The organism is Escherichia sp. E4385, assembly GCF_963883145.1.
Taxonomy (GTDB): domain Bacteria; phylum Pseudomonadota; class Gammaproteobacteria; order Enterobacterales; family Enterobacteriaceae; genus Escherichia.
This window is the reverse complement of the sequence record NZ_CAWOOJ010000014.1, coordinates 57672-114568: the sequence shown is the minus strand read 5'-3', so window position 1 is coordinate 114568 and position 56897 is coordinate 57672. Positions and strand designations below refer to the sequence as shown.

General features: G+C 51.9%; 56 protein-coding genes (1 of these 56 only partly in view). 22 read left to right on the top strand and 34 right to left on the bottom strand.

The window, feature by feature from the left end:
* Positions 1-6, top strand: the 3' portion of a protein-coding gene (hokE, locus tag AACS80_RS15060; protein ID WP_000956465.1) for a type I toxin-antitoxin system toxin HokE. 147 nt of this gene lie to the left of the window's left edge; the window shows 6 of its 153 coding nt (coding positions 148-153); the start codon falls outside the window, past its left edge; the stop codon is at positions 4-6.
* Positions 7-127: 121 nt separating this feature from the next.
* Here hokE and entD read toward each other — a convergent pair whose 3' ends face one another.
* Entirely contained in the window at positions 128-748 is a 621-nt protein-coding gene (gene entD, locus AACS80_RS15055) for an enterobactin synthase subunit EntD (protein WP_135409648.1), read from the bottom strand.
* A 173-nt stretch (positions 749-921) separates the two neighbouring features.
* Positions 922-3162 (bottom strand): siderophore enterobactin receptor FepA, encoded by a 2241-nt coding sequence (fepA, locus tag AACS80_RS15050; RefSeq protein ID WP_135409649.1) that lies wholly within the window; start codon positions 3160-3162, stop codon positions 922-924.
* 241 nt (positions 3163-3403) lie between these two features.
* On the opposite strand from fepA, the gene fes reads away from it, so the two are divergent.
* The 4 genes from fes to wzz(fepE) all read left to right on the top strand — a co-directional run bounded on the left by fes (position 3404) and on the right by wzz(fepE) (position 10055).
* Complete coding sequence (fes, locus tag AACS80_RS15045) at positions 3404-4606, top strand: enterochelin esterase (protein WP_135409650.1); 1203 nt, start codon at positions 3404-3406, stop codon at positions 4604-4606.
* 2 nt (positions 4607-4608) lie between these two features.
* Positions 4609-4827 carry an enterobactin biosynthesis protein YbdZ gene (ybdZ, locus tag AACS80_RS15040; protein WP_000885787.1) on the top strand — a complete coding sequence of 73 codons (219 nt, stop codon included), beginning with the start codon at positions 4609-4611 and terminating at the stop codon, positions 4825-4827.
* On the top strand, positions 4824-8705 hold the full coding sequence (gene entF, locus AACS80_RS15035) for an enterobactin non-ribosomal peptide synthetase EntF (RefSeq protein WP_138183852.1): 3882 nt from the start codon (positions 4824-4826) through the stop codon (positions 8703-8705). The genes ybdZ and entF overlap by 4 nt, the downstream gene beginning before the upstream one ends.
* A 216-nt stretch (positions 8706-8921) precedes the next feature.
* Positions 8922-10055, top strand: coding sequence for an LPS O-antigen length regulator Wzz(fepE) (gene wzz(fepE) / locus AACS80_RS15030; RefSeq protein ID WP_138183851.1), 1134 nt, complete (start codon positions 8922-8924; stop codon positions 10053-10055).
* Here the strand turns inward: wzz(fepE) and fepC are convergent.
* Genes fepC through fepD form a run of 3 tightly spaced genes read right to left on the bottom strand, consistent with a single transcriptional unit; the run spans position 10052 to position 12857 of the window.
* Entirely contained in the window at positions 10052-10867 is an 816-nt protein-coding gene (fepC, locus tag AACS80_RS15025; RefSeq protein WP_135409651.1) for an iron-enterobactin ABC transporter ATP-binding protein, read from the bottom strand. The two genes, wzz(fepE) and fepC, sit on opposite strands and share 4 nt — an antisense overlap.
* Positions 10864-11856 (bottom strand): iron-enterobactin ABC transporter permease, encoded by a 993-nt coding sequence (gene fepG / locus AACS80_RS15020; RefSeq protein ID WP_130206425.1) that lies wholly within the window; start codon positions 11854-11856, stop codon positions 10864-10866. Before fepG ends, fepC begins: the two co-directional genes overlap by 4 nt.
* Positions 11853-12857 (bottom strand): Fe(3+)-siderophore ABC transporter permease, encoded by a 1005-nt coding sequence (gene fepD, locus AACS80_RS15015; protein WP_135409652.1) that lies wholly within the window; start codon positions 12855-12857, stop codon positions 11853-11855. The genes fepG and fepD overlap by 4 nt, the downstream gene beginning before the upstream one ends.
* A gap of 110 nt (positions 12858-12967) precedes the next feature.
* On the opposite strand from fepD, the gene entS reads away from it, so the two are divergent.
* Positions 12968-14218, top strand: coding sequence for an enterobactin transporter EntS (gene entS / locus AACS80_RS15010; RefSeq protein WP_130206429.1), 1251 nt, complete (start codon positions 12968-12970; stop codon positions 14216-14218).
* Between the two features lie 3 nt (positions 14219-14221).
* Here the strand turns inward: entS and fepB are convergent, their stop codons facing one another.
* Complete coding sequence (fepB, locus tag AACS80_RS15005; protein WP_130206431.1) at positions 14222-15178, bottom strand: Fe2+-enterobactin ABC transporter substrate-binding protein; 957 nt, start codon at positions 15176-15178, stop codon at positions 14222-14224.
* A gap of 188 nt (positions 15179-15366) precedes the next feature.
* On the opposite strand from fepB, the gene entC reads away from it, so the two are divergent.
* The 7 genes from entC to AACS80_RS14970 all read left to right on the top strand — a co-directional run bounded on the left by entC (position 15367) and on the right by AACS80_RS14970 (position 22791).
* The gene (entC, locus tag AACS80_RS15000; RefSeq protein ID WP_135409653.1) at positions 15367-16542 is read left to right on the top strand and encodes an isochorismate synthase EntC; all 1176 of its coding nucleotides are present in this window, start codon (positions 15367-15369) and stop codon (positions 16540-16542) included.
* A 9-nt stretch (positions 16543-16551) separates the two neighbouring features.
* Positions 16552-18162, top strand: coding sequence for a (2,3-dihydroxybenzoyl)adenylate synthase EntE (entE, locus tag AACS80_RS14995; protein WP_135409654.1), 1611 nt, complete (start codon positions 16552-16554; stop codon positions 18160-18162).
* 13 nt (positions 18163-18175) lie between these two features.
* On the top strand, positions 18176-19033 hold the full coding sequence (entB, locus tag AACS80_RS14990) for an enterobactin biosynthesis bifunctional isochorismatase/aryl carrier protein EntB (protein WP_135409655.1): 858 nt from the start codon (positions 18176-18178) through the stop codon (positions 19031-19033).
* Positions 19033-19779 (top strand): 2,3-dihydro-2,3-dihydroxybenzoate dehydrogenase EntA, encoded by a 747-nt coding sequence (entA, locus tag AACS80_RS14985; protein ID WP_000347633.1) that lies wholly within the window; start codon positions 19033-19035, stop codon positions 19777-19779. Before entB ends, entA begins: the two co-directional genes overlap by 1 nt.
* A 2-nt stretch (positions 19780-19781) precedes the next feature.
* Positions 19782-20195, top strand: coding sequence for a proofreading thioesterase EntH (gene entH / locus AACS80_RS14980; RefSeq protein ID WP_000637953.1), 414 nt, complete (start codon positions 19782-19784; stop codon positions 20193-20195).
* Positions 20196-20375: 180 nt separating this feature from the next.
* Complete coding sequence (cstA, locus tag AACS80_RS14975) at positions 20376-22481, top strand: pyruvate/proton symporter CstA (protein WP_131161029.1); 2106 nt, start codon at positions 20376-20378, stop codon at positions 22479-22481.
* A gap of 112 nt (positions 22482-22593) precedes the next feature.
* Positions 22594-22791 carry a YbdD/YjiX family protein gene (locus tag AACS80_RS14970; RefSeq protein ID WP_000460431.1) on the top strand — a complete coding sequence of 66 codons (198 nt, stop codon included), beginning with the start codon at positions 22594-22596 and terminating at the stop codon, positions 22789-22791.
* Between the two features lie 9 nt (positions 22792-22800).
* On the opposite strand, the gene hcxA is transcribed toward AACS80_RS14970, so the two are convergent.
* Positions 22801-23889 carry a hydroxycarboxylate dehydrogenase HcxA gene (gene hcxA / locus AACS80_RS14965; RefSeq protein ID WP_135409656.1) on the bottom strand — a complete coding sequence of 363 codons (1089 nt, stop codon included), beginning with the start codon at positions 23887-23889 and terminating at the stop codon, positions 22801-22803.
* Between the two features lie 108 nt (positions 23890-23997).
* Between hcxA and ybdL the strand changes: the two genes are divergently transcribed.
* Entirely contained in the window at positions 23998-25158 is a 1161-nt protein-coding gene (gene ybdL, locus AACS80_RS14960; RefSeq protein ID WP_135409657.1) for a methionine-oxo-acid transaminase, read from the top strand.
* Here ybdL and AACS80_RS14955 read toward each other — a convergent pair whose 3' ends face one another.
* The 4 genes from AACS80_RS14955 to dsbG form a co-directional block, all read right to left on the bottom strand.
* The gene (locus tag AACS80_RS14955; RefSeq protein ID WP_130258600.1) at positions 25159-25788 is read right to left on the bottom strand and encodes an IbrB-like domain-containing protein; all 630 of its coding nucleotides are present in this window, start codon (positions 25786-25788) and stop codon (positions 25159-25161) included.
* Positions 25761-26981: a phosphoadenosine phosphosulfate reductase gene (locus tag AACS80_RS14950; protein WP_135409658.1), complete on the bottom strand. Its 1221-nt coding sequence runs from the start codon at positions 26979-26981 to the stop codon at positions 25761-25763. Before AACS80_RS14950 ends, AACS80_RS14955 begins: the two co-directional genes overlap by 28 nt.
* Positions 26982-27127: 146 nt before the next feature.
* Positions 27128-28030 (bottom strand): DNA-binding transcriptional repressor CitR, encoded by a 903-nt coding sequence (gene citR / locus AACS80_RS14945; protein WP_135492605.1) that lies wholly within the window; start codon positions 28028-28030, stop codon positions 27128-27130.
* Between the two features lie 209 nt (positions 28031-28239).
* Positions 28240-28980: a thiol:disulfide interchange protein DsbG gene (gene dsbG, locus AACS80_RS14940; protein WP_135490932.1), complete on the bottom strand. Its 741-nt coding sequence runs from the start codon at positions 28978-28980 to the stop codon at positions 28240-28242.
* A gap of 372 nt (positions 28981-29352) precedes the next feature.
* Here dsbG and ahpC point away from each other — a divergent pair, with 372 nt between their 5' ends.
* Complete coding sequence (gene ahpC, locus AACS80_RS14935) at positions 29353-29916, top strand: alkyl hydroperoxide reductase subunit C (protein ID WP_000052796.1); 564 nt, start codon at positions 29353-29355, stop codon at positions 29914-29916.
* Here the strand turns inward: ahpC and AACS80_RS14930 are convergent.
* Positions 29913-30089 (bottom strand): hypothetical protein, encoded by a 177-nt coding sequence (locus tag AACS80_RS14930; protein ID WP_165383272.1) that lies wholly within the window; start codon positions 30087-30089, stop codon positions 29913-29915. The genes ahpC and AACS80_RS14930 overlap by 4 nt on opposite strands.
* Here AACS80_RS14930 and ahpF point away from each other — a divergent pair.
* Positions 30088-31653 (top strand): alkyl hydroperoxide reductase subunit F, encoded by a 1566-nt coding sequence (gene ahpF / locus AACS80_RS14925; RefSeq protein ID WP_135409659.1) that lies wholly within the window; start codon positions 30088-30090, stop codon positions 31651-31653. The two genes, AACS80_RS14930 and ahpF, sit on opposite strands and share 2 nt — an antisense overlap.
* A 118-nt stretch (positions 31654-31771) precedes the next feature.
* On the opposite strand, the gene uspG is transcribed toward ahpF, so the two are convergent.
* From uspG to citC, 11 genes are all read right to left on the bottom strand, one after another.
* On the bottom strand, positions 31772-32200 hold the full coding sequence (gene uspG, locus AACS80_RS14920; RefSeq protein WP_130206453.1) for a universal stress protein UspG: 429 nt from the start codon (positions 32198-32200) through the stop codon (positions 31772-31774).
* 123 nt (positions 32201-32323) lie between these two features.
* Complete coding sequence (gene yldA, locus AACS80_RS23985; protein WP_367643826.1) at positions 32324-32413, bottom strand: small membrane protein YldA; 90 nt, start codon at positions 32411-32413, stop codon at positions 32324-32326.
* Between the two features lie 141 nt (positions 32414-32554).
* Complete coding sequence (gene rnk / locus AACS80_RS14915) at positions 32555-32965, bottom strand: nucleoside diphosphate kinase regulator (protein WP_130206455.1); 411 nt, start codon at positions 32963-32965, stop codon at positions 32555-32557.
* Between the two features lie 239 nt (positions 32966-33204).
* The gene (rna, locus tag AACS80_RS14910; RefSeq protein ID WP_135409660.1) at positions 33205-34011 is read right to left on the bottom strand and encodes a ribonuclease I; all 807 of its coding nucleotides are present in this window, start codon (positions 34009-34011) and stop codon (positions 33205-33207) included.
* A gap of 113 nt (positions 34012-34124) precedes the next feature.
* Complete coding sequence (citT, locus tag AACS80_RS14905) at positions 34125-35588, bottom strand: citrate/succinate antiporter CitT (RefSeq protein ID WP_135409661.1); 1464 nt, start codon at positions 35586-35588, stop codon at positions 34125-34127.
* Between the two features lie 50 nt (positions 35589-35638).
* Complete coding sequence (gene citG / locus AACS80_RS14900; RefSeq protein WP_130206461.1) at positions 35639-36517, bottom strand: triphosphoribosyl-dephospho-CoA synthase CitG; 879 nt, start codon at positions 36515-36517, stop codon at positions 35639-35641.
* Positions 36492-37043 (bottom strand): citrate lyase holo-[acyl-carrier protein] synthase, encoded by a 552-nt coding sequence (gene citX / locus AACS80_RS14895; protein ID WP_135409662.1) that lies wholly within the window; start codon positions 37041-37043, stop codon positions 36492-36494. Before citX ends, citG begins: the two co-directional genes overlap by 26 nt.
* A 3-nt stretch (positions 37044-37046) precedes the next feature.
* Positions 37047-38579, bottom strand: a complete 1533-nt coding sequence (gene citF, locus AACS80_RS14890) for a citrate lyase subunit alpha (protein WP_096987655.1) — start codon at positions 38577-38579, stop codon at positions 37047-37049.
* A gap of 10 nt (positions 38580-38589) precedes the next feature.
* Positions 38590-39498, bottom strand: coding sequence for a citrate (pro-3S)-lyase subunit beta (gene citE, locus AACS80_RS14885; protein ID WP_000622357.1), 909 nt, complete (start codon positions 39496-39498; stop codon positions 38590-38592).
* Positions 39495-39791 carry a citrate lyase acyl carrier protein gene (gene citD / locus AACS80_RS14880; RefSeq protein WP_000700703.1) on the bottom strand — a complete coding sequence of 99 codons (297 nt, stop codon included), beginning with the start codon at positions 39789-39791 and terminating at the stop codon, positions 39495-39497. The genes citE and citD overlap by 4 nt, the downstream gene beginning before the upstream one ends.
* A 14-nt stretch (positions 39792-39805) precedes the next feature.
* Positions 39806-40864: a [citrate (pro-3S)-lyase] ligase gene (gene citC / locus AACS80_RS14875; protein WP_130206465.1), complete on the bottom strand. Its 1059-nt coding sequence runs from the start codon at positions 40862-40864 to the stop codon at positions 39806-39808.
* A gap of 378 nt (positions 40865-41242) precedes the next feature.
* Between citC and dpiB the strand changes: the two genes are divergently transcribed.
* Together dpiB and dpiA are read left to right on the top strand one after the other, a co-directional pair.
* A complete protein-coding gene (gene dpiB / locus AACS80_RS14870; RefSeq protein WP_131161034.1) occupies positions 41243-42901 on the top strand; it encodes a sensor histidine kinase DpiB in 1659 nt (552 codons plus the stop codon).
* Positions 42870-43550, top strand: a complete 681-nt coding sequence (gene dpiA / locus AACS80_RS14865) for a two-component response regulator DpiA (protein ID WP_130206469.1) — start codon at positions 42870-42872, stop codon at positions 43548-43550. The genes dpiB and dpiA overlap by 32 nt, the downstream gene beginning before the upstream one ends.
* A gap of 38 nt (positions 43551-43588) precedes the next feature.
* Here the strand turns inward: dpiA and dcuC are convergent, their stop codons facing one another.
* Positions 43589-44974, bottom strand: coding sequence for an anaerobic C4-dicarboxylate transporter DcuC (gene dcuC / locus AACS80_RS14860; protein ID WP_130260242.1), 1386 nt, complete (start codon positions 44972-44974; stop codon positions 43589-43591).
* Positions 44975-45536: 562 nt separating this feature from the next.
* Here dcuC and pagP point away from each other — a divergent pair.
* Positions 45537-46097 (top strand): lipid IV(A) palmitoyltransferase PagP, encoded by a 561-nt coding sequence (gene pagP / locus AACS80_RS14855; RefSeq protein ID WP_130206473.1) that lies wholly within the window; start codon positions 45537-45539, stop codon positions 46095-46097.
* Positions 46098-46271: 174 nt separating this feature from the next.
* Positions 46272-46481, top strand: coding sequence for a transcription antiterminator/RNA stability regulator CspE (cspE, locus tag AACS80_RS14850; protein ID WP_000034825.1), 210 nt, complete (start codon positions 46272-46274; stop codon positions 46479-46481).
* 53 nt (positions 46482-46534) lie between these two features.
* On the opposite strand, the gene crcB is transcribed toward cspE, so the two are convergent.
* Positions 46535-46918, bottom strand: coding sequence for a fluoride efflux transporter CrcB (gene crcB / locus AACS80_RS14845; RefSeq protein ID WP_135406188.1), 384 nt, complete (start codon positions 46916-46918; stop codon positions 46535-46537).
* A 92-nt stretch (positions 46919-47010) separates the two neighbouring features.
* Here crcB and AACS80_RS14840 point away from each other — a divergent pair, with 92 nt between their 5' ends.
* Entirely contained in the window at positions 47011-47799 is a 789-nt protein-coding gene (locus AACS80_RS14840) for a deaminated glutathione amidase (RefSeq protein ID WP_138183850.1), read from the top strand.
* Between the two features lie 128 nt (positions 47800-47927).
* Positions 47928-48131: a twin-arginine translocase subunit TatE gene (tatE, locus tag AACS80_RS14835; protein WP_064528973.1), complete on the top strand. Its 204-nt coding sequence runs from the start codon at positions 47928-47930 to the stop codon at positions 48129-48131.
* 99 nt (positions 48132-48230) lie between these two features.
* On the opposite strand, the gene lipA is transcribed toward tatE, so the two are convergent.
* The 9 genes from lipA to rsfS all read right to left on the bottom strand — a co-directional run bounded on the left by lipA (position 48231) and on the right by rsfS (position 56886).
* A complete protein-coding gene (lipA, locus tag AACS80_RS14830) occupies positions 48231-49196 on the bottom strand; it encodes a lipoyl synthase (RefSeq protein ID WP_000042625.1) in 966 nt (321 codons plus the stop codon).
* 302 nt (positions 49197-49498) lie between these two features.
* Positions 49499-50140 carry a lipoyl(octanoyl) transferase LipB gene (gene lipB, locus AACS80_RS14825; protein WP_130206479.1) on the bottom strand — a complete coding sequence of 214 codons (642 nt, stop codon included), beginning with the start codon at positions 50138-50140 and terminating at the stop codon, positions 49499-49501.
* Between the two features lie 99 nt (positions 50141-50239).
* Positions 50240-50503, bottom strand: a complete 264-nt coding sequence (ybeD, locus tag AACS80_RS14820; RefSeq protein WP_130206481.1) for a DUF493 family protein YbeD — start codon at positions 50501-50503, stop codon at positions 50240-50242.
* Positions 50504-50612: 109 nt separating this feature from the next.
* Positions 50613-51824, bottom strand: a complete 1212-nt coding sequence (dacA, locus tag AACS80_RS14815) for a D-alanyl-D-alanine carboxypeptidase DacA (RefSeq protein ID WP_064528971.1) — start codon at positions 51822-51824, stop codon at positions 50613-50615.
* Between the two features lie 140 nt (positions 51825-51964).
* On the bottom strand, positions 51965-53041 hold the full coding sequence (gene rlpA, locus AACS80_RS14810) for an endolytic peptidoglycan transglycosylase RlpA (RefSeq protein WP_135409663.1): 1077 nt from the start codon (positions 53039-53041) through the stop codon (positions 51965-51967).
* Positions 53042-53050: 9 nt separating this feature from the next.
* Positions 53051-54163 (bottom strand): peptidoglycan glycosyltransferase MrdB, encoded by a 1113-nt coding sequence (mrdB, locus tag AACS80_RS14805; protein ID WP_000131717.1) that lies wholly within the window; start codon positions 54161-54163, stop codon positions 53051-53053.
* A 2-nt stretch (positions 54164-54165) separates the two neighbouring features.
* Complete coding sequence (gene mrdA / locus AACS80_RS14800) at positions 54166-56067, bottom strand: peptidoglycan DD-transpeptidase MrdA (protein ID WP_130219433.1); 1902 nt, start codon at positions 56065-56067, stop codon at positions 54166-54168.
* Between the two features lie 30 nt (positions 56068-56097).
* The gene (gene rlmH, locus AACS80_RS14795; RefSeq protein ID WP_000776104.1) at positions 56098-56565 is read right to left on the bottom strand and encodes a 23S rRNA (pseudouridine(1915)-N(3))-methyltransferase RlmH; all 468 of its coding nucleotides are present in this window, start codon (positions 56563-56565) and stop codon (positions 56098-56100) included.
* Positions 56566-56568: 3 nt separating this feature from the next.
* Positions 56569-56886, bottom strand: coding sequence for a ribosome silencing factor (rsfS, locus tag AACS80_RS14790; RefSeq protein ID WP_001161662.1), 318 nt, complete (start codon positions 56884-56886; stop codon positions 56569-56571).
* Positions 56887-56897: the final 11 nt, after the last annotated feature.

The following is a 56897-nucleotide window of genomic DNA, read 5'->3' as shown; positions in this document are numbered from 1 at the left end:
AAGTAGCCGCTGTGCGGGGAGTAATCCCCGCATATCCGGTTGTCAGGTCAGGGTGGTAAGGCACCTGCTTTACATTTTCGCCCGCGGTCAGTGATGGCTGCGGGCGAATCGCTCCGGGTATTGTCAATTAATCGTGTTGGCACAGCGTTATGACTATCTTTTCTTTTATCTGCCAGTGCACAGCAAACTTCTCATCCTCTCGACGAATGATGATCTGCTGTTTATTCCAGTTAATTATTTGATAATTCAGAAAACCTTGTTCTGTCTGTAACTTGCTTGCCTTAAATGCACTTTCTTTTGCTGAAAATGCCAGTGTAAGCGCCATAGGGAAAGGTAAATCGCAGCCTGTAATAATCTCGTGTTCAGTGTGGGTAATAATGTTGTCTGTCAATTCTGCCGCTGTTTGCGCAGAAAAAATTTCTTCAATATCAATGCCAATCGGTTGACGGGATACCACTGCCAATGCCGTAGTCCCGCAGTGGCTAATACTGCCATTTAACCCTGCAGGCCACACAGGTTGGCGTAGCTCGCCGATTGCGGGTACACCTTTATAGCCATATTCCCGCAACGCATAAACAGCAGCGATCCGCCCGGCCAAATGTTCGGCTTTGCGTTTCCGTCCAGCGTTTTGCAGTTGCGCGTAGTGCGGCAGCCAGAGTAAATCCTGCTCGCGAAAACTCGCCGGATCAAACTCAACAAAATGCAGCGTATGTCCGGCAAAGGGGAGGGAGGTATGCGTAGTTTTCATGTCGACCATATTAGAGGCTGATGACAAACGCAAAACTGCCTGATGCGCTACGCTTATCAGGCCTACGTGGTCCTGCAATATATTGAATTGGCAAGATTTTGTAGGCCGGATAAGGCGTTCACGCCGCATCCGGCATGAACGACGCGTGCTTTGTCAACAATCTGACGTTAGCATCAGAAGTGAGTGTTAACGCTCATATACCACGTACGTCCCGGCTCGTTATAGGTATACGCCCCGGCACCTGCGATATAGTTGGCGCCTGCCAGATCGCCTGTGGTCTGGGCATTACCCGCACGCCACAAACGCTTGTCGAACAGGTTGTCCACGCCGCCGGTCAGACTGACATTCTTGGTCACATCCCAGGTCGCGCTCAAGCCAACAATGCTGTACGGACTGATTTCTTTGGTTTCCGGGCCAACCGCTGGCTGACCTTTATAGTTGTACTTCTTCGGTTGCTGCTTGCCGTACCAGGTGAAGGTCGTTTGCATCGACAAATCTTCCCGTGCCTGCCAGCTCAGCGTTGAGTTCAACGTATACTCCGGGATGATCGACAAACGGTCGCCCGTGGTTTTGTTTTCACTCTTCAGCATATAAGTGATGTTATTAGTCCACATGACCGTTTCGCTAACCGGTACGTTTAACGATCCTTCCAGACCTTCAACCACCGCTTTCGGCACGTTATCCCACTGGTAGAGATCGGTGCCAGCCGCATTTTGCCCTACAGCCACATAGCCCGCTTCAATCTTATTGCGATAATCGTTACGGAACCAGGTGACGCCCGCCAGCCAGCCGTCGCGTTTGAACTCCAGACCAATCTCTTTGTTGATACTGGTTTCCGCTTTCAGGTCATCGTTCCCCTGCAGATAGCAGCCGCCCGCGCTGGCGTAACAGCCCTGACCTTTACTGTAGAGAATGTAGTTCGGGTTGGTCTGGTACAGGCTCGGCGCTTTATAGGCGCGGGCAATGCCCATTTTCAGCGTGAAGTCATCGCCTAAACCTTGCGATATGTTCAGCGCCGGGCTCCAGTTATCGCCAACAATGCTGTGATGATCGAAACGCAGCCCTGGCGTTACGATGGTGCTGTCAGTCAGCTCCATGTTGTTTTCGGCAAACAACGAGAAAATTTCTGCTTTTGAATATGGGCTACGGTCGGTGGCGCTCACGCCATCAATAGCACCACCGGTATTCGTTCCGGTCAGCGCCTGGGTGTTGGAACTTAAGTCCTTCATCCGCTGCTGATTCCACTCCGTACCCAGCGTCAGCGTCTGGTTAACGAGGAAATCAATCGGCAGGTTAACTTCGCTGTGCAGCATCACGTCATCAAGATCGATATCGACGAAATCCTGTGTCGCTTTTTCGTTAAATTTCCCTTCTGTACCGCCCGCCAGACCTTCCGGAATACGTGAGTTTCGCGTGTGTTCGTACTGTACCCAGTTGCTGGTGGTCACACCGTTATCCCAGCCGCCGTTCCAGGTCAGCGAGTAGTTCTGGCGATACAAGCGGTTAGTTTCATCACCATATTTTGAGCGGGTATAGGAATCGGAGTTGGTGTTCTGTGTGTCGCCCGCATACAGGTTGCCCTGGCGGCTGTAGCCTGCTTCCAGTTCGAGTGATTGCAGAGGCGCGAAGTCCCAGCGAACTACGCCATTAATATCCTTGTTGATCACCCCTTCGCGCCCGGCGGGCAGCGTATCCGCATATGTACCGGCACGCGCGGACTGATGCCCCCGGTTAATATCCCACGCGTCAGCCTGAGTTTTGTCGAGGTTGCCATATAAACGGAAGCTGAATTCATCGCCCAGCGGACCGGTCAGGCTGAAGTTGGTACGTTTGGTGGCACCTTCTTCTTTATGCTCCGGGGCGTTGAAATACGCATCCCATGAGCCGTGCCACTCGCCGCTGCCTTTTTTGGTAATGATGTTAACTACGCCGCCCGCCGCGCCGTTGCCATAACGCGCAGCTGCCGGACCACGCAGAACTTCAATACGTTCAATCATTTCAGGCGGCACCCAGGAGGTATCACCACGGGTATCGCGCTCGCCGCGCCAGCCCTGACGTACTGAGTTGCGGCTGCTGACCGGCTTGCCGTCAATCAAAATCAGCGTGTTTTCCGGCCCCATGCCGCGAATATCAATCTGGCGGTTATTACCACGCTGACCACTGGTGGAGTTGCCGGTCAGGTTAACGCCTGGCATGGTACGGATGATCTCCGACACATCGCGGGCAACGGGGTTTTTGCGGATTTCATCTGCGGTGATGGTCGAAACGCCAGGCGCCTGCAAGTTCTGCTCGGCGGCGGTAACCACAATGGTATCGTCATGTGAAACAGGAGTATCGGTTGGCTCTTGTGCCTGTGCTACCCCATAAATCCCCAGATTGACCAACAAGGCCAGGGAATGAATCTTCTTGTTCATTGTTTTATTCCTGCATTTTTGCCACGAATTGCAACTGTCGGGCATGGTCGTCATCAACACGACGCATCCCGCTACCGCGAAAACCTTTGATCCTGAAAGACACGCAGTGCAGTTGGTTAATAAATGTCCGCGCTTCCCACGGCGCGCCATTACGCTATTGCAAATGCAAATAGTTATCAATAATATTATCAATATATTTCTGCGATCAATGAAAAATTCACAATAAACATAAGGTTATGATGTGGCGGCGTTAAAGGTGGGAAGTGATAGCTGGTGGCAGTCGAAACATGGCCCTGAATGGCAGCGTCTTAATGACGAAATGTTTGAGGTCACTTTCTGGTGGCGTGATCCACAAGGTTCTGAAGACTACTCGACGATAAAGCGCGTATGGGTCTACATCACTGGCGTCACCGATCACCATCAAAATAGCCGCCCCCAGTCGATGCAGCGAATTGCAGGTACCGATGTCTGGCAGTGGACGACACAACTCAATGCCAACTGGCGCGGCAGCTACTGTTTTATTCCCACCGAACGCGATGACATTTTTTCTGCACCATCCCCTGATCGCCTCGAGTTACGCGAGGGATGGCAAAAATTACTCCCCCTGGCGATAGCCGATCCGCTGAATCCACAAAGCTGGAAAGGCGGGCGAGGGCACGCTGTTTCTGCACTCGAAATGCCGCAAGCGCCCCTGCAACCTGGTTGGGATTGTCCGCAAGCGCCAGAAATACCTGCCAAAGAAATTATCTGGAAAAGTGAACGGTTGAAAAATTCACGCCGTGTATGGATTTTTACCACCGGAGATGTAACAGCAGGAGAACGCCCGCTGGCAGTTTTGCTTGATGGCGAATTTTGGGCGCAGAGTATGCCCGTCTGGCCTGTGCTGACTTCGCTGACCCATCGTCAGCAACTTCCTCCCGCCGTGTATGTGTTGATCGACGCTATCGACACCACGCACCGCGCCCACGAACTGCCGTGTAATGCCGATTTCTGGCTGGCAGTACAGCAAGAGTTATTACCCCTGGTGAAAGCTATTGCCCCTTTTAGCGATCGCGCCGATCGCACCGTGGTCGCCGGGCAGAGTTTTGGTGGGCTTTCCGCGCTGTATGCCGGACTGCACTGGCCTGAACGCTTTGGTTGTGTATTAAGCCAGTCAGGATCGTACTGGTGGCCGCATCGGGGCGGGCAGCAAGAGGGCGTGTTACTTGAAAAGCTTAAAGCTGGTGAAGTTAGCGCCGAAGGTCTGCGCATTGTGCTGGAAGCGGGTCTTCGCGAGCCGATGATCATGCGGGCCAATCAGGCGCTGTATGCGCAATTACACCCCATAAAAGAATCCATTTTCTGGCGTCAGGTTGACGGCGGACATGATGCGCTTTGTTGGCGCGGTGGCTTGATGCAGGGGCTAATCGACCTCTGGCAACCGCTTTTCCATGACAGGAGTTGAATATGGCATTCAGTAATCCCTTCGATGATCCACAGGGAGCGTTTTACATTTTGCGCAATGCGCAGGGGCAATTCAGTCTGTGGCCGCAACAATGCGCGTTACCGGCAGGCTGGGACGTTGTGTGTCAGCCGCAGTCACAGGCGTCCTGCCAGCAGTGGCTGGAAGCCCACTGGCGTACTCTGACACCGGCGAATTTCACCCAGTTGCAGGAGGCGCAATGAGCCAGCATTTACCTTTGGTCGCTGCACAGCCCGGCATCTGGATGGCAGAAAAACTGTCGGATTTACCCTCCGCCTGGAGCGTGGCGCATTACGTTGAGTTAACCGGAGAGGTTGATGCGTCATTACTGGCCCGCGCGGTGGTTGCCGGATTAGCGCAAGCAGATACGTTGCGGATGCGTTTTACGGAAGATAACGGCGAAGTCTGGCAGTGGGTCGATGATGCGCTGACGTTCGAACTGCCAGAAATTATCGACCTGAGAACCAACATTGATCCGCACGGTACTGCGCAGGCATTAATGCAGGCAGATTTGCAACAAGATCTGCGCGTCGATAGCGGTAAACCACTGGTCTTTCATCAGCTAATACAGGTAGCAGATAACCGCTGGTACTGGTATCAGCGTTACCACCATTTGCTGGTCGATGGCTTCAGTTTCCCGGCCATTACCCGCCAGATCGCCAACATTTACTGCGCATGGCTGCGTGGCGAACCAACGCCTGCTTCGCCGTTTACGCCTTTCGCTGATGTAGTGGAAGAGTACCAGCAATACCGCGAAAGCGAAGCCTGGCAGCGTGATGCGGCATTCTGGGCGGAACAGCGTCGTCAACTGCCACCGCCCGCGTCACTTTCTCCGGCACCTTTACCGGGGCGCAGCGCTTCGGCAGATATTTTACGCCTGAAACTGGTATTTACCGACGGGGAATTCCGCCAGCTGGCTACGCAACTTTCAGGTGTGCTGCGTACCGATTTAGCCCTTGCGCTGGCGGCTTTGTGGCTGGGGCGATTGTGCAACCGCATGGACTACGCCGCCGGATTTATCTTTATGCGTCGACTGGGGTCGGCGGCGCTGACGGCTACCGGACCTGTGCTCAACGTTTTGCCGTTGGGTATTCACATTGAGGCACAAGAAACATTGCCGGAACTGGCAACCCGACTGGCGGCTCAACTGAAAAAAATGCGTCGTCATCAACGTTACGATGCCGAACAAATTGTCCGTGACAGCGGGCGCGCGGCAGGAGAGGAACCGTTGTTCGGTCCGGTACTCAATATCAAGGTATTTGATTACCAACTGGATATTCCTGATGTTCAGGCGCAAACCCATACCCTGGCAACCGGCCCGGTTAATGACCTGGAGCTGGCCCTGTTCCCGGATGAACACGGTGATTTGAGTATTGAGATCCTCGCCAATAAACAGCGTTACGATGAGCCAACGTTAATCCAGCATGCTGAACGCCTGAAAATGTTGATTGCCCAGTTCGCCGCGGATCCGGCGCTGCTGTGCGGCGATGTCGATATTATGCTGCCAGGTGAGTATGCGCAGCTGGCGCAGATCAATGCCACTCAGGTTGAGATTCCAGAAACCACGCTGAGCGCGCTGGTGGCAGAACAAGCGGCAAAAACACCGGATGCTCCGGCGCTGGTTGATGCGCGTTGCCAGTTTAGCTATCGGGAAATGCGCGAGCAGGTGGTGGCGCTGGCGAATCTGCTGCGTGAGCGCGGCGTTAAACCAGGCGACAGCGTGGCGGTGGCATTACCGCGCTCGGTCTTTTTGACCCTGGCGCTACATGCGATTGTTGAAGCAGGTGCGGCCTGGTTACCGCTGGATACCGGCTATCCGGACGAGCGCCTGAAAATGATGCTGGAAGATGCGCGTCCGTCGCTGTTAATCACCACCGACGATCAACTGCCGCGCTTTGCTGATGTTCCAGATTTAACCCGCCTTTGCTATAACGCCCCGCTTACCGTACAGAGCAGTGCGCCGCTGCAACTTTCACAACCGCACCACACGGCTTATATCATCTTTACCTCTGGCTCCACTGGCAGGCCAAAAGGGGTGATGGTCGGGCAGACGGCTATCGTTAACCGCCTGCTTTGGATGCAAAATCATTACCCGCTCACGGGCGAAGATGTCGTTGCCCAAAAAACGCCGTGTAGTTTTGATGTCTCGGTGTGGGAGTTTTTCTGGCCGTTTATTGCCGGGGCGAAACTGGTGATGGCTGAACCGGAAGCGCACCGCGACCCGCTCGCTATGCAGCAATTCTTTGCCGAATATGGCGTAACGACCACGCACTTTGTGCCGTCGATGCTGGCGGCGTTTGTTGCTTCGCTGACGCCAGAAACCGCTCGCCAAAGTTGCGCGACGTTGAAACAGGTTTTCTGTAGCGGTGAAGCCTTACCGGCCGATTTATGCCGCGAATGGCAGCAGTTAACCGGTGCGCCGTTACATAATCTGTATGGCCCGACGGAAGCGGCGGTAGATGTCAGCTGGTATCCGGCTTTTGGCGAAGAACTGGCACAGGAGCGCGGCAGCAGCGTGCCGATTGGTTATCCGGTGTGGAACACGGGCCTGCGCATTCTCGATGCGATGATGCATCCGGTGCCGCCGGGTGTGGCGGGTGATCTCTATCTCACTGGTATTCAACTTGCGCAAGGATATCTTGGACGACCCGATCTGACCGCCAGCCGCTTTATTGCCGATCCTTTTGCCCCAGGTGAACGGATGTACCGTACTGGAGACGTTGCCCGCTGGCTGGATAACGGCGCGGTGGAGTACCTCGGGCGCAGTGACGATCAGCTAAAAATTCGCGGGCAGCGTATCGAACTGGGCGAAATCGACCGCGTGATGCAGGCGCTGCCGGATGTCGAACAGGCTGTTACTCATGCCTGTGTAATTAACCAGGCGGCAGCCACTGGTGGTGATGCGCGTCAACTGGTGGGCTATCTGGTGTCGCAATCAGGCCTGCCGCTGGATACCAGCGCATTGCAGGCGCAGCTTCGCGAAACATTGCCACCGCATATGGTGCCCGTGGTTCTGCTGCAACTTCCACAGTTACCACTTAGCGCCAATGGCAAGCTGGATCGCAAAGCCTTACCGTTGCCTGAACTGAAGGCACAAGCGCCGGGGCGTGCGCCGAAAGCGGGCAGTGAAACGATTATCGCCGCGGCATTCGCGTCGTTGCTGGGTTGTGACGTGCAGGATGCCGATGCTGATTTCTTTGCGCTTGGCGGTCATTCACTACTGGCAATGAAACTGGCAGCGCAGTTAAGTCGGCAGTTTGCTCGCCAGGTGACGCCGGGGCAGGTGATGGTTGCGTCAACCGTCGCCAAACTGGCAACGATTATTGATGGTGAAGAAGACAGCTCCCGGCGCATGGGATTCGAAACCATTCTGCCGTTGCGTGAAGGTAATGGCCCGACGTTGTTTTGTTTCCATCCGGCGTCCGGTTTTGCCTGGCAGTTTAGCGTGCTCTCGCGTTATCTCGATCCACAATGGTCGATTATCGGCATTCAGTCGCCGCGCCCTCATGGACCCATGCAGACGGCGGCAAACCTGGATGAAGTCTGCGAAGCGCATCTGGCAACGTTACTTGAGCAACAACCGCACGGTCCTTATTACCTGCTGGGGTATTCGCTGGGCGGTACGCTGGCGCAGGGCATTGCGGCGCGGTTGAGGGCTCGTGGCGAACAGGTGGCATTTCTTGGCTTGCTGGATACCTGGCCGCCAGAAACGCAAAACTGGCAGGAAAAAGAAGCCAATGGTCTGGACCCGGAAGTGCTGGCGGAGATTAACCGCGAGCGCGAGGCCTTCCTGGCAGCCCAGCAGGGAACGGCGTCGACAGAGCTGTTTACCACCATTGAAGGCAATTATGCCGATGCAGTGCGGCTATTAACCACCGCCCATAGCGTACCGTTTGATGGCAAAGCTACGCTGTTTGTTGCGGAGCGTACACTTCAGGAAGGTATGAGCCCCGAACGCGCCTGGTCGCCGTGGATAGCTGAGCTGGATATTTATCGTATAGATTGTGCGCATGTGGATATTATTTCTCCAATCGCATTTGAAAAAATTGGACCAATTATTCGTGCGACGCTAAATAAATAACTTTATCTTAAATGCAAATCCATAATTACGATAAATAATTATGGATTTTGTTATTTATCGTATTGATATTTACTGAGTGGTTTGTCTGAAAATGCGCCAAACATTGCGTTTGCTGCGTGGAATTTACAAAGTTCAGCTTCGGATAATTCTCACCAACTGGTAAAGTGTGCGCCGTGGAAATTTACCCTCATTGGACTCATTTTCAGGTTATACCGTATGTCATCACTGAATATTAAGCAGGGAAGCGATTCTCATTTTCCCGATTATCATCTGGCGCCGACCAGCAATAATGAAATTGATTTACTTAAACTTATCGAAGTTTTGTGGTACGCAAAAACGCGGATAATAGCGGTGGCTTTTGTCTTTGCCTGTATCGGATTACTGGTGTCTTTCATCCTGCCGCAAAAATGGACCAGCTCGGCAGTCATCACGCCCGCAGAGGCTGTTCAGTGGCAGGACCTGGAGAAAACCTTTACCAAACTCCGTGTTCTTGATCTCGATGTTAATATCGATCGTGGCGGTGTATTTAATCTGTTTATCAAGAAATTTCAGTCAATTAGCTTGTTGGAAGAGTACCTGCGCTCATCACCTTATGTGATGGACCAATTAAAAGAGGCGAAAATCGACGAATTGGATTTGCATCGCGCAATTGTCGCATTGAGCGAAAAAATGAAAGCGGTGGATGACAATGCCAGTAAGAAAAAAGATGAACCGTCATTGTATACCTCCTGGACGCTAAGTTTCACCGCACCCACCAGTGAAGAGGCACAGAAAGTGTTGGCCGGGTATATCGATTATATCTCTGCGTTGGTGGTGAAAGAGTCGATAGAAAACGTCCGTAATAAACTGGAAATCAAAACCCAGTTTGAAAAAGAAAAGCTGGCGCAGGATCGCATTAAAACGAAAAACCAACTTGATGCAAACATTCAGCGTCTCAATTATTCACTCGATATTGCTAATGCAGCAGGCATTAAAAAACCTGTTTACAGTAATGGTCAGGCAGTAAAAGATGACCCTGATTTTTCTATTTCTCTCGGCGCAGACGGTATTGAACGCAAACTGGAAATTGAAAAAGCGGTTACTGACGTTGCGGAACTGAACGGTGAATTACGTAATCGTCAGTATCTTGTAGAACAATTAACAAAAGCAAATGTCTACGATGTTGATTTTACGCCGTTTAAATATCAGTTGCGTCCGTCATTGCCGGTGAAAAAAGACGGTCCGGGTAAGGTGATTATTGTGATCCTTTCCGCGTTGATCGGCGGTATGGTGGCTTGTAGTGGCGTGCTGTTGCGCCATGCGATGGCATCCAGAAAACAGGATGCCATGATGGCAGACCACTTAGTTTAAATCTTCGCGGTTGAAGGTGCCGTTCGTCCGAGCGGCACCACGAGCGGCGTTCCGGCTACCGGATCGTCAATAATCATGCAGCGCAGACCGTAAATGCGCTCGATCAATTCAGCAGTGACAATCTCCTTCGGCGCTCCCTGAGCAACAATTTTCCCTTCCCGCAACGCAATCAAATGGCTGGCGTAACGACAGGCCTGATTAAGATCGTGCAGCACTGCCGCCAGGGTATAGCCTTTCTCACGGTTCAGTTCGCTTAACAGTTCCAGCAAATCAATTTGATGACTGATATCCAGCCAGGTCGTGGGTTCATCAAGCAGCATAATCGCCGTTTCCTGGGCCAGCACCATCGCGATCCACGCTCGCTGGCGTTGTCCGCCGGAGAGGGTATCCACGCTTTGATCCGCCAGATGAGTTATTCCCGTGGCCTGCATCGCTTTCGTTACCGCCTCTTCATCTTTTTTCCGCCAACGAGTAAACAGCGGTTGATGCGGGTAACGCCCGCGAGCTACCAGCTCCTGCACGGTGATATCTCCCGGCGTGGTGGCGTTTTGTGCCAGCAGACCAATCCGACGGGCTACCTCCTTGCTGGCGTAATGTTGAATGTGCTCGCCATCCAGCCAGACATGCCCGTGAGCAGGTGTCATCAGGCGGCTTAGGGTACGCAGTAACGTGGATTTACCGCAGCCATTTGGCCCGATAATTGCCGTGAAGTGACCATCAGGAATTTCTACAGTCAAATTTTCCGCAACGGTATATTTGCCATATCCGAGGGTTAACTGTTCGCCGCGCAAACGGGCTACTGATTCGGTCATTTTTTGCGAGACTCCTGAATTAACAAGACGATAAGGTAAATACCGCCGAGGCTGACGGTAACGACACCAACCGGAAGTTGATACGGCATAAACAGTTGCTGAGCGCAGAGATCGGCCGCCAGCAGTAACAGCGCTCCGCACAGCGCCGCCTGGGTCAGCCCCCAGCGAGCGGTGCCGCTAATGCGTCGGGCAATGTGCGGCGCGACTAAAGCAATAAAGGAAATCGGCCCGGCAAGCGCCGTTGCCGCAGCGGTAAGCACCACCGCCACCAGCATCATTAACAGACGCGAACGTTCGACACTGACGCCCAGCGCGCAGGCGGTGTCATCGCCCATCTCCAGCAAGCGCATTCGCCGTACCAGTAAGGCGGCGGCAATGAGCATCAATATAATGATGGGCGCGGAAGGCGAGGTTTTTGCCCACGTCAGGCCGTTGAGCGATCCGGCATTCCATAATCCTGCGGTTAGCGCCGTTTCTAAAGACGCTTTCAGCAGCAGCCAGGTATTAAAGGCCACCAACATGGCGCGGACGCCGATGCCGATAATAATCAACCGAAAGGTGTCGATGCCGTTACGCCAGGCAAGCAGCCAGACCAGCAGTGACGTGACAATACCCCCTGCCATTGCTGCCAGCGCGATAGCCGTCAGGTCCTGACCAAACAGCACCATCGCCACCAGCACGCCGCTCCACGCTCCGGTGTTAAAGCCCATTACGTCAGGGCTGCCGAGTGGGTTACGCATCAACGACTGAAAAATCGCGCCGCTGACGCCCAGCGCCGCGCCAATTAACAACGCCATCAGCACGCGTGGTAAACGCCATTCGGTGACCACCATCGTCATACTGCGCGGCGCATCACCCATCAGCGCGGCGAATACCTGCGAGGTTTCCAGCGTGACGGCACCGCTGCGTAATCCCCAGACACTCGCCACCACGCAGGCGGTAATCAGCAGTAAGCAGGTGATGATTAATCGGCGAGAGACGTAAATCATGCGCCACCTCGTGTTTTACGTCGCACGAGGAAGATCAGCACCGGAGCACCAATAAAGGCACTGACCACGGAAACGCGCAGTTCACCGGGCACAATCACCCGCCCGATGATATCGGCAAACAGCAGCAGGGCAGGGGTAGCGAGTAGCGTGACGGGCAGCGACCAGCGATGATCGGCACCTACCAGCCAACGCGCCATATGCGGCATCATCAGGCCAATAAAGGCAATCGGGCCAACTACCGCCGTCGCACTACCACAAAGCACGGTAATCGCCAGCAGACCAATCAACTGTGTGCGCGCCACGCGACTGCCCAGCGCCGTCGCGGTGTCGCTGCCAAGGCTTAAACTGTTAAGCGCGCGACTCAGTAATAGCGCAGTTGCTCCGGCGATCAGCACCGGGATCAGCACCACTTTTAAGGTGTGTAAATTACGAATATCCAGCGAACCGGCTTGCCAGAAACGCAGTTGATCGTAGACGTCAGGATTAAGCAGGGCGATGCCGCTGGTCAGCCCTTCCAGCACCGCCGCCAGCGCCACGCCCGCCAGGGTTAAACGCACCGGGCTTAACTGCCCGCCGCCCTGGCTGCCGGTAAAGGCAACAATCAACGAGGCCACCAGCGCCCCGGCGAAAGCCATCACCAGTTGTTCCTGGGCGGATGAGTAACCAAACAGCGCCGCGCCCAGCACAATGGCAAAGCTGGCTCCGGCGTTCACGCCAAGCAAGCCGGGGTCGGCAAGTGGGTTTCGGGTGAGGGTTTGCATTAACGCCCCGGCAAGGCCAAGCGCACTGCCCGCCAGCAATCCGGCCAGGGTACGCGGCAGTCGCGCGTCGAGCACGATAGTGCAGTCGGCGCTCTGGCAGGTGCCGGAGAGGGCCTCCAACACGACGGAAGCGGGGAGTGATTTTGCCCCAATGAGCAGGCTTAATGCCGTCGCGATAATCAGTAATAACAGCAATCCGGGCACGGCAATGGCGCGTGTCACGGCAACAGAACCAGACATACGAACTTCCATGATAATGAAATTAATTATCGTTATCGATCTTATTTGGATATGTTAGCATGTGCAGCCTAAGAATAGGTATTTAAAATATTTGATGGCAAGGCATTGTAATGAATAAACAATCCTGGCTGCTTAACCTCAGCCTGTTGAAAACGCACCCGGCGTTTCGCGCAGTATTCCTCGCTCGTTTTATCTCAATTGTGTCTCTGGGTTTGCTCGGCGTCGCGGTGCCGGTGCAGATCCAGATGATGACCCATTCTACCTGGCAGGTGGGGCTTTCGGTGACGCTGACCGGCGGCGCGATGTTTGTTGGTCTGATGGTTGGCGGTGTGCTGGCGGATCGCTATGAGCGCAAAAAAGTGATTCTGCTGGCGCGCGGCACCTGTGGCATTGGCTTCATTGGACTGTGCCTGAACGCGCTGCTGCCGGAGCCGTCTTTGCTGGCAATCTATTTACTCGGATTATGGGATGGCTTTTTCGCGTCACTTGGCGTTACGGCGCTACTGGCGGCGACACCTGCACTGGTAGGGCGTGAAAATTTAATGCAGGCCGGGGCGATCACCATGTTGACCGTGCGGCTGGGATCGGTGATTTCGCCCATGATGGGCGGCTTACTGCTGGCGACTGGCGGTGTAGCCTGGAACTATGGGCTGGCAGCGGCGGGCACGTTTATTACCTTGCTACCGTTGTTAAGCCTTCCGGCGTTGCCACCGCCACCGCAGCCGCGTGAGCATCCGTTGAAATCATTACTGGCAGGATTTCGTTTTCTGCTCGCCAGCCCGCTGGTGGGCGGCATTGCGCTGCTGGGTGGTTTATTGACGATGGCGAGCGCGGTGCGGGTACTGTATCCGGCGCTGGCTACCAACTGGCAGATGTCGGCGGCACAGATTGGTTTTCTCTATGCGGCGATCCCGCTCGGCGCGGCTATTGGTGCGTTAACCAGCGGGAAGCTGGCACATAGTGCGCGACCAGGGTTATTGATGCTGCTCTCCACGCTGGGATCGTTCCTCGCCATTGGTCTGTTTGGCCTGATGCCGATGTGGATTTTAGGCGTGGTTTGTCTGGCGCTGTTCGGCTGGCTGAGCGCGGTCAGTTCGTTGCTGCAATATACAATGCTGCAAACGCAAACCCCGGAAGCGATGTTAGGGCGGATTAACGGTTTGTGGACGGCACAGAACGTGACGGGCGATGCCATAGGCGCGGCGCTGCTGGGCGGTTTGGGAGCGATGATGACACCGGTGGCTTCCGCAAGCGCGAGCGGTTTTGCTTTGTTGATTATCGGCGTGTTGTTGTTGCTGGTGCTGGTGGAGTTGCGGCGTTTTCGCCAGACGCCGCCACAGGTGACAGCGTCCGACAGTTAATGCTTAAAACAGCGCCTTAAGTCGTTCCAGCACTTGCATGGCGCTGTAGTAATCCAGACGGAACGTCTCGGTTCCCAGCGCATAAACCTGCTTGTTTTGTACTGCAGGCAGGTGCGCGAGCAGCGGATTGGCATAAATTGCATCGGCATCTTTCTGATCACCAGCGAACAGGAATAGTGACTCGCCATTTAACCCTGCCGCCAGATTTTCCCCACCAAGCTGAATGATGTCATGGCGTTTGCCCTGGCTTTGGCTGGCGTTTAACCCTGCGGGCAATTTCGCCAGCGTAAAGCCGAGTTGTTCCAGCATCTGCCCTTGTGCTGATTCCGGCGTCCAGAGATTGGCGCTGTGCGCGGCAGCAGTATAAACAATGGCGGTAACCGGCTGCGGCGGCAGTTTGATCTGCGCTTTCGCCGCCGCCAGTTGCTTATCAAACTGCGCAATCCTTTCTGCCGCTTGTCTCTCATGCCCGGTAATTTCGCCTAACTGCGTTAACAGCGACTGCCAGCTTTTGTCGTCGTAATTGATGATTAACGTCGGCGCGATGGTGGAAAGCTGATCGTACAGCGCCAGCGCCGAATCGCCGCCGGTGGCGCTAATTAAAATCAGATCTGGCATTTGCGCGGCAACGGCTTCGGCGTTCGGTTCCCCGATATAGAGGCGCTGCAGTTTGCGTTCTTTCGCCACCTCGCTCCACTGGCGTAAAAAGCCCTGGTCATCCGCGACGCGGTTATTTGGCGTAGTTGCACCACTGGCAATCACTGGGGCATCAATCGCCAGCAACGAACCCGTCAGCGTGACGCTGGTTGAGACGATGCGCTGTGGCTGGCTTTCCAGCATATGAGTGCCGCGGCTGTCAGTCACCTGACGCGGCCAGTCGGCGGCCTGCACTGCGGATATTCCTGAAAGTAAAAAGCCTGTTAGTAGAAGAGCGGTGCGGTAGAGCGGGGCGAGTCTCACAAATCAGCGTCCTGTTATTAATGAAGTTAATGCTTCTCATTTTCATTGTAACCACAAGCAGATGCAACCCCGAGTTGCAGATTGCGTTACCTCAAGAGTTGACATAGTACGCGTTTGCTTTTAGGTTAGCGACCGAAAATATAAATGATAATCATTATTAAAGCCTTTATCATTTTGTGGAGGATGATATGGATACGTCACTGGCTGAGGAAGTACAGCAGACCATGGCAACACTTGCGCCCAATCGCTTTTTCTTTATGTCGCCGTACCGCAGTTTTACGACGTCAGGATGTTTCGCCCGCTTCGATGAACCGGCTGTGAACGGGGATTCGCCCGACAGTCCCTTCCAGCAAAAACTCGCCGCGCTGTTTGCCGATGCCAAAGCGCAGGGCATCAAAAATCCGGTGATGGTCGGGGCGATTCCCTTCGATCCACGTCAGCCTTCATCGCTGTATATTCCCGAATCCTGGCAGTCGTTCTCCCGTCAGGAAAAACAAGCTTCCGCACGCCGTTTCACCCGCAGTCAGTCGCTGAATGTGGTGGAACGCCAGACAATTCCGGAACAAGCCACGTTTGAACAAATGGTTGCCCGCGCCGCCGCACTTACCGCCACGCCGCAGGTCGACAAAGTGGTGTTGTCACGGTTGATTGATATCACCACTGACGCCTCCATTGATAGCGGCGTATTGCTGGAACGGTTGATTGCGCAAAACCCGGTTAGTTACAACTTTCATGTGCCGTTGGCTGATGGTGGCGTTCTGCTCGGGGCCAGCCCGGAACTGCTGCTGCGCAAAGACGGCGAGCGTTTTAGCTCTATTCCGTTAGCCGGTTCCGCGCGTCGTCAGCCGGATGACGTGCTCGATCGCGAAGCGGGTAATCGTCTGCTGGCGTCAGAAAAAGATCGCCATGAACATGAACTAGTGACTCAGGCGATGAAAGAGGTACTGCGCGAACGCAGTAGTGAGTTACACGTTCCCTCCTCTCCACAATTGATCACCACGCCGACGCTGTGGCATCTCGCAACTCCCTTTGAAGGTAAAGCGAATTCGCAAGAAAACGCACTGACTCTGGCCTGCCTGCTGCATCCGACCCCCGCGCTGAGTGGTTTCCCGCATCAGGCCGCGACCCAGGTTATTGCTGATCTGGAGCCGTTCGACCGCGAGCTGTTTGGCGGCATTGTGGGTTGGTGTGACAGCGAAGGTAACGGCGAGTGGGTGGTGACTATCCGCTGCGCGAAGCTGCGGGAAAATCAGGTGCGTCTGTTTGCCGGAGCGGGGATTGTGCCTGCGTCGTCACCGTTGGGTGAGTGGCGCGAAACAGGCGTCAAACTTTCTACCATGTTGAACGTTTTTGGATTGCATTAAGGAGCGAGGATGAGCATTCCATTCACCCGCTGGCCGGAAGAGTTTGCCCGTCGCTATCGGGAAAAAGGTTACTGGCAGGATTTGCCGCTGACCGACATTCTGACCCGCCACGCCGCGAGTGATAGCATCGCGGTTATCGACGGCGAGCGGCAGTTGAGTTACCGGGAGCTGAATCAGGCGGCGGATAACCTCGCCTGTAGTTTGCGCCGTCAGGGCATTAAACCTGGTGAAACCGCGCTGGTACAACTGGGTAACGTCGCTGAACTTTATATTACCTTTTTCGCGCTGCTGAAACTGGGCGTTGCGCCGGTGCTGGCGCTGTTCAGCCATCAGCGTAGTGAACTGAACGCCTATGCCAGCCAGATTGAACCCACATTGCTGATTGCCGATCGCCAACATGCGCTGTTTAGCGGGGATGATTTCCTCAATACTTTCGTCACAGAACATTCCTCCATTCGCGTGGTGCAACTGCACAACGACAGCGGTGAGCATAACTTGCAGGATGCGATTAACCATCCGGCAGAGGATTTTACTGCCACGCCATCACCTGCTGATGAAGTGGCCTATTTCCAGCTTTCCGGCGGCACTACCGGCACACCGAAACTGATCCCGCGTACCCATAACGACTATTACTACAGCGTGCGCCGTAGCGTCGAGATTTGTCAGTTCACACAACAGACGCGCTACCTGTGCGCGATCCCGGCGGCTCATAACTACGCCATGAGTTCGCCAGGATCGCTGGGGGTATTTCTCGCTGGCGGCACTGTCGTTCTGGCGGCCGATCCCAGCGCCACGATTTGCTTCCCATTGATTGAAAAACATCAGGTTAACGTCACCGCGCTGGTGCCACCGGCAGTCAGCCTGTGGTTGCAGGCACTGGCTGAAGGCGAAAGCCGGGCGCAGCTTGCCTCGCTGAAACTGTTACAGGTTGGTGGCGCACGTCTTTCAGCCACGCTTGCGGCGCGTATTCCCGCAGAGATTGGCTGCCAGTTACAGCAGGTATTCGGCATGGCGGAAGGGCTGGTGAACTACACCCGACTTGATGATAGCGCGGAGAAAATTATCCATACCCAGGGCTACCCAATGTGCCCGGACGATGAAGTGTGGGTTGCCGATGCCGATGGAAATCCACTGCCGCAAGGGGAAGTTGGACGCCTGATGACGCGCGGGCCGTACACCTTCCGCGGTTATTACAAAAGTCCGCAGCACAATGCCAGCGCCTTTGATGCCAACGGTTTTTACTGTTCCGGCGATCTGATCTCTATTGATCCAGAGGGTTACATCACCGTGCAGGGGCGCGAGAAAGATCAGATCAACCGTGGTGGTGAGAAGATCGCTGCCGAAGAGATCGAAAACCTGTTGCTGCGCCATCCGGCGGTGATCTACGCCGCACTGGTCAGTATGGAAGATGAGCTGATGGGCGAAAAAAGCTGTGCTTATCTGGTGGTAAAAGAGCCGCTGCGCGCGGTGCAGGTGCGTCGTTTCCTGCGTGAACAGGGTATTGCCGAATTTAAATTACCGGATCGCGTGGAGTGTGTGGATTCACTTCCGCTGACGGCGGTCGGGAAAGTCGATAAAAAACAATTACGTCAGTGGCTGGCGTCACGCGCATCAGCCTGAAGGAGAGAACACGATGGCTATTCCAAAATTACAGGCTTACGCACTGCCGGAGTCTCACGATATTCCACAGAATAAAGTCGATTGGGCCTTTGAACCGCAACGTGCCGCGTTGTTAATCCATGATATGCAGGACTATTTTGTCAGCTTCTGGGGCGAGAACTGCCCGATGATGGAGCAGGTGATCGCCAATATTGCGGCGCTGCGCGACTACTGCAAACAGCACAATATTCCGGTTTATTACACTGCCCAGCCGAAAGATCAGAGCGATGAAGATCGGGCGCTGTTGAATGATATGTGGGGGCCGGGCCTGACCCGCTCGCCGGAACAGCAAAAGGTGGTGGATCGCCTGACGCCAGATGCCGACGACACGGTGCTGGTGAAGTGGCGCTACAGCGCGTTTCATCGTTCTCCGCTGGAGCAAATGCTCAAAGAGAGTGGGCGTAACCAGCTGATTATTACCGGGGTATATGCCCACATTGGCTGTATGACCACCGCAACCGACGCATTTATGCGCGATATTAAACCGTTTATGGTGGCGGATGCACTGGCCGATTTCAGCCGTGACGAGCATTTGATGTCGCTGAATTATGTGGCCGGACGTTCTGGCCGGGTGGTGATGACCGAAGAATTACTGCCAGCACCTATCCCCGCCAGCAAAGCGGCGCTGCGTGAGGTGATCCTGCCGTTGCTGGACGAGTCCGATGAACCGTTCGATGACGACAACTTGATCGACTACGGTCTGGATTCGGTGCGCATGATGGCGCTGGCGGCGCGCTGGCGCAAAGTGCATGGCGATATCGACTTTGTCATGCTGGCGAAAAACCCGACCATCGACGCCTGGTGGAAGCTACTCTCCCGCGAGGTGAAATAATGGATTTCAGCGGTAAAAATGTCTGGGTAACTGGCGCGGGGAAAGGTATCGGCTACGCCACGGCGCTGGCATTTGTTGAGGCGGGAGCGAAAGTTACAGGTTTTGATCAAGCGTTCGCTCAGGAGCAATATCCCTTTGCGACCGAAGTAATGGATGTTGCCGATGCTGCGCAGGTGGCGCAGGTATGTCAGCGACTGTTAGCTGAAACGGAGCGACTGGACGTGCTGGTTAATGCGGCGGGAATTTTGCGCATGGGCGCGACCGATCAGCTCAGTAAGGAAGACTGGCAGCAGACTTTTGCGGTCAATGTCGGCGGTGCGTTTAACCTGTTCCAGCAGACCATGAATCAGTTTCGTCGCCAACGGGGCGGGGCGATTGTCACTGTGGCGTCCGACGCTGCGCACACGCCGCGTATTGGCATGAGTGCTTATGGCGCGTCGAAAGCGGCGCTGAAAAGCCTGGCGTTGAGCGTCGGGCTGGAACTGGCGGGTAGCGGTGTGCGCTGTAATGTGGTTTCACCGGGTTCCACCGACACCGATATGCAACGCACGCTGTGGGTGAGCGATGACGCCGAAGAGCAGCGTATTCGCGGCTTTGGCGAGCAGTTTAAACTCGGCATTCCGCTGGGGAAAATCGCCCGTCCACAAGAGATCGCCAACACGATTTTGTTCCTCGCTTCCGATCTCGCCAGCCATATCACCCTACAGGATATCGTGGTAGATGGCGGCTCAACGCTGGGGGCATAAGCATGATCTGGAAACGCCATTTAACGCTCGACGAACTGAACGCCACCAGCGATAACACAATGGTGGCGCATCTGGGAATTGTGTATACCCGTCTGGGCGATGATGTGCTGGAAGCCGAAATGCCAGTTGATACCCGTACTCATCAGCCGTTTGGCCTGCTGCATGGCGGCGCGTCGGCAGCGCTGGCGGAAACGCTGGGATCGATGGCCGGATTTATGATGACCCGCGACGGACAGTGTGTGGTGGGCACGGAACTTAACGCCACCCATCATCGCCCGGTGTCTGAAGGCAAGGTACGCGGCGTCTGCCAGCCGTTGCATCTTGGGCGGCAAAATCAGAGTTGGGAAATCGTCGTTTTCGATGAACAGGGGCGGCGTTGCTGCACTTGTCGGCTGGGTACGGCAGTTTTGGGATGAGCCCGACAGAATTAAATGAGATTGTTGGAAAACTCGGTTAACGGAGTGATCGAGTTAACATTGTGAAGTTAAATATTGGTTTCAACTCCGATTTACATGGTTGCTGTGTTGTTAAATTGTACAAAGATGTTATAGAAACAAAATGTAACATCTCTATGGACACGCACACGGATAACAACTATGAACAAATCAGGGAAATACCTCGTCTGGACAGTGCTCTCTGTAATGGGAGCATTTGCTCTGGGATACATTGCTTTAAATCGTGGGGAACAGATCAACGCACTGTGGATTGTGGTGGCGTCGGTCTGTGTCTATCTGATCGCTTACCGTTTTTATGGTCTGTATATCGCCAAAAATGTGCTGGCGGTTGACCCGACGCGTATGACGCCAGCAGTGCGCCATAACGACGGGCTGGACTATGTACCGACAGATAAAAAAGTGCTGTTCGGTCACCATTTTGCGGCCATTGCCGGAGCTGGCCCGCTGGTGGGGCCGGTACTGGCGGCGCAAATGGGTTACCTGCCAGGGATGATCTGGCTGCTAGCCGGGGTGGTTCTCGCTGGTGCAGTGCAGGACTTTATGGTGCTGTTTGTTTCCACGCGCCGCGACGGTCGCTCGCTGGGTGAACTGGTCAAAGAAGAGATGGGACCAACTGCTGGGGTGATTGCGCTGGTAGCCTGCTTTATGATCATGGTCATTATCCTGGCGGTGCTGGCGATGATCGTGGTGAAAGCCCTGACTCATAGCCCGTGGGGAACGTATACCGTTGCGTTTACCATTCCGCTGGCGCTGTTTATGGGGATCTACCTGCGCTATCTGCGTCCGGGGCGTATTGGCGAAGTGTCGGTCATCGGTTTGGTGTTCCTGATTTTCGCCATTATCTCTGGCGGCTGGGTGGCAGAAAGCCCGACCTGGGCGCCGTACTTTGACTTTACCGGCGTGCAGTTGACCTGGATGCTGGTGGGTTACGGTTTTGTGGCGGCGGTGCTGCCGGTGTGGTTGCTGCTGGCTCCGCGTGACTACCTCTCTACCTTCCTGAAAATCGGGACTATCGTCGGTCTGGCGGTAGGCATTTTGATCATGCGTCCGACGCTGACCATGCCTGCGCTGACCAAATTTGTTGATGGCACTGGCCCGGTATGGACCGGCAACCTGTTCCCGTTCCTGTTTATTACCATCGCCTGTGGCGCGGTGTCTGGCTTCCATGCGCTGATCTCTTCCGGTACCACGCCGAAGATGCTGGCGAACGAAGGGCAGGCGTGTTTTATCGGCTACGGCGGAATGTTAATGGAATCCTTCGTGGCGATTATGGCGCTAGTTTCTGCCTGTATCATCGATCCAGGTGTGTACTTCGCCATGAACAGCCCGATGGCGGTGCTGGCTCCGGCAGGAACGGCGGATGTGGTCGCTTCTGCCGCGCAGGTAGTGAGTAGCTGGGGTTTTGCGATTACTCCGGATACGCTCAACCAGATTGCCAGCGAAGTGGGTGAACAGTCGATCATTTCCCGTGCGGGCGGTGCGCCGACGTTGGCGGTGGGGATGGCCTACATTCTGCACGGCGCGCTGGGCGGCATGATGGATGTGGCGTTCTGGTATCACTTCGCCATTCTGTTTGAAGCACTGTTTATTCTGACCGCAGTAGATGCAGGTACGCGTGCTGCGCGCTTTATGTTGCAGGATCTGCTGGGCGTGGTGTCTCCGGGTCTGAAACGGACCGATTCACTGCCTGCTAACCTGCTGGCAACGGCGCTGTGCGTACTGGCGTGGGGCTACTTCCTCCATCAGGGGGTGGTCGATCCGCTGGGCGGTATTAACACTCTGTGGCCGCTGTTTGGTATAGCCAACCAGATGCTGGCAGGGATGGCGCTGATGCTCTGTGCCGTAGTGCTGTTCAAAATGAAACGTCAACGTTACGCCTGGGTGGCGCTGGTACCAACGGCCTGGTTGCTGATTTGTACCCTGACCGCAGGCTGGCAGAAAGCGTTTAGCCCGGATGCGAAAGTCGGCTTCCTGGCGATTGCTAACAAGTTCCAGGCAATGATCGACAGCGGCAATATTCCGTCGCAGTATACTGAGTCACAACTGGCGCAACTGGTGTTTAACAACCGTCTGGATGCTGGGTTAACCATCTTCTTTATGGTGGTCGTGGTGGTTCTGGCACTGTTCTCGATTAAGACGGCACTGGCGGCATTGAAAGAGCCGAAGCCAACGGCGAAAGAAACGCCGTATGAGCCAATGCCGGAAAATGTCGAGGAGATCGTGGCGCAGGCGAAAGGCGCGCACTAAAGTCAGAGTGTGGGGGAATGTGCCGAGCGTTCCCCTTACTCTCAGCCCGAGCGTGTTGATAGCAATTAAGCCCTCATAATTCAGGAGGGCATTTGTATTACCGGAGGTTTAGATGTTTGATTCACTGGCAAAAGCCGGAAAATATTTAGGTCAGGCGGCGAAGCTGATGATCGGTATGCCTGATTACGACAACTATGTCGAACATATGCGGGTTAACCATCCTGATCAAACGCCGATGACCTACGAGGAGTTTTTCCGTGAGCGGCAGGACGCGCGCTACGGTGGAAAAGGCGGCGCGCGCTGCTGCTAAATTTGTACGTCAGGCTTTAAACGATTCCACTTTTTCGAACGCTGCACGCAACGTATCTGGTGTCAGCGTGACTGGCAGGTAGTGAATGGATTCCACCGGACGTAAGGTGTGGGCAATCACTTTGTCGATCTCCGCCTGATTATTGATATCCACTTCCAGCTCCGCCAGCGTAGTCGGCAGATGAAAACGCTGATACGCCCCGGTTAATTGCGCCAGCACATCATCCTGGCCCAGCAAGGCGCTTTGCACCAGAATACCGTAGGCAACTTTGGTGCCGTGGAGAAACTTCTCGGTTTGCGGCAGTACAGTCAGACCGTTGTGCACGGCATGGGCCGCCGCCACACGCGTAAAACGATCGCCCAGACCACCGACCATTCCGCCTCCGGCAATAATGGCATCCACCACATCGCAAAATGATTGTGTTAACTGCTGATTTTGCTGATCGGCAAGCGCCTGTTCGCTACCGTTTAACAAGACGTCGCGAATGGCCTGCGCGTTATTAATCCCCAGACGCACGGTTAGCGGCAACGTTTCTGGTTGCGGGGCCAGTACTACCGCTTCATACCATTTCGCCAGCGTGTCACCGATCCCCGCCAGCAGATATTGTTGCGGCGCATTGAGGATAATCTCAGGTTCCACCAGCACCATAAAATTGGCGTCGTCGAAAATCTCATAATGCAGCGCCTGTCCGGCATCGTTATACCAGACGGAGAGCGGTGTCCAGGCTGCGCAGGTAGTGGCGATCGTCGGAACGGCAACAAACGGCAGACCGAGACGGCGGGCGAGGGCTTTCGCGGTGTCGAGCAGTGCGCCGCCGCCGACGCCAATCACCACGCTGCGATCGTCACCGGACTCAGCCGCCAGTTGTTGTACATCGCTTTCGCTGCAATGACCGCGAAACAAAATATGCTTTGCCCCTGGCAGCCCAAACGCTGGCGGAAGTTTGGTTTGCGCCGCAGCAATGGCGCGTTCGCCGTAGATCCACACCGCGCGAGAAAGCTGTTCATCAGTGAAAAAATCGAGCAGGTGATTGAGACTTCCTGGATGTGAAAAGTAGTTAGCCGGGCCGACGACGACGCGGATGGGATTGTGAGGCATGTTGTGTTGTCCTTATTGTTTTATTTAGACATCTAAACGTCTTGATTGCCAAATACTAGCATCGTGTTATAGTGCCTTCAACACGCAACTTCGTCAGGTACAATAAAAATGACAAATAACCCTCTGATTCCACAAAGCAAACTTCCACAACTTGGCACCACTATTTTCACCCAGATGAGCGCACTGGCGCAGCAACACCAGGCGATTAACCTGTCGCAAGGCTTTCCTGATTTTGATGGTCCGCGCTATTTACAGGAGCGGCTGGCGTACCACGTTGCCCAGGGGGCAAACCAATACGCGCCCATGGCCGGCGTGCAGGCATTGCGCGAGGCGATTGCTGAGAAAACCGCGCGGCTGTATGGCTATCAACCAGATGCCGATAGCGATATCACCGTAACGGCAGGGGCGACGGAAGCGTTATATGCAGCGATTACCGCATTGGTGCGCAATGGTGATGAAGTGATTTGCTTTGATCCCAGCTATGACAGTTACGCCCCCGCCATCGCGCTTTCTGGGGGAATAGTGAAACGTATTGCACTGCAACCTCCGCATTTTCGCGTTGACTGGCAGGAATTTGCAGCATTGTTAAGCGAGCGCACCCGACTGGTGATCCTCAACACCCCGCATAACCCCAGCGCCACCGTCTGGCAACAGGCTGATTTCGCTGCTTTGTGGCAGGCGATTGCCGGGCGCGAGATTTTTGTTATTAGTGATGAAGTGTACGAGCACATCAACTTTTCACAGCAGGGCCATGCCAGCGTGCTGGCGCATCCGCAGTTGCGTGAGCGGGCGGTGGCAGTTTCTTCATTTGGCAAGACCTATCATATGACCGGCTGGAAAGTGGGCTATTGCGTTGCGCCTGCGCCCATCAGCGCCGAAATCCGCAAAGTGCATCAGTATCTGACCTTTTCGGTGAATACCCCAGCACAGCTGGCGCTTGCCGATATGCTGCGAGCAGAACCTGAGCATTATCTTGCGTTACCGGACTTTTATAGGCAGAAACGCGATATTCTGGTGAACGCCTTAAGTGAAAGTCGGCTGGAGATACTACCCTGCGAAGGTACTTACTTTTTGCTGGTGGAATACAGCGCCGTGTCTACGCTGGATGATGTTGCGTTTTGCCAGTGGCTGACGCGGGAGCATGGCGTGGCGGCGATCCCGCTGTCGGTATTTTGCGCCGATCCCTTCCCCCATAAACTGATTCGTCTCTGTTTTGCCAAGAAGGAATCGACGTTGCTGGCAGCAGCTGAACGCCTGCGCCAGCTTTAGTTATTTGACAGTCCAGGCGCGGGAATATTGACGGTCGGCAAACAGTTCTTGCAGGCCGTTAATTTGCTTCAGGCGCAGCACTTCGTCGCTGTCCATTCCCAGTTCTTTGCCAATTTTATTATCGTCCCATCCCAACTGGCTGAGTTCACGGACGATTTCCGACATTGCAGTGATTTGATGGCGTCCACGAGCGCGGTTGTGGCGAATTGTTGCTGCGATGCGCTCGTTACGATCCCCTCCCAGACAGGTAACCGGTAAATACCCTTTTAAGCGCGTTTTTAACGTGTTAGATCCTTTACCAATTTCATGACGGTGAAAGCCATCAACAATTTCCATTGTGTCAGATTGAGTGTTAGTCACCACGATAGGTTGGGTAAAACCATCAATTTCAATGGATTTTTTTAGCAGCTTCTTCTCTGGCGGTGCCACATTATTGGGGTTGTAATCATTCGGCACGAGTTGGCTATTTTTAACCCACAGAACGCAATCCACGGGCTCTTCACGAAAGGGGCTAACCTGATGGATCGCCATGCGGATTTCATTAATCGCTTTGATGCGATCGTCTTCCGGCAAGCTGGCGAGAAATTGGGTTAAATCCTGCGTTAATCGTTGTTGCATAGTATCCCCCATTCCTGACGTTTTCCTTTTATCCGTTCGTTATAACGCTGATAGTTCTTCGCTTTCGTAGGACTAAATGATAATGCCCGGCACCAGTAATCGTTATTGAGTAAAACTTTGCATATTCGCCGCCAAGAGGGGATATCTTTCGTGCCAATGTCCCCTTGCTGGGTTTGTGGAACCTCGATGCCTTTTTTCTGATACCAGTGCAAATAAATGGCGATTTTATTGCGGTAATGCTCAGCTGTTTTCTCCGGCATGCTATCGAGCAGCAATAATGCATACTCTTGCCAGTCTAAATGCTCTGGCTTGAGGATTTTCCGATGCCCATAGAAATGATTGTCATGTCCGGCGTAAATTCCGCCGCTTTTTACACCGCTGACTCGTGCGCACATAGCAGCCCAGCGATCCGGTTCGATAACGTGATAGAGCCATAATCCCTGCCGTTGCTCCGGGCCAAAAGGTTCGCAAATTCGCATGTGACGCAGAGGGACGCCTGCCTGATACATTAGGTTATACAGTGGGTTGCAGAGACTTTGATGATTTGCATACCAGGTCCAGATATCAGCCACTTTCCAGTCGTAGATGGGGTAAATGTACCAGCTATGACCGCCTGGTGCGGCCGTAGTCCAGGGTTTATCGTCGGCAAAACGCTGTTTATTCGAACTGGCGATAGCAACGAAACGGTTATAGGACTCGTCAGCCCGGATGCCGATCATCATGGCCGCCGGACGTTTTTGCGAAAACCATTCGGCAAATTCACGCACGAAATGTTCAAACGTCATACCCGGTTGATAAAACGAGAAAAATGTCGGATCGGTTATCGCATCTTCCGGGGGCTGGCGTACCCATTCAACATCAGGTTCCCAGCATTGCCATTCGGGTTGATACTGAGAAAGAGAGTTTTGCGTCGTAAGAGGCAGCGCTACCCAATAAAATTCTTCAATGACATCTGCATACTGCTCTCGTAGGGACTGAATATAGTGAATAGTTAAAGAAAACTGTGCTTCCCAGTCGATAAACAGAACGTATATTTTTTTTCCCATTTTTCTGGCCAGATTCGCGGTTAGATGAAGCATTAAGCCTGAATCTTTACCGCCAGAAAATGAGACACAAACGCGGGGTAGGGTGTTGAGTGTCCAGGTAATACGCTCTTGTGCCGCTTCCAGAATATTGAGCGGAAGAGGAATTTTATAAATAGACATCTAAAGATGCTCTCTGAACCAGACAGGCAGATAATGTGATAGTTTTTTAATTATAAAGTAAATAAATTCAAATAAGATATATTATTTTATGTATTTACATTATGAATTTTTCATTGAAAAACATTTTACCAATGGATAGATGTTTATTATAAATTGTCATTCAAACGATCAATGAATCGTGAGAATGCAAGATTATTTAATGATGATTTATTATAGGACATATAAAGCGTGTTTGAGGGCAGCGGGTGTTCAAGTTTTATTTGCTTTAGCTGAAGTGTTTTATGGTAACTGCGATATAATTCGTAAGGCACAATACCAATTAAATCGGTAACTGCAATTGTATTAATAATGGTAAACAGAGAGGAACTGCGAAACGATATTTTACGGTCTGCCATGAGTGCCTCTATTTCCATCTGGAAATCTTCTAATCCAGGGATTTTAGATATCAGAAAGGTAAATTCTTCATCAAGAATTTGTGCATGGGTACTCCGTTCATTTATTCTCGGATGGGTAGTACTACAGATGAGTGTATTACGAATTGACTGAAATGGGACACAGCTTACAGAACGACTGATAACCGGTGCCAATGTCACTACGAGATCCGCTTTGCGGTAAGCCAGTAAATCTTCGGCGCTTTCTACGGCCATCATAATGTCATGATGTTCAATGTCGATAATCGCATCCTGGCGCAGACTATTGATCAAAAGGCTGCCGTTTGTCGCAGAGATGAATTGTGGACCATAGATTATAAATTTTTTCTTTAATTCAGATTTATTGACGATATTTATTGTTTGTTCCAGGTTTCTAAGGTTTTTCTCAAGATGATGATGAAGATTTAACCCAGTAGTCGTTGGCGTAATACCTTTTCCGGCACGAGTAAACAAAGGATCATTAAACTGTGTACGTAAGCGCTGCAGGGACTGACTAACCGCAGAGGGCGTTATATATAGCGATTCTGCAGCCTTACTAATGCTGAGATGTTGGTAAATGCACTCGAAGATTACCAGTAAATTTAAGTCAAATTTTTTTAAGTCGTAAAGATTGGCCATGATGTACTCCATTCATATCATTGCACTCATCATGATATTCATTAAATCTATAATATGAATTAATATATTTGTATTTATTATGTTCTTTTACTTAATTCATGATTAAGTTTTTCTAAAATAGCATAGTCGATTTATTGTTTGTGATCAATTCTTGCGGTTTTCAGGATAACTGAAAAGCTGTATATATTCCAGTTATCCATGATTTAATATTATTTATTTCCCATGATGATATTTAAGGTCTTTTGATCCGGTAATCCGACCGCCTGTTGCAATGTATTCTCCGGACTCATGTAGTAGATAGCAGGTGTGACGTTTGCGCCAAGTTCATCCATCAGTTTTTCATTTGCACTTAAGATTTTCATTTGCTCTGCACCAACGGTGGCCGGAATGTTTAGCTTCTTGTCTGATGCTTCATACTCTTGCCATGCTTTAGCCGGATCTTTAGCCGCGAGGATCGCCGCCGCAGTCGCTGGGCTTTCCGGTTTGATTACGCCAACCAGTAGTGTGCGAAGCTGAACTTTGCCAGTCTCAACCCACGGGCGCGTCTGCTGCCAGAACTGTTTACAATACGGACAAAATGGATCGGCAAAGACATAAACCACAACAGGCGCATCTTTTTTGCCGTCGAGGATCCAGTGGGATTGCTCCATCCGTTGCCACATTTCACGACCGACTGGCGCATAAATCTCTTTTTCAATAAGCGTGTTACTCAGGTTTTCACCTTTTTCGTTGTACATATAACCTGAGATGGCGTGCTTGCCGTCTGGTGTCAGGTAGATAGTAACTCCCATATCCTGATACTTTCCGAGATAACCTTTCATTCCCCCGGGGGCATCAAAAGATTTGAGGATAGTAATACCCTGTTTTTCAATGGCTTTTACTGGGGCTGGAAGTTCCTCTGCGAAGGCGACTGCAGGAAGCAGAGCCAATAAAAGTATCTTTTTTAACATTAATTTGTCCTTTTCAGTCAGTGCAAAATTTGAGTAAAAGGCATAACCTATCACTGTCATAGGTAAGAGCTTAGAACAGGTGATTGCCCTTTGTTTATGAGGGTGTTGTAATCCCTCTCGGCATTGCGGTCGTCATCGCAACACCGCAGCCTGCTGAACAGGCGCTGAAGATACCAAAGGGTAGTTCAGGTTACGCGGCCACCTGGAAAGGAGGCCCATTTTACTTTTATCGCCGCTGGCGGTGCAAAGTTCACAAAGTTGTCTTACGAAGGTTGTAAGGTAAAACTTATCGATTTGATAATGGAAACGCATTAGCCGAATCGGCAAAAATTGGTTACCTTACATCTCATCGAAAACACGGAGGAAGTATAGATGTCCTTGATTAACACCAAAATTAAACCTTTTAAAAACCAGGCATTCAAAAACGGCGAATTCATCGAAATCACCGAGAAAGATACCGAAGGCCGCTGGAGCGTCTTCTTCTTCTACCCGGCTGACTTTACTTTCGTATGCCCGACCGAACTGGGCGACGTTGCAGACCATTACGAAGAACTGCAGAAACTGGGCGTAGACGTATACGCAGTATCTACCGATACTCACTTCACCCACAAAGCATGGCACAGCAGCTCTGAAACCATCGCGAAAATCAAATACGCGATGATCGGCGACCCGACTGGCGCCCTGACCCGTAACTTCGACAACATGCGTGAAGATGAAGGTCTGGCTGACCGTGCGACCTTCGTTGTTGACCCGCAGGGTATCATCCAGGCAATCGAAGTTACCGCTGAAGGCATTGGCCGTGACGCGTCTGACCTGCTGCGTAAAATCAAAGCTGCTCAGTATGTAGCTTCTCACCCAGGTGAAGTTTGCCCGGCTAAATGGAAAGAAGGTGAAGCAACTCTGGCTCCGTCTCTGGACCTGGTTGGTAAAATCTAAATTTCCTTCGTCTTTCGCGCTACCAACTCCGGCGCGAAATACTTCGGAAATTCACCTAATTCTTCGGGTGCTGCGGCACCCGATTTTCTTCCCCGCATCATGATGCAAGCTGCATCCAGGTAGCCGATGAAGGCCGCTTGCATGATGATGTTTAAAGCCCAGGAGATAAACATGCTCGACACAAATATGAAAACTCAACTCAAGGCTTACCTTGAGAAATTGACCAAGCCTGTTGAGTTAATTGCCACGCTGGATGACAGCGCTAAATCGGCAGAAATCAAGGAACTGTTGGCTGAAATCGCAGAACTGTCAGACAAAGTCACCTTTAAAGAAGATAACAGCTTGCCGGTGCGTAAGCCGTCTTTCCTGATCACCAACCCAGGTTCCAACCAGGGGCCGCGTTTTGCAGGCTCCCCGCTGGGTCATGAGTTCACCTCGCTGGTACTGGCGCTGCTGTGGACCGGTGGTCATCCGTCGAAAGAAGCGCAGTCTCTACTGGAGCAGATCCGCAACATTGACGGTGATTTTGAATTCGAAACTTATTATTCGCTCTCTTGCCACAACTGCCCGGACGTGGTGCAGGCGCTGAACCTGATGAGCGTACTGAACCCGCGCATCAAGCACACTGCAATTGACGGCGGCACCTTCCAGAACGAAATCACCGATCGCAACGTGATGGGCGTTCCGGCAGTGTTCGTAAACGGGAAAGAGTTTGGCCAGGGCCGTATGACTATTTCCGAAATCGTCGCCAAAATCGATACTGGCGCTGAAAAACGTGCAGCAGAAGAGCTGAACAAGCGTGACGCTTACGATGTGCTGATTGTCGGTTCTGGCCCGGCAGGGGCTGCGGCAGCAATTTACTCCGCACGTAAAGGCATCCGTACTGGTCTGATGGGCGAACGTTTTGGCGGTCAGATCCTCGATACTGTTGATATCGAAAACTACATCTCTGTGCCGAAAACCGAAGGCCAAAAACTGGCAGGCGCGCTGAAGGTTCACGTTGATGAATACGATGTTGATGTGATTGATAGCCAGAGCGCCAGCAAACTGATCCCGGCAGCGATTGAAGGCGGCTTGCATCAGATTGAAACGGCTTCCGGCGCGGTACTGAAAGCTCGCAGCATTATCGTGGCGACCGGTGCAAAATGGCGCAACATGAACGTTCCGGGCGAAGATCAGTATCGCACCAAAGGCGTGACCTACTGCCCGCACTGCGACGGCCCACTGTTTAAAGGCAAACGCGTAGCGGTTATCGGCGGCGGTAACTCCGGTGTGGAAGCGGCAATCGACCTGGCAGGGATTGTTGAACACGTAACGCTGCTGGAATTTGCCCCAGAAATGAAAGCCGACCAGGTTCTGCAGGACAAACTGCGCAGCCTGAAAAACGTCGACATCATTCTGAATGCGCAAACCACGGAAGTGAAAGGCGACGGTAGCAAAGTCGTAGGTCTGGAATATCGTGATCGTGTCAGTGGCGATATTCACAACATCGAACTGGCTGGTATTTTCGTCCAGATTGGTCTGCTGCCGAACACCAACTGGCTGGAAGGCGCAGTAGAACGTAATCGTATGGGTGAGATAATCATTGATGCGAAATGCGAAACCAACGTCAAAGGCGTGTTCGCTGCCGGTGACTGTACGACGGTTCCGTACAAGCAGATCATCATCGCTACTGGCGAAGGTGCTAAAGCCTCTCTGAGCGCTTTTGACTACCTGATTCGCACCAAAACTGCATAAGAAGAAGTAAGATTCACCTGCAATTGCTTAGCCGCCGGGGTCAAACCTGGCGGCTTTTTTTATAAAAAACGCCCTGCCGGGATTGCTCAGGGCAGGGCGTCATAAATGCGTTAATTTGTTAACGAACGACTAATACCGGCAGATTGGCGTGGCGGATCACGTTGGAAGCGTTGGAACCTAACAGATGGGTTGAAATCGATGGATTTCGCGAACCGATAACCACAACATCCGCATCCAGTTCTTTAGCTAACTCGTTCACTTCATCTCGCACGTTACCAAAACGGACATGTGGTTTGATACGGGATGGATCAATATTGAAATGGCCGACCATTGTCTGTAAGCGCTCTTCGGCTTCATGTTGCAAATGTTCTTCGAAACGACGCACATCAGCAGCAAAACGGTGCAGACTAAGGCTTGCGGCGCCCGGTAATACATGGAGTAAATGAATTACGCCATCATCCTGGGCGAGAAATTCAGCGTGACGAACGGCTTTGTCGCTCAATTCCATTTCAAATACGTCTACTGGCATAATGATTGTTTTGTACATAAGCATTCCCTCCTTGCTATTGCATGAACATATGACAGCATATTATTGATTATGATTCTATGATTTGCGAAGTTGATTTGATCTGGGATAGCAATTGATCTGGAAAATGGATTAAGTCAGCTACTACCAGCGTTGCTCAAGATATAGCACTGCCACAACAAGAATTGCTGCAATGAATATATAAAACGCAGTAATACCGAGAGCTTCGCTCATAGGGGGATCCGCTGGTGGATAACTTGTTCAGATTAGAACGCAGCGGTGAAGAGCAAAATGATAAGTCTGGTTGATATTTGAGCGGAAAGAGGATGCAGAAGCATCCTCCGGGCAAAGCGAATAACGCTTGTGCAGATGGGATTAAAGCAGGTAGTCGCCAGCGGCTTCAGGCTGGTATTCGAGTTCCAGCACTTCAAGGTGGGTAGCAACGCCGCCCGGAAGTTCCCAGTGGATGGTATCGCCAACGCGCAACCCCAGCAGTGCGGCACCAACCGGAGCCATAACGGAAAGTTGAGTATTGCTGTCGGTCATTTTTGCCGGATACACCAGTGTACGCACACGGACTTCGCCATCGCTAAGATTGCGGAATTTAACCCGGCTGTTCATCGTCACCACATCGTGCGGCATCTCTTCTGGCGAACACATTTGGGCGCGATCCAACTCTGCGTTTAACGCGTCGGCGATTGGCAAACCGGCATAGGCAGGTTGCTCCAGCAGAATATCGATGCGTTCGGCATCCAGGTCGTTAATGATGATTGTTGGTCTGGACATTTTTACTCCATGTCGTCGGTACTGCGATTGTCGCAGATAAACATACCCAAAAGAAAACCCTCACCGTCAGGCGGCGAGGGTTTAGCTCATATGATGATACTGACTGTTGCTCACTCTTTGAAGTGATTTACATCACATTCAGGTAATTCCTTAATGCTGAGCGATTTGTATAAATCTCAATCGAAAAACAGCGTAATGGATAAATTTTCGTGATGGATCAACGTCCGCTGCGCTGGATCTCAATAACCTGCTTTATCAATCACAAAGGCTTTGCCACAGTTGCCTGGGTGAGGTTGTGGCAAGAATGAGCTTGCCGAGAGCGGCGCATTGATGGCATCAGCTTTGATTGAAATCTGGATTTCAGTCAAATACGCCGGATTACCCTGGCACGTTAACTTGACCGCTTTGACGTTCTCTTTCCCCCAGCTTTTGGCAAAGGCGTCGTCAAAGTCACTGCGGCTCACGGTTTTACCGTAGTTATCAGCGAGGAATTTTCCGGCTGCGCTCTCTTTGATCTCTTGATTCAGACGTACCATCGTCCCGAAGTAAGCGTCCGGATCAAAACCAAAGCAGGCGCCGTGTTTCGCGTATTCATAACGTTCCAGACAGGAACGACCACCTGCGCCCGGCATAACTTCACTCAATTTAGCTGCTGTTTCCAGCGATAACCCTGTTTCCGGTGAAGAACACATCCGGCTGGCGCGCGCTTCCGGCAGGTTTGGGACTGGGCGAGTGGCGCAGCCGAAGCGCATCCAGCGGCGTTCATCAACGCCACGCGCAGCAACCGATTTAGGTAATCCTGGCCACAGACCATGTACGGTCAGAAAATCGGCCTTGTTGCTCGTTTCGGTTTGCAGTCGACACTCATCGCGTTCGTTACGATTTCGGTCGTGCTGACTCTGGCAAAACCCGGTTTGCCAGGAAAGAGCTAAAACGTAACGATCAAAATCGCCATACTGTTTTGCCTGTAATGCAGCGGCGTTGACAGAAGATAAGGGGAGCAGAGAAGCCGCCAGTAAAGCGGCGTTACGCCAGAATATTTTCATAGTGGGTGTGGAACTCATACATGCACTGAATACTATCTATTAAATCATAAAAAAGCCCGCCAGGTTGGCTAACCTGGCGGGCGCGGTGATTTATTCAGCGTTTGGCGAACGTATTAGTTCCACATGGCGAGAATCGGCCAGCCTACCAGAAGCAGCATGGCAATATAAATCACCCCGAAGATAGCCCCAAGACGCCAGTAATCTTTTGATTTCACATAGCCGCAGCCGTAAATAATCACACCTGGGCCAGTAGCATATGGGGTCAGACAGCCCATGATACCGATAGACAGCACCAGCAGAATACACAGTTGTTCCATCGGTACGCCCGGAATACCTTTACCGACCGCCAGAATGACCGGCAGCATGGTTGCGGTGTGCGCTGACAGGCTGGCAAACAGGTAATGAGCAAAATAGAACACCAGCACGAGAACGACAACCGTCGCATTTGGCGAAAAACCTTCCAGATGCGTACTCATGGTGCTGGCGAACCAGTCGATAAATCCGGAACGAGTCAGGCCATTAGCCATGACGACCAGCGTTGCCAGGTTGACCAGCGTGTTCCATGCGCTGTAATAACGGGTAATGTCTTTCCACGGCACAACGTGCAGCGCCAGCATCAGCGAAACAGCCAGCAGGCCAACCGCAGTGGCATTAATCACTTCGCTGCCAAATACCCATAAACCTAAGCTGAGCAACACAAGGCCAATCAGCGTCCATTCTCTGCGTGTCAGCGCCCCCATGGTTTTTAGTTCATCACCCGCCCAGGTTGCCACTTCTTCACTGTGTGTGATTTCCGGTTTGTACAGCACGTAGGAAAGCCACGGCGCAATGATAAGCAAGATAACCCCAACCGGCAGGAAGCAGAGGAACCACTGCAACCAGCTAATCTGGATACCGGCAATTTTGCTGACGAACTCCAGACCCAGTACGTTTGGTGCCGCACCGGTGACAAACATGGAAGAACTCAGACTGGTACTAATGACCATCATCCACATCAAATAGCCGCCAATACGACGCGCGGACGGATCGTTCGGGAATGATTTAAATAGCGGCGGCAGGTTTTTAATGACCGGGAAAACCGTACCCCCGGTACGCGCGGTGTTAGACGGTGTAAACGGCGCCAGCAGAATGTCGATGATGACAATCGCATAACCCAACGTCAGCGTGCGTTTCCCCATGAATTTCACCAGGAAAAGGGCAATACGACGGCCTAATCCAGAAACTTCATATCCTAATGCAAAGATAAATGCGCCAAATACCAGCCAGACTGTGGTACTGGAAAAACCAGCCAACCCCCATTTCAGCGCCTGTTTTTGCGCATTAAACGCTGGGTCAGCTAATTCTTTGGCGTCAAAGAGCAGGTAATTACTGCCAATCACGCAAATGGTTACTGCAATAAAACTGATCGCTGTTGCCGGGATTGGCTCGAGGATCATTCCGACAATCATTGCCACAAACACAGCGAAGTAATGCCATGCCTGCGGCGGCATACCGTCGGGGACAGGGATAAGAAACATGACGCCCATCACCACCAGTGGGGCCAATAGTTTCCATATATTATCTTTTGCTAAAGACATACGGGTTCTCCGAAAATTAATATTTCCAAATTTATCAAGTGCTTAAATTATTAAATCTGTGCTAAAAACCAGGTAAGGATCAGCAGGTCGGCACTGCCGCCTGGACTGAGATTTCGTTCGATACACTCCCTGTCGAACTGCCGGAGATAATCGAGATCGGCGGGGGTTCGAATGCCCCCTTTTTGCAATAGTGTTTGCGCCTCGCGCTGTAGCCAGCGAAGGCCCCCCTCACCACCGCGCGATGCAACGTTGGTATCGCCGTTGGTAGCCATCAGTAGGAGCAAGGTATCGAGCAATGCCAGTTCAGGATCTAGCCCCTGATCCAGCAGAGTGAGGTAATGCGGTAGGGCGTGGTTGATCACCAGTGGATAACCTGCTTCGGCTTCACCGCGCGCGCCGGTAAGGCCAAGCTGCTGGTACAACCGTTGACCTGCGGTCAGTTGTTGATTATTGGTACGCAGTTCGCGCTCGGTCAGACCACGGCAGAAACTTGCCGCCGTCGAACAAACGGTTGTGGGCGTTACCGGCTGGTTGAGCTGAAGCAAACGGCCAATTGCCGCACATAGCAGCCCTAAAGAAAAAATGCTGCCTTTATGCGTGTTTACGCCCGCAGTGGCGCGGAACATATCGCCTTCACAGGCCATACCAATTGGGCGTAATCCGTGGAGTACCGCTTCCGGTGCCATTTCTGCACTACAGGCACCAAATTCAATGAAACGGGGTAACCAGCCCTGGATCGCCAGTGCGCTACGGTGGAAATCTTCCAGCGCCATATCTTTGTGCGCACCGCAGTTAATGCGATCTACCAGGCCTGGTTTCGGTGACAGATTGACTTCAGTCAGCATGGCGCGCCAGCCCAGCAGGGCGTATTCATTGATTAATGACGCAGCAAGCTTTGTGGTTTTAGTTGACGTTGCAGGCATCGACATCGTTCAGCAGCGCCTCCATGCGGTTGAGTAAATCGGTCAGTTGGTGGGTTTTCCCGCGCGCGCAGACGGCTGCGCTTTGCTCGCATAGCAGGCAGCGGCGAGGCGGCAGCGAATAATCGCGGCGGGAGAGAATTTCGCCTCCGGGCGTCAGGACATCGATATCCCATAAACGCCCGAGAGGATGACTATGTTCAAGCTCAATCGTGGCGAGCTTGAGGTCGCGAGCTGGAGCGGCAATGCTCAACATGCCCTCCGGCCCGCTGGCGGAAACCAGTGCAGCCTGCTCCTGAATTTGCCAGCCCTGCTTTGCGGCTAAAGCGCGCAAGGCTGTCACGCCATGATTAAAAATTCGGCGTGTGACCTCGCTGTCTTTAATCGGACCCGGCGCAACCACGGTAAAGGAGACCAGTGGAACAGGATGGCGCTTGAGCCAGGCGTGTTGCCGTGCTTGCCTTTCATCCCGGCTGACGAGCAACTCGGGAATTGAAACCGCATGGTGGCTGGCGAGTTCAGGGAGCAGGTGCATGGCTTATTCCTTCACCTGATGCACAACGTCAATCACCGAGCCATCGCGGTAGCGCACGACGGCAACGACGCGGTCGGTGAATTCAATCGGCTGTGGTTCACCGGTCAGCAGACGCGCACGTTCGCGCAGCCACTCAATGGAAACCACTTTTATGCCTGCTTCCTGCAGACGTTCTGCCAGTTCCGGACGTGCCGGGTTAACAGCGATGCCGTGGTCGGTGACCAGAATATCGACGCTGGACCCTGGGGTAATGCAGGTCAGCACGTTATCCACCAGAGTAGGGATACGACCGCGCACCAGCGGCGCAACAATGATGGAAAGCGCAGAGGCAATTGCGGTATCGCAGTGACCGCCGGAAGCGCCACGCAGCACACCGTCAGAGCCGGTCAGCACGTTAACGTTGAACTGGGTATCAATTTCCAGCGCGCTCAGTACCACCACGTCGAGACGATCAACCGATGCGCCTTTAGAGCCCCAGTTAGCGTACTGGTTGGCACTGATTTCGATGTGATTCGGGTTACGGGCCAGCGATTGCGCAGCGTGGCTGTCAAAGCTCTGCACATCCAGCAGTTTGCGGATCAGACCTTTTTCGTGCAGATCAACCATCGTTGCGGTAATGCCACCGAGGGCGAAGTCGGCGCGAATATCGCGGCTACGCATTTTGTCTTCCAGGAAACGGGTTACCGCAAGCGAAGCGCCGCCGGTGCCGGTCTGCATGGAGAAACCTTCTTTGAAGTAGCCAGAGTTGACAATCACATCCGCAGCGCTGCGGGCAATCAGCAGTTCGCGCGGGTTAGTGGTCATACGGGTTGCGCCAGCACCGATTTTCGCGGCATCGCCAACGCGATCAACTTTGACGATCAAATCAACCTGATCTTGCTCAATGCTTGCCGGATTATGCGGATAAGGCAGCAGTTCTTCGGTGAGCATCACGACCTGTTTTGCGTTGTCGGCATCAACCATTGCATAGCCGAGGGAGCCGCAGCAGGCTTTACCGGTGTAGCCGTTGGCATTACCGAATTCATCACAGGACGGGACGCCGAGGAAAGCGACGTCGATGTTCAGTTCGCCGCTCTGTACCAGATGCACGCGACCGCCGTGGGAGTGGATTTGCACCGGTTCAGCCAGCAGGCCACGGGAGATTTCTTCTGCCAGTGGGCCGCGTAAACCGGAGGTATAAATGCGGGTAACCACGCCCTGGCGAATGTGTTCTACCAGCGGCGCATGGCAATCACTCAGGGAACTGGACGCCAGGGTCAGGTTTTTAAAGCCCATCTTCGCGATGACGTCCATCACCATATTGACGGTCAGGTCACCACCACGAAAAGCATGGTGGAAGGAGACGGTCATACCATCTTGCAAACCAGAACGACGAATGGCTTCTTCCAGGTTGGCGCACAGTTTGCGATCGCGCGCTTTTTCAGCCTGATAGGTTTGTTTCGGCGAGTTCTGGAAAGCGGCAAGATCGCATTCAGCGTGACGATTCCAGGCTGCTACCCGTTCTTGTCGTTGAGATTGTTCAATTTTCTGCGTCATTTTGATTGCCTTATTCTTCGCGGATGCCGGAAAGTTCTGCACGGGAGAGCACCAGACGGGCGCGATCGATAACCGGACCGTCAACCATCTTGCCGTTCAGGGAAACGACGCCAAGGCCTTCGCGAGCGGCGGCTTCAGCGGCTTCTACGACGCGGCGTGCGTGATCCACTTCTTTCTGGGTTGGAGCGTAGAGGTTGTGCAGCAGATCAATCTGACGCGGGTTGATCAGCGATTTGCCGTCAAAGCCCAGTTGTTTGATGTGGGCGGCTTCTTGCAGGAATCCAGCTTCGTTGTTGGCGTCGGAATAGACGGTATCGAACGCCTGAATACCCGCAGAACGTGCGGCCTGCAAAATAGAGCAGCGAGCGAACAGCAGTTCAGTTCCTTCCGGAGAGCGTTCTGTACGCAGGTTGCGCACGTAGTCTTCTGCACCGAGGGCGATACCGATCAAACGCTCGGAAGCATGAGCGATTTCCACCGCGCGGGTAATGCCCAGCGGAGATTCAATCGCCGCCAGCAGCCCAGTGCTGCCTGGTTCGCGACCACAGGCTTTTTCAATACGCAGGATCTCTTTTTCGATATCCAGAACGTCCTGAGCGGTATCGGTTTTCGGCAGACGCACAACGTCTGCGCCACCGCGAACGACGGCTTCCAGGTCGTTAACGCCCCATTCAGAATCCAGTGCGTTAACACGTACGATGGTTTCAATATCGCGATACAGCGGATGTTGCAGCGCGTGGTAGACCATGCGACGTGCGGTGTCTTTTTCACGCAGCGCCACGGAGTCTTCGAGGTCGAACATCAGAGCATCAGCCGGGTAGATGAAGGAGTTGCTGACCATCGCGGCATTGGCGCCAGGCACAAACAGCATGCTGCGGCGGGTGCGAGTTTTACGTTGTTGCAGCGAAGCGGAAATCATTGGCAATCCTCCCATGGCAGCGCCGGGATACCGCTGGCGCGTGCCAGCAAGGCTTCCAGTCGTGCACGTAAAATGCAGTCCAGTGCGCCTTTGTCATCGACATTCAGCTGTACGCCGCGCACGTTATAGCGGGCGAGAACGTCCAGAATGGTGGTGCGAATCGCATCGCCAAACTGTTTCTCAACGCTGCTGTTGATTTGCAGGTCGATATCCTGCGTATCGAGTGGGGCGATGCGTATCATCACATCCCCAGACTCAAGGGTGCCTGCAACGGCGGGCTGGTTTATTTTCATTTTTCACCTGTTTCTTATGCGGGGGTCTTTTGACGAACTGCCGCGTCCTGGCGGGCGTGTTCAAGCAGATTCTGCAAGTAATGCAGAGTGGGTGCCGGGACCAGTGGCGCGATAGCCGTGAGATCGTTTTTCACCAGCAGTTGACGTACCCGGGAAGCGGATATCGGCAGTTCCTGGTAACGCAGTCGCTCAATTTCAACCAGTTCGATGGGCGGTGCGGAGATGGTCGGTGTTTCCAGCCAGTAGCGCATATCCTGGTTGTACTGAGCGGTCACGCGACAAATGGGTTCAGTACCAACAAAGCGGTGAGTAACGCCCAGCGCGGGCGCGAGGTACTGACGGAAAATTTTCAGGTCAATTTCGGTGTAACAATGGTTGATGACGCTCTGTTCTTTAATGAAGTAGCAGGGGAACGTGGCACGGGAGATGATGTACTCGGAGCCGCGATGCACGGTCAGGCGCGGAATATCGGCGGTGCCTTTTAACACCAGATCTAACCGGTCGTCATAGGGAAAGCGTGAAGAGTCTTCTTTGACTAAAAACAGATGCAGCCAGTCGCACTGTGCCGCAGCTTGTTGAATCAGATAACGGTGGCCGTTAGTAAAGGGATTGGCGTTCATGACGATACAGCCAATCTTCTTCCCTTCATGACGGAATTTCTTCAGCGATTCGGCATAGCGTTTCAGACGTGTGGCGCTATTTTCCATCAACACCATCACGCCAGGTACGCTGGTTAACGTATAGAAACCGCACTGACGGAACAGCGCCTCGTATTCGGTTTTGGTATAAATAAACAGATGCGTGCTGTGCCGTTCATAGGCGAGGTTTATCAGTTCGGTGGCTAATGTCAGCGCCAGTCCTTCACCACGAACTGATTCACTAATAGCGACGCACTTAATGATATTTCCGGCAATTCCGCCGCAGGCAATAAGGCGGTCGTTACGGGTTACGGTAATAAATACTTCGACCGTGGTGTCAACACTCAAATCATTTTCATGCAGAAAGTGGGTAATTTCCGCCATCTTTTTATTTTCTGAACGTTTTACCCGGGTGAAAATATCATTGCCGAACATAATAAATAGTATCCTGAAGGTGCATGTTGTTATCGATTTGCAACAAATGTTGTTCGATGTAGCAAATTGATAACCTTTTATTTTCAGTTGAGAGAAAGGGTTGTGAGTGAGGTATTTCTGTTTCTCCTTTCGCCATACATCCTAAGGAGTATTGCATCGTGAAATTTTGATTTATTTCACATAGAGTTAGTGGTTTTTTATTTATTTAATGGTTTTAAGTTTTTTAATTAATGTAATTACGAATTGACCCGTAGGTTTAATTGATTTAATTGATTTAATGAATGAAATTTGTCACGATCATATTTGATATTTATAAATCGAGATTCAACATTTTAATTACATCCGCCAAAAAACAGGGCTTACCCCGCAAGGAAAACAATGTTGCAGTTTAATGAGAATAAACAGTTTGCTTTTTTCCAACGACTGGCGTTCCCGTTGCGTATTTTTTTGCTGATTTTGGTGTTCTCGATATTTGTCATCGCTGCGTTGGCGCAATATTTTACGGCCAGCTTTGAGGACTATTTAACGCTTCATGTTCGTGACATGGCAATGAATCAGGCGAAAATTATTGCCTCCAATGACAGTATCATCACCGCAGTGAAAATGCGTGACTACAAACGGCTGGCGACTATCGCCAACAAATTGCAAAGAGACACCGACTTCGATTATGTGGTGATTGGTGACCGGGATTCGATCCGCCTTTACCATCCTAATCCGGAAAAGATTGGTTACCCCATGCAGTTTACCAAACCGGGAGCGCTGGAAAGAGGGGAGAGTTACTTCATCACCGGCAAAGGGTCGATAGGTATGGCAATGCGCGCCAAAACGCCGATCTTTGATGACGATGGCAAAGTCATTGGCGTGGTGTCGGTGGGGTATCTGGTAAGTAAAATCGATAGCTGGCGGGCAGAGTTTTTATTACCGATGGTGGGCGTGTTTGTCGTGCTGTTAGGCATTCTGATGCTGCTGTCGTGGTTCTTAGCTGCGCATATCCGCCGCCAGATGATGGGGATGGAACCAAAGCAGATTGCGCGCGTGGTCCGCCAGCAAGAGGCGCTTTTTAGTTCGGTTTATGAAGGGCTGATTGCGGTGGACCCGTATGGGCATATTACTGCCATCAACCGCAACGCAAGAAAAATGTTGGGGCTGAGTTCCCCCGGACGGCAGTGGTTGGGCAGACCTATTGCAGAGGTTGTCAGACCGGCTGATTTCTTTACCGAACAAATTGATGAAAAACGTCAGGATGTGGTGGCGAATTTTAATGGTCTGAGCGTTATTGCTAACCGCGAAGCTATTCGTTCTGGTGATGATTTGCTAGGTGCAATTATTAGTTTTCGTAGTAAAGACGAAATATCTACCCTTAATGCGCAACTGACGCAAATTAAACAATATGTCGAAAGCCTGCGCACACTACGTCATGAACATCTCAATTGGATGTCTACGCTCAATGGTCTGTTGCAGATGAAAGAGTATGATCGTGTGCTGGCGATGGTTCAGGGGGAGTCCCGGGCTCAGCAGCAACTTATTGATAGTCTGCGTGAAGCATTTGCCGACCGCCAGGTGGCGGGGCTTCTTTTTGGTAAAGTGCAGCGCGCCCGGGAGCTGGGGCTAAAAATGACGATTGTTCCAGGCAGCCAACTTTCACAACTGCCGCAAGGGCTGGACAGCACTGAATTTGCGGCGATAGTGGGCAACTTACTCGATAATGCCTTCGAAGCCAGTCTGCATAGTGATGAAGGGAATAAGACAGTCGAATTATACCTGAGCGATGAAGGCGACGACGTGGTAATTGAAGTGGCCGATCAGGGCTGCGGCATTCCAGAGTCTCTTCGCGACAAAATATTTGAGCAGGGCGTCAGTACGCGTGCTGATGAACCCGGTGAGCATGGCATTGGGTTGTATCTTATTGCCAGCTATGTAACGCGCTGCGGTGGTGTTATCACTCTCGAAGAGAATGATCCCTGCGGTACTTTATTTTCAATCTATATTCCGAAAGTGAAACCTGATGACAGCTCCATTAACCCTATTGATCGTTGAGGACGAAACACCGTTGGCAGAAATGCATGCGGAATATATTCGTCACATTCCCGGCTTCAGTCAGATATTGCTGGCGGGAAACCTGGCGCAGGCCCGAATGATGATCGAGCGTTTTAAGCCGGGGCTTATCTTGCTGGATAACTATCTCCCTGATGGTAGAGGCATTAATTTGTTGCATGAGTTGGTGCAGACGCATTACCCCGGCGATGTGGTGTTTACCACTGCCGCCAGCGATATGGAAACGGTATCTGAGGCTGTGCGCTGCGGTGTGTTTGATTATTTAATCAAGCCAATCGCTTATGAGCGTCTGGGGCAGACATTAACTCGTTATCGCCAGCGTAGACACATGCTGGAAAGTATTGATAGCGCCAGTCAGAAGCAAATTGATGAGATGTTCAACGCTTACGCTCGCGGTGAACCAAAGGATGAGCTGCCAACTGGCATTGACGCGTTGACGCTAAACGCAGTGAGAAAACTGTTCAAGGAGCCAGGTGTGCAACATACGGCTGAGACAGTAGCGCAGGCTTTGACCATAAGCCGCACCACCGCGAGACGTTATCTTGAATATTGCGCCAGCCGACATCTGATCATCGCCGAGATTGTTCACGGCAAAGTCGGTCGGCCGCAGCGCATTTACCACAGCGGATGAAGAGAGTGCCGGAGGACGCGCTCCTCCGGCCTGGGAAATTACTTACCAGCAACCGCGGCGGTAGTACCGGGCACCATCAACTCTGTAGCCACAATGACAATCACCAGCCCAACAAGCACCGGCACCGAGGTGCGTTTAACCACTTCAAAAGGTGATATTTTAGCCATCCCGGCAACGGCAACCACCACGCCAGAGACTGGCGAAAGCGTGCGCCCCAGGTTTGATGCCTGCAGCATCGGGATTGTCAGGTACGCCGGGTTAATACCGGAAGAGTGTGCCAGTTTCGGGATCATCTCAACAAAGGCATAGAAAGGCGCATTGCCGGAACCCGTGGTGACTGCTGCCAGCATTGTCAGGATAACCAGCACCAGCATCAGGATTATGCTCGCCGAACCGAACGAGGTGGCGATTGAGATCAGGCTCTGGATAAAGCCGATGGTGCTAAGGCCCTGAGCGAAAACCCCTGCGGCAACTAATAACATTACTACGTTAGCGAAGGCATCAGCCATGCCGCGGTAAGCCACCTCGAGGCCCGAAAAGACTTTTTGCGTATTAAAGCCGCGAAGAAATTCCAGAACAGAGGCAACCAGCATACAGATCACCAGAATGGTGATGATGTGCAATTGCGGACCCCATTTGCCGTCAAAAAATAGCACGCCAATGATCGGTGTAAACGGCAGAATGGCGTAAAACGCAGGCGCGGTGGTTGTGATTTCGCTGACATCTAACATTTCATGAGAGATGTGCTCTTTTTTGTCCAGATAACGCTGCCAGAAAAAGTGGGCAATCGCCATGCCGATAATCGCGGCAATTGAGATAGGAAGTGTTGTTTTGAAGGCGAAATCAATCAGCGGCATTTCAGAAGCCTGTGCTGCCAGCACCACATCACCAGATGTTGGTGCGAGAATAATTGCTGCAGGTGAGGCACAAATGGCAGCTGCCGCGCCGCGACTGATGCCAACGTTCACCATCACCGGGAACAACGTTGCCATCAGTAAAACGCCAAGACCGGTTGCGGAAGAGACTGCCAGTGACATCAGACAGGCGACAAAGTAGGCGGCAATCATCAGCAGGTAAGGGGAGTTAATGTACTGCAGCGGTTTTGATGCCAGTTTGACAACCATATCGTTCGCGCCAATGTGGGTCATATAAGCGGCAAAGCCACACAGCATCATGATCATCATGCCGAGATCGCCGCCACGGCTCATCAGTAATATTTTAATGTATTCAACGATATCTGTGGCGCTGTAGCCAGTGGAAGTCTGGCTGGAAGGTAAAACTTTGTGTCCCATTATAGCGCTGATGATCAGCAGTAGCAGGCCGCCAACAAATAGCACCCCAGTGGCGGAATACCCTTTAATGATGTAGCGAGCTACACCCACAATAACGACAACCCCAATAAGGAGTTCAATAAATGTCTGCATATTCTTTCCTGTCTCCAGAATCTACAATAAATAATAAAAAAGTCCTAAAATAAGAAAAAAAATATGCCGAATAAATTGACATCGGATGCTGATTGAAATCAAGAAAGCTGTCATTAAGACATTGATGTTGTTGTTTTTATACCTGGATAACAAAATTTATTTTAGGGGGAGTAAATACAACATAATGATGTTTATAAACTGATGAGTAATTGATGCGATTTTGTTAATTATTTTATGGTATTTTGTCCGTCCAAAAAATAATCTTGTATGCGTATCATGTGGCAATGCAAACAATGATTTTATTGATGATTTTATTGTATCTAATTGAAAAATAAGTGAATGATAAATTTTTTTATGGGTGTGGCTTTTATTTGCATGAGTTGTTCTTTAGCTGAAAATATTTCTTAGTCTCCGGAGTAATCTGATGGTTTTATTAGCAAATTTCATGAAATAAATTTTTCAGGCGCTCGGATTATTCTTTATGTTTGCCTTGTTAAGGTTGTATTTATTTTTCTTTGGCTATGCTGGTAATATATTTTTGATAAGTTTTCTGTGGTTGCTAATGGGCGCTAGTAAATGTGTTACCGTATTTTCCTTTACTTTTATTCAGTTAATCAGCATTGAAGAAGTTTCTGCTAGTGCAGAGCAATGGATTGCGACATTTAAAGATAATGTCGCAGAAACCTGGCAGCGGCCAGAACATTATGATCTGTATATTCCCGCCATTACCTGGCATGCACGTTTCGCTTATGACAAAGAAAAGACCGATCGCTATAACGAAAGACCGTGGGGTGGCGGTTTTGGTCAGTCACGTTGGGATGAGAAAGGCAACTGGCACGGTTTGTACGCGATGGCGTTTAAGGATTCGTGGAATAAATGGGAGCCCATTGCCGGATACGGTTGGGAAAGTACCTGGCGACCGCTTGCCGATGAAAACTTTCATGTCGGTCTGGGATTCACCGCTGGTGTGACGGCGCGTGATAACTGGAACTACATACCTGTTCCGCTGATACTGCCATTGGCTTCTGTGGGCTATGGGCCTGCAACTTTTCAGATGACCTATATCCCTGGCACTTACAACAATGGCAATGTTTACTTTGCCTGGATACGGTTTCAGTTTTAGACAAGTCACGTTTTAATAAAAGCCTTAAAAATCAGCATGTAATGAAATTAACATCAAAAATAACGCGACTTTTATCACTTTTTAGTAAAGTTGCACTGGACAAAGCGTACCACAATTGGTGTACTGGTAACCGACACAGCATTTGTGTCTATTTTTCATGTAAAGGTAATTTTGATGTCTAAGATTAAAGGTAACGTTAAGTGGTTTAATGAGTCCAAAGGATTCGGTTTCATTACTCCGGAAGACGGCAGCAAAGATGTGTTCGTACACTTCTCTGCAATCCAGACTAATGGTTTTAAAACTCTTGCTGAAGGTCAGCGCGTAGAGTTCGAAATCACTAACGGTGCCAAAGGCCCTTCTGCTGCAAACGTAATCGCTCTGTAAGATACGTCAGCAAGAATTCAAAACCCGCTTATTCAGCGGGTTTTTTTTGGTCTTCAGTGTGCGGTTGATGCTGAAAATAGCCAAAAAGCCACTGCGGTCATGGCAAAGGAACCTAACAGGTTAACGAAGACGTTCAGTAGCGCCCAGCCAAAACGCCCCTCCTGCAATAAAAACACCACTTCTGCCGAAAATGTTGAGAAGGTCGTTAGCCCGCCACAAAAACCAGTGGTGATTAATACTTTCCACACCGGATCGATATTAGTCATGCGGCTAAACCAGGCAAACCCCATTCCTATGATAAATGCCCCAATCAGGTTTGCTGCCAGAGTTCCGAGTGGAATAGCCTGGTGCAGTGGGTTAAACCGCATACTTAACATCCATCTCGCCACGCTTCCCGTACCACCACCAATAAAAACTGCTAAAAGGAGTTGTAACACAGCTAAATCCTGCTATTTGATTTGTATGAGTGATAAGTTTAACGCCGAATATTCGTCGTTGGCGAATTTTACAACTCTGACAGGAGGTGGCAATGCTGGTTGCCGCAGGACAATTTGCTGTTACATCAATATGGGAAAAGAACGCTGAGATTTGCGCCTCGTTAATGGCACAGGCGGCGGAAAACGACGTATCGCTGTTTGTCCTGCCGGAAGCGCTTCTGGCGCGCGACGATCTTGACCCGAATTTGTCAGTTAAATCGGCACAGTTGCTGGAAGGGGAATTCCTCGGACGTTTACTGCGGGAAAGTAAACGTAACATGATGACGACGATTCTGACGATTCATGTTCCCTCAACCCCTGGGCGCGCGCGGAATATGCTGGTGGCGCTGCAGGCGGGGAAAATTGTCGCCCATTATGCCAAATTGCATCTCTATGATGCGTTTGCCATTCAGGAATCGCGCCATGTGGATGCAGGTGATGAAATAGCCCCTTTACTGGAGGTTGAAGGCATGAAAGTGGGGCTGATGACCTGCTATGATTTACGCTTTCCAGAGTTGGCATTAGCCCTGGCATTACAGGGCGCGGAAATCCTGATCCTGCCAGCGGCCTGGGTTCGCGGGCCACTCAAAGAGCACCACTGGTCAACCTTGCTAGCCGCTCGTGCTCTGGATACCACCTGTTATATGGTGGCTGCGGGGGAGTGCGGGAACAAAAATATCGGGCAAAGCCGGATTATAGATCCCTTTGGCATCACCATTGCGGCAGCGGCAGAAATGCCAGCGCTCATTATGGCGGAAGTGACGCCCGAACGTGTGCGTCAGGTGCGCGCGCAACTTCCCGTCTTAAACAACCGTCGCTTTGCGCCGCCGCAATTATTATGATGTTTTTTTACTCGGTGCTTGATTCACCTTGTTACAGATTGCTATTGTGTGCGCGCGTCGAATGACCGTTAATATTCTCTGGTTTTTAAGGCGCGTTCTGTTGCCAGTTTTATGTCAAGAAGGTATCTATGGGTGAGATTAGTATTACCAAACTGCTGGTAGTTGCGGCGCTGGTCGTTCTGCTGTTTGGGACTAAGAAGTTACGTACGCTGGGCGGAGACCTGGGAGCGGCCATTAAAGGGTTCAAGAAAGCGATGAATGATGATGACGCTGCGGCTAAAAAAGGCGCAGACGTTGATATTCAGGCTGAAAAGCTCTCTCATAAAGAGTGACGTGGCGAGCAGGACGCTCCCTCAATATCTTGTTCGATAAAAAAACCCGCTTCAGATAGCGGGTTTTTTATCAGACAGATGTAAGCAATTATTACACGATTACTTAACTTCCATCCCTTTCGCCTGCAAGTCGGCGTGATACGAAGAGCGGACAAACGGACCGCATGCAGCATGGGTAAAGCCCATCGCCAGCGCTTCGGCCTTCATTTCATCAAACTCATCCGGGCTAACGTAGCGTTGTACCGGCAGGTGATGGCGGCTTGGCTGCAGATATTGCCCCAGTGTCAACATGGTTACACCATGGCGGCGCAGATCGCGCATGACTTCAATAATCTCTTCATTGGTTTCACCCAGTCCCACCATCAAACCGGATTTGGTCGGGATCTCCGGATGCGCTTCTTTAAAGCGTTCCAATAGTTTTAGCGACCAGTTGTAATCTGCGCCCGGGCGTACCTGACGGTAAATACGCGGTACGTTTTCCAGGTTGTGGTTGAACACATCTGGCGGCGTGGCGGTCAGAATATCCAGCGCACGATCCATACGACCACGGAAATCCGGCACCAGAGTTTCAATTTTGATTTCCGGGCTTTTTTCCCGGATGGCAGTAATGCAATCCGCAAAGTGCTGGGCTCCGCCATCGCGCAGGTCATCGCGGTCAACGGAGGTGATAACCACATAACGCAGCGCCATATCAGCAATGGTCTGCGCCAGTTTTACCGGCTCGTTGGCATCCGGGGCGACCGGGCGACCGTGGGCAACGTCACAGAACGGACAACGGCGGGTACAAATGGCACCGAGGATCATAAACGTTGCTGTGCCGTGGTTGAAGCATTCTGCCAGGTTAGGGCAGGAGGCTTCCTCACAGACAGAATGCAGGCCATTTTTGCGCATTGCGGCTTTGATGCCCTGGATACGTGTAGAGTCCGCGGGAAGCTTGATTTTCATCCATTCCGGCTTGCGCAGCAGGGCTTCGCGCTCTGTTGCCACGTTTTTAACCGGGATAAGGGCCATCTTATCGGCATCGCGGTATTTAACACCGCGTTCCATCACAATGGGTTTACTCATAGCGTGCGTGTTCCAGTTGCGAATTACGAAGGAAAGCGTTTCAATTCAATAGATTGTTGTAATTATCAACTATTTTTGAATTAACGACTGGCAGTATATCATTGAAACGGCCCAGAAAGCAGCCAAAGCGGTCGCGAAAATGTAAAATTGTTGTTGGTTTGTGCCATTTTATCGTTCGGCACTGTGAACTCTATGTAACGATACTTTTTCAAAACACATTCGATAGCATCAGTTCCCCGCGAAGTATTGGAACACGCTGACTGCAATGACCCAATATGATTTGGGTCATTTATGAGGGAGAATTAAGCAGGGATATATTCTACGTCAGGATTTTTGAGTAGCGCTAAAATATTTGCCAGTAAGCGTGGTGCAATATTATCGGTGGTCGCATCAGGTTTCCATTGTGATATTTTTGCCATTTCCATCCCGGCATAACCACAAGGGTTGATACGTAAAAATGGCGAAAGATCCATATTGACGTTTAATGCCAGACCGTGGAATGAACAGCCGCGGCGAATACGCAATCCGAGCGAACAAATTTTCTTTTCCCCAACGTAGACACCTGGAGCATCAGCCCGAGGGTGCGCTTCAATATCCAGCTCGGCCAGAGTATTCACTACCGTTTGTTCGAGCAAGGTCACCAGCTCACGCACGCCCAACTTCCTACGTTTGAGGTTAAGCAATACATACATCACCTGTTGCCCCGGCCCGTGATAAGTTACCTGGCCGCCGCGATCGCTCTGGATCACCGGAATATCACCCGGCATTAAAATATGTTCCGCTTTACCTGCTTGTCCCTGGGTGAATACAGGATGGTGTTCAACCAACCAGATTTCATCAAGGGTATTTTCATCACGGGTATCGGTGAATTCATGCATAGCCTGAGAAATAGGCTCGTAAGGCTGAAGGCCGAGCTGGCGGACAAGAATTTTATCCTGATACAAAACGGCATCTCCGTGGAGAATGAGTAAAAGTGGGGAAAATTATATCACAGCGAGGGGTGGGGAGTTACCCGACCAGAGGCCGGGTAACGGAGAAGCGAATTACAGAACCATACGGACGATATCGATTTTGCCCAGTTCTTCGTACAGAGTTTCAACCTGCTCGATATGAGTGGCGTTGATAGTGATAGATACCGAGTGGTAGTTGCCTTTGCTGCTTGGTTTTACCGTTGGGTTGTAGTCACCTGGCGCATGGCGCTGTACCACTTCAACCACCTGATCAACCAGCTCAGGTAACGCCTGCCCCATTACTTTGTAGGTAAAAGGAGTAGGGAATTCAAGCAGTTCGTTAAGTTTGGTTTTCATGTCAGCTCCGGCGTAACGTAATTAAATAGCAACTCCCGCCAGAGGGCGGGAGTTTTTTACTGATGCTTAGTATATGGGGGCGGAAATTACACTTTCAAGTGTTCAATTTTTAGCCGAACCAGTGATGGAACATTAATTTAATGTAATCAATGATTTTGCCGAAGAAGTTACCTTCAGGAATTTCCTGTAACACCACCAGCGGGCGTTGTTCGATAGTTTTGCCATCAAGCTGGAAGTTGATGGTGCCAACGACCTGGTTCTTTTGCAGCGGCGCATGCAGTTCACTGCTGTTCAGCACGTAGCTAGCTTTCAGGTCTTTCATGCGGCCACGCGGAATGGTCAGGTAAACGTCTTTATCAACCCCTAACGAAGCGCGGTCAGTATTACCAAACCAAACCGGTTCAGAGGCGAACTCTTTGCCAACTTTCAGTGGGTTAACCGTTTCGAAGAAACGGAAGCCCCAGGTCAGCAGTTTTTTACTTTCGGTTTCACGGCCTTTGAACGTGCGTCCGCCCATGACTGCGGAGATCAGACGCATCTGACCTTCCGTTGCGGAGGCGACAAGGTTGTAGCCCGCCTTGTCAGTATGGCCAGTTTTGATTCCGTCGACATTCAGGCTGTTATCCCATAGCAGGCCGTTACGGTTGAGCTGGCGAATACCGTTAAAGGTAAACTCTTTCTCTTTATAGATAGCGTATTCGTTAGGGACATCACGAATCAGGGCCTGACCGATCAGCGCCATATCACGCGCGGAGCTGTACTGACCGTCAGCGTCCAGACCGTGTACAGTCTGGAAGTGGGTATTTTTCAGGCCCAGGGCGTTAACGTAACTGTTCATCAGACCAACGAAAGCATCCTGGCTACCGGCGGCGAAGTCAGCCATGGCAACACAAGCATCGTTACCAGATTGCAGGTTGATACCACGGATAAGCTGAGAAACCGGTACCTGCATGCCAGGTTTGAGGAACATCAGCGAAGAACCTCTGAACACCGGGTTACCGGTGGCCCAGGCGTCATTGCCGATGGTCACTAAATCAGATTCTTTGAATTTACCTGCTTTCATTGCCTGACCGATAACGTAGCTGGTCATCATTTTGGTCAGACTTGCAGGGTCGCGACGGACATCCGCATTTTGCTCGGCGAGCACTTTGCCGGAGTTATAGTCGATCAGGATGTAAGACTCCGCGTCGATCTGCGGTACACCCGGGATCATGGTTTTGATATTCAGGTCATCGGCATGTGCAGCAGAGATAAAGGCTGTGCAAAGAGCCGTGGTGAGCGCCAGGCGCTTCATGATACGAGCGGAAAAAATGGTATTCATGGTCTGAACTACGACATCCGTGATGGAATTTAAAATAAGTGCCCTACTATAGCAAATGCACTACCGCCAGGCATCCGACTTTCCGCGTGACTTTGTTAACGTCATTTACAGAAATTGACATTTCAGATGCCTGCTTTACGTTATTGCGCGGTGGTAATAAATGACTGTAATTGGGCTTCGGTTTGTAAACGTTGCTGTAAGGCACTGGCTTCAGCTTTGTTGGCGAATGGACCAAGCTGAATACGCCAGACCGCGCCGTTTTGGGTCACGCGACCGGGTACGCCGAACTGTTGTCCCAGTTGCTGTTGATACTGTTGCGCGCGTGCCTGATCGCTAACGGCCCCCACTTGCACCATAAAGTTACCGCTGGCGCTTTGCGAAGCGGCTTGCGGTGTCACCATTGCAGATGTTGTTGCAGGTGCTGAGACAACGGGCTGTGGTGCAGGCGTCGGTTCGCTGCCTTCCAGTACGCCGGGCGCCAGGGTAGTCGGCGCGCCGAGGAAGCCGCTGCTGGTTACCGGCGCGCCGGTCGGATCTTCGCTTTTCAGCGTTGAGTTGCTGACCGGGAGAATATCACCCTGCGGGACAGACATAGAGTTTGTTCCGCTGCCGCCGTTTAAATCGGGCGGCGCAGGCAGGGCGTAAGTCTGTTTGGCAATGGTAGTACAAGCCATGCCTGGGCCAGAAAATGAACCATCCTGGGCGACGATAATAGGATCGATACGAACTTTTGTATTGTTCGAGGTGTTAAGACGGTCAGCTGCCGCGCGTGAAAGTGAAATCACACGGTCGTTGCCGTAGGGACCGCGATCGTTAATGCGCACCACGATCATCCGCCCATTAGCCAGGTTGGTGATTCTGGCGTAGCTGGGGATGGGGAGCGTTGGATGCGCCGCCGTCAGCTGCGTTGGATCAAATGCTTCGCCAGATGCTGTCAGATTGCTGCCAGGTTCGGCATCATAAATGGCTGCAAGGCCCGCCTGACTAAAGCGTGAAGGGTCCTGCACGATTTTGTAGCTTCTGCCGTCGCGCTGATAATCCTGATTTGCCGTCGCGTTCAGTGGTTCGAAACGTGGTTCCGCCCCGCTAATTTCAACTTTAGGGCCGTTACATACCGCAGGCTGCGGCACACTTACCGTCTGTTGCTGACCATCATCGCTAGTACATGCCGCGAGCATTCCTGCCGCGATGCAGATCCCGAGCCACTGCTTACGCATTCGCACCTCTTACACGCTTTTCGACAACATTTTCCTGTGGGTGTGGATTGACATCACAATCCCAAACCCAGCCATCAGCACTATGAGCGCCGATCCTCCATAACTGACCAGCGGGAGTGGAACCCCTACAACCGGCAGAATACCGCTTACCATACCAATATTTACGAAGACATAAACGAATAATATCAGCATTAAGCCGCCAGCCATGACGCGACCAAAGGTAGTTTGTGCTCTGGCTGCAATCCACAGTCCGCGCATGATGAGCAGAATATAGAGAGCAAGCAGAATCAAAATACCCACTAATCCCAACTCTTCCGCCAGTACCGCGAAGATAAAATCGGTATGGCGTTCGGGCAGAAATTCAAGCTGTGACTGGGTACCGTGCAGCCAGCCTTTACCGCGTAATCCGCCGGAGCCAATAGCAATTTTAGACTGAATAATGTGATAGCCCGCGCCAAGTGGGTCTGATTCCGGGTCGAGTAGCATCATTACGCGCTGGCGCTGGTAATCATGCATCAGGAAGAACCACAAGATTGGGATAAATGCTGCCACCAGTACCACTGCAACGCCAATCAGGCGCCAGCTAAGTCCGGAGAGAAACAGTACAAACAGACCGGAAAGCGCAACGAGGATTGACGTTCCCAGGTCAGGCTGCGCTGCCACCAGCAACGTGGGCATAAAAATCAGCACCAGCGCGATGGCGGTATTTTTTAACGACGGCGGGCAAACGTCACGGTTGATAAAGCGAGCCACCATGAGCGGCACAGCTATTTTGGCGATTTCCGAGGGCTGGAAACGAACGATACCGAGATCCAGCCAACGTTGAGCGCCTTTGGAGATGGCCCCAAAGGCATCTACCGCTACCAGCAAAATAATACAGATGATATAGAGATAGGGCGCCCAGCCTTCATAAACGCGCGGCGGAATTTGGGCCATCACCACCATAATGACCAGCCCCATCGCGATCTGGCCGATTTTACGCTCCATCATGCCGATGTCCTGGCCGCTGGCGCTCCAGATTACCAGGGCGCTGTAGACCAGTAATGCCAGTAAGATCAGTAGCATTGTGGGATCAAGATGGACTTTATCCCAGAATGTTTTTTTATTCGGATTATCCGTCATGATTAATGGTCCTCCGCAGCAGTAACCGCCGGGTTTTCTGCAGGCAGATCGGTGTTGTTGTCACCAAGCATAATATGGTCGAGGATCTGGCGCATCAGCGTACCGACCGCCGGGCCAGCCCCGCCGTTTTCCAGAATCATAGCGACAGCGACTTGCGGATTGTTATACGGCGCAAACGCGGTCATCAGTTTGTGGTCGCGCAGACGCTCGGCAATTTTGTGCGCATTATAGGTTTCGTTCGCCTTCAGGCCGAAGACCTGCGCGGTACCGGATTTCGCCGCAATTTTGTAGGGCGCGCTGGCAAAGTATTTATGTGCCGTACCGTTAGGACGGTTAGCAACACCAAACATGCCGTCTTTCGCCAGTTCCCAGTAACCGGAATGAATATCGCCTACCGGCGGTTCATGCGGCTGTACCCACGGCACTTGTTTGCCATTTTCGGCGGTGCTCATCAGCAAATGCGGAACCTTCACAATACCGTCGTTAATCAGGATCATCAGTGCTTTGTTCATCTGGATAGGGGTCGCTGTCCAGTACCCCTGACCGATACCGACAGGAATGGTGTCACCCTGATACCACGGTTTTTTAAAGCGTTTCTGTTTCCATTCGCGGGTCGGCATATTACCGGAACGTTCTTCCGACAGGTCGATACCGGTGTAATGACCGTAGCCAAATTTACCCATCCATTCAGAAAGGCGGTCGATGCCCATATCGTAGGCAACCTGATAGAAGAAGGTATCTGCTGACTCTTCCAGCGATTTAGTGACATTCAGGCGACCGTGGCCCCATTTTTTCCAGTCACGATAACGCTTTTCAGATCCCGGCAACTGCCACCATCCAGGATCAAACAGGCTGGTATTACGGGTGATCACCCCTGCACTTAATGCCGAAACCGCCACATAAGGTTTAACCGTCGACGCTGGCGGATAAACCCCCTGCGTGGCACGGTTCACCAGTGGTGTGTTCGGGTCGTTCAGCAACGCGGAATAATCTTTGCTGGAGATACCGTCAACAAACAGGTTTGGGTCGTAACTTGGCGTAGAAACCAGCGCCAGCACGCCACCTGTACGCGGATCGGTGACTACAACAGCGGCACGACTGCCCGCCAGCAGTGTTTCAATATACTGCTGGAGCTTGAGATCAATTGTCAGGTAAATATCATGCCCGGCCTGCGGCGATACTTCTTTTAACTGGCGGATGACGCGACCGCGGTTGTTAACTTCAACTTCTTCATAACCCGTCTGGCCGTGCAGAACATCTTCGTAGTAACGTTCAATCCCCAGCTTGCCGATATCATGTGTTGCGGCATAGTTGGCCAGTTTGCCGTCATTATTTAGTCGCTCGACGTCTTTATCGTTAATTTTCGAGACATAACCGATAACGTGTGTCAGCGCTGAACCATAAGGATAGTAACGACGTTTATAGCCTTTAACTTCCACACCTGGAAAACGGTACTGGTTAACGGCGAAACGCGCCACCTGAACTTCAGTCAGGTTGGTTTTCACCGGAATAGAGGTAAAACGGTGCGAACGTGCACGCTCCTTTCGAAACGCGGCGATATCGTCATCGGTCAGGTCAACCACGCTGCGCAGGGCGTCCAGAGTCTGCTGCACGTTATCGACTTTCTCCGGCATCATCTCTATCTGATAGATAGTTCGGTTGAGCGCCAGAGGGATACCGTTACGGTCGTAGATAATGCCGCGGCTGGGGGCGATAGGCACCAGCTTAATGCGGTTTTCATTAGAACGGGTCTGGTAATCGGTAAAGCGAACAATTTGTAGGTTATACAAGTTGGCGATGAGCACGCCGGTTAGCAGCAAAATCCCCAAAAAGGCGACCAGCGCCCGGCGCACAAACAGCGCGGACTCTGCCGAATAGTCGCGAAAAGAGTTCTGTAATTTCATCCGCTGCGTTTTCTACTTAAGGCTACCATATCACTCACGGTGATAAGGATGGTTGGTGGTAATGCTCCACGCCCGGTACAGACTCTCTGCGACCAGTACGCGAACCAGCGGATGGGGGAGGGTAAGCGCCGAAAGTGACCAGCTTTGTTCTGCCGCCGCTTTACAGGCAGGCGATAACCCTTCCGGCCCGCCAATCAGCAAGCTGACATCGCGGCCATCCAGCTTCCAGCGTTCCAGTTCAGCGGCTAACTGCGGCGTGTCCCAGGGCTTGCCTGGGATATCGAGGGTGACAATGCGGTTTTTACCGGCAGCCGCCAGCATTTGCTCACCCTCTTTGTCGAGTATGCGCTTGATATCCGCGTTCTTGCCGCGTTTTCCCGCCGGAATTTCAATCAGTTCAAAAGGCATATCTTTCGGAAAACGACGCAGGTACTCGGTAAAACCGGTTTGTACCCAGTCCGGCATTTTCGTTCCCACGGCGACAAGTTGCAGCTTCACGCATTAACTCCAGAGTTTTTCCAGCTCATACAGGCGACGGCTCTCTTCCTGCATAACATGGACAATCACATCACCCAGATCGACCACAATCCAGTCGGCGCCGTTTTCACCTTCAACGCCGAGGGGCAATAAACCCGCCGCGCGAGATTCCTGAACCACGTGGTCGGCAATGGACATAACATGACGGCTGGATGTTCCCGTACAGATGATCATACAGTCGGTGATACTGGATTTGCCCTGAACGTCTAAGGCGATGATGTCCTGACCTTTGAGGTCATCAATTTTGTCGATAACAAAATCCTGGAGTGCTTTACCCTGCAAGTTTTCCCCCT

What these genes read in the sequence shown, in the direction of transcription:
- entD (WP_135409648.1), bottom strand. Translation starts at nt 748, where the DNA reads ATGAAAACTACGCATACCTCCCTCCCCTTTGCCGGACATACGCTGCAT.
- fepA (WP_135409649.1), bottom strand. Translation starts at nt 3,162, where the DNA reads ATGAACAAGAAGATTCATTCCCTGGCCTTGTTGGTCAATCTGGGGATT.
- ybdZ (WP_000885787.1), top strand. Translation starts at nt 4,609, where the DNA reads ATGGCATTCAGTAATCCCTTCGATGATCCACAGGGAGCGTTTTACATT.
- entF (WP_138183852.1), top strand. Translation starts at nt 4,824, where the DNA reads ATGAGCCAGCATTTACCTTTGGTCGCTGCACAGCCCGGCATCTGGATG.
- fepC (WP_135409651.1), bottom strand. Translation starts at nt 10,867, where the DNA reads ATGACCGAATCAGTAGCCCGTTTGCGCGGCGAACAGTTAACCCTCGGA.
- fepG (WP_130206425.1), bottom strand. Translation starts at nt 11,856, where the DNA reads ATGATTTACGTCTCTCGCCGATTAATCATCACCTGCTTACTGCTGATT.
- fepD (WP_135409652.1), bottom strand. Translation starts at nt 12,857, where the DNA reads ATGTCTGGTTCTGTTGCCGTGACACGCGCCATTGCCGTGCCCGGATTG.
- entS (WP_130206429.1), top strand. Translation starts at nt 12,968, where the DNA reads ATGAATAAACAATCCTGGCTGCTTAACCTCAGCCTGTTGAAAACGCAC.
- entC (WP_135409653.1), top strand. Translation starts at nt 15,367, where the DNA reads ATGGATACGTCACTGGCTGAGGAAGTACAGCAGACCATGGCAACACTT.
- entE (WP_135409654.1), top strand. Translation starts at nt 16,552, where the DNA reads ATGAGCATTCCATTCACCCGCTGGCCGGAAGAGTTTGCCCGTCGCTAT.
- entB (WP_135409655.1), top strand. Translation starts at nt 18,176, where the DNA reads ATGGCTATTCCAAAATTACAGGCTTACGCACTGCCGGAGTCTCACGAT.
- entA (WP_000347633.1), top strand. Translation starts at nt 19,033, where the DNA reads ATGGATTTCAGCGGTAAAAATGTCTGGGTAACTGGCGCGGGGAAAGGT.
- entH (WP_000637953.1), top strand. Translation starts at nt 19,782, where the DNA reads ATGATCTGGAAACGCCATTTAACGCTCGACGAACTGAACGCCACCAGC.
- cstA (WP_131161029.1), top strand. Translation starts at nt 20,376, where the DNA reads ATGAACAAATCAGGGAAATACCTCGTCTGGACAGTGCTCTCTGTAATG.
- AACS80_RS14970 (WP_000460431.1), top strand. Translation starts at nt 22,594, where the DNA reads ATGTTTGATTCACTGGCAAAAGCCGGAAAATATTTAGGTCAGGCGGCG.
- hcxA (WP_135409656.1), bottom strand. Translation starts at nt 23,889, where the DNA reads ATGCCTCACAATCCCATCCGCGTCGTCGTCGGCCCGGCTAACTACTTT.
- ybdL (WP_135409657.1), top strand. Translation starts at nt 23,998, where the DNA reads ATGACAAATAACCCTCTGATTCCACAAAGCAAACTTCCACAACTTGGC.
- AACS80_RS14955 (WP_130258600.1), bottom strand. Translation starts at nt 25,788, where the DNA reads ATGGGGGATACTATGCAACAACGATTAACGCAGGATTTAACCCAATTT.
- AACS80_RS14950 (WP_135409658.1), bottom strand. Translation starts at nt 26,981, where the DNA reads ATGTCTATTTATAAAATTCCTCTTCCGCTCAATATTCTGGAAGCGGCA.
- citR (WP_135492605.1), bottom strand. Translation starts at nt 28,030, where the DNA reads ATGGCCAATCTTTACGACTTAAAAAAATTTGACTTAAATTTACTGGTA.
- dsbG (WP_135490932.1), bottom strand. Translation starts at nt 28,980, where the DNA reads ATGTTAAAAAAGATACTTTTATTGGCTCTGCTTCCTGCAGTCGCCTTC.
- ahpC (WP_000052796.1), top strand. Translation starts at nt 29,353, where the DNA reads ATGTCCTTGATTAACACCAAAATTAAACCTTTTAAAAACCAGGCATTC.
- ahpF (WP_135409659.1), top strand. Translation starts at nt 30,088, where the DNA reads ATGCTCGACACAAATATGAAAACTCAACTCAAGGCTTACCTTGAGAAA.
- AACS80_RS14930 (WP_165383272.1), bottom strand. Translation starts at nt 30,089, where the DNA reads ATGTTTATCTCCTGGGCTTTAAACATCATCATGCAAGCGGCCTTCATC.
- uspG (WP_130206453.1), bottom strand. Translation starts at nt 32,200, where the DNA reads ATGTACAAAACAATCATTATGCCAGTAGACGTATTTGAAATGGAATTG.
- yldA (WP_367643826.1), bottom strand. Translation starts at nt 32,413, where the DNA reads ATGAGCGAAGCTCTCGGTATTACTGCGTTTTATATATTCATTGCAGCA.
- rnk (WP_130206455.1), bottom strand. Translation starts at nt 32,965, where the DNA reads ATGTCCAGACCAACAATCATCATTAACGACCTGGATGCCGAACGCATC.
- rna (WP_135409660.1), bottom strand. Translation starts at nt 34,011, where the DNA reads ATGAAAATATTCTGGCGTAACGCCGCTTTACTGGCGGCTTCTCTGCTC.
- citT (WP_135409661.1), bottom strand. Translation starts at nt 35,588, where the DNA reads ATGTCTTTAGCAAAAGATAATATATGGAAACTATTGGCCCCACTGGTG.
- citG (WP_130206461.1), bottom strand. Translation starts at nt 36,517, where the DNA reads ATGTCGATGCCTGCAACGTCAACTAAAACCACAAAGCTTGCTGCGTCA.
- citX (WP_135409662.1), bottom strand. Translation starts at nt 37,043, where the DNA reads ATGCACCTGCTCCCTGAACTCGCCAGCCACCATGCGGTTTCAATTCCC.
- citF (WP_096987655.1), bottom strand. Translation starts at nt 38,579, where the DNA reads ATGACGCAGAAAATTGAACAATCTCAACGACAAGAACGGGTAGCAGCC.
- citE (WP_000622357.1), bottom strand. Translation starts at nt 39,498, where the DNA reads ATGATTTCCGCTTCGCTGCAACAACGTAAAACTCGCACCCGCCGCAGC.
- citD (WP_000700703.1), bottom strand. Translation starts at nt 39,791, where the DNA reads ATGAAAATAAACCAGCCCGCCGTTGCAGGCACCCTTGAGTCTGGGGAT.
- citC (WP_130206465.1), bottom strand. Translation starts at nt 40,864, where the DNA reads ATGTTCGGCAATGATATTTTCACCCGGGTAAAACGTTCAGAAAATAAA.
- dpiB (WP_131161034.1), top strand. Translation starts at nt 41,243, where the DNA reads ATGTTGCAGTTTAATGAGAATAAACAGTTTGCTTTTTTCCAACGACTG.
- dpiA (WP_130206469.1), top strand. Translation starts at nt 42,870, where the DNA reads ATGACAGCTCCATTAACCCTATTGATCGTTGAGGACGAAACACCGTTG.
- dcuC (WP_130260242.1), bottom strand. Translation starts at nt 44,974, where the DNA reads ATGCAGACATTTATTGAACTCCTTATTGGGGTTGTCGTTATTGTGGGT.
- pagP (WP_130206473.1), top strand. Translation starts at nt 45,537, where the DNA reads ATGGGCGCTAGTAAATGTGTTACCGTATTTTCCTTTACTTTTATTCAG.
- cspE (WP_000034825.1), top strand. Translation starts at nt 46,272, where the DNA reads ATGTCTAAGATTAAAGGTAACGTTAAGTGGTTTAATGAGTCCAAAGGA.
- AACS80_RS14840 (WP_138183850.1), top strand. Translation starts at nt 47,011, where the DNA reads ATGCTGGTTGCCGCAGGACAATTTGCTGTTACATCAATATGGGAAAAG.
- tatE (WP_064528973.1), top strand. Translation starts at nt 47,928, where the DNA reads ATGGGTGAGATTAGTATTACCAAACTGCTGGTAGTTGCGGCGCTGGTC.
- lipA (WP_000042625.1), bottom strand. Translation starts at nt 49,196, where the DNA reads ATGAGTAAACCCATTGTGATGGAACGCGGTGTTAAATACCGCGATGCC.
- ybeD (WP_130206481.1), bottom strand. Translation starts at nt 50,503, where the DNA reads ATGAAAACCAAACTTAACGAACTGCTTGAATTCCCTACTCCTTTTACC.
- dacA (WP_064528971.1), bottom strand. Translation starts at nt 51,824, where the DNA reads ATGAATACCATTTTTTCCGCTCGTATCATGAAGCGCCTGGCGCTCACC.
- rlpA (WP_135409663.1), bottom strand. Translation starts at nt 53,041, where the DNA reads ATGCGTAAGCAGTGGCTCGGGATCTGCATCGCGGCAGGAATGCTCGCG.
- mrdB (WP_000131717.1), bottom strand. Translation starts at nt 54,163, where the DNA reads ATGACGGATAATCCGAATAAAAAAACATTCTGGGATAAAGTCCATCTT.
- mrdA (WP_130219433.1), bottom strand. Translation starts at nt 56,067, where the DNA reads ATGAAATTACAGAACTCTTTTCGCGACTATTCGGCAGAGTCCGCGCTG.